The sequence below is a fragment of the Enterococcus sp. AZ120 genome, assembly GCF_050546165.1.
In the GTDB taxonomy this organism is placed as follows: domain Bacteria; phylum Bacillota; class Bacilli; order Lactobacillales; family Enterococcaceae; genus Enterococcus; species Enterococcus faecalis.
In genome coordinates, this window is record NZ_CP172950.1 from 2,652,501 (window position 1) to 2,701,267 (window position 48,767).

Consider the following 48,767-nt stretch of genomic DNA (forward strand, 5'->3'; position numbering starts at 1 on the left):
TCGCGTTGCTTCGAATTAAACCACATGCTCCACCGCTTGTGCGGGCCCCCGTCAATTCCTTTGAGTTTCAACCTTGCGGTCGTACTCCCCAGGCGGAGTGCTTAATGCGTTTGCTGCAGCACTGAAGGGCGGAAACCCTCCAACACTTAGCACTCATCGTTTACGGCGTGGACTACCAGGGTATCTAATCCTGTTTGCTCCCCACGCTTTCGAGCCTCAGCGTCAGTTACAGACCAGAGAGCCGCCTTCGCCACTGGTGTTCCTCCATATATCTACGCATTTCACCGCTACACATGGAATTCCACTCTCCTCTTCTGCACTCAAGTCTCCCAGTTTCCAATGACCCTCCCCGGTTGAGCCGGGGGCTTTCACATCAGACTTAAGAAACCGCCTGCGCTCGCTTTACGCCCAATAAATCCGGACAACGCTTGCCACCTACGTATTACCGCGGCTGCTGGCACGTAGTTAGCCGTGGCTTTCTGGTTAGATACCGTCAGGGGACGTTCAGTTACTAACGTCCTTGTTCTTCTCTAACAACAGAGTTTTACGATCCGAAAACCTTCTTCACTCACGCGGCGTTGCTCGGTCAGACTTTCGTCCATTGCCGAAGATTCCCTACTGCTGCCTCCCGTAGGAGTCTGGGCCGTGTCTCAGTCCCAGTGTGGCCGATCACCCTCTCAGGTCGGCTATGCATCGTGGCCTTGGTGAGCCGTTACCTCACCAACTAGCTAATGCACCGCGGGTCCATCCATCAGCGACACCCGAAAGCGCCTTTCACTCTTATGCCATGCGGCATAAACTGTTATGCGGTATTAGCACCTGTTTCCAAGTGTTATCCCCCTCTGATGGGTAGGTTACCCACGTGTTACTCACCCGTCCGCCACTCCTCTTTCCAATTGAGTGCAAGCACTCGGGAGGAAAGAAGCGTTCGACTTGCATGTATTAGGCACGCCGCCAGCGTTCGTCCTGAGCCAGGATCAAACTCTCATAATAAAAGTTAGAACAATCTTACGATTGTTAAGCTCAATTTGTTTGCTAGCATATTGCTTGCTTGTTAAAAATGTTTGTTGTCTTGAATTGAATCAAGACGCCCTACACATTTGGTTCGTCTATTCTTTGTTCAGTTTTCAAAGGTCTACGTTACCTCGCAGCAACTTTTATATCATAACAAACTTTCGTTTGAATGTCAAGAACTTTTTTAAAAAAGTTTTTTTAAGTTGTTTTGCTCGGTTGTTGTTGTCTGTTGTGACAACTTCTATATCTTATCATCTCGTTTGTTATTTGTCAACAACTTTTTTGTTGTTTTTTCAAACTTTTTTCGAGAGATTTGAAATCAAGAATTGTTATTTAATTATTGATTTCTGAATCGCTCAGCTGTGTGACTCGCCTTGCGACATGTAATAATATACCAAGATTTCAAGCATTGGTCAATCATTATTTTCACTTTTTTTAAACTTTTTTTCAATACCGATTATTATGATTGGTATAGGTATTTTCGTTCGTTTTTTACCCCCTTTCATCCTTTTTTGGCTATAGTTTATTAACTTTTAGCAAAATCTTCTAAATTTATCGTAATATATCAAGGATTTTGTCCTTTTTAGCAATTATTTGTTAAAATATGGAAAAGAGATTTTTTATATATGGAGGAAATGAACGCTTATGAAAATTTTAGTTGCAGATGATGATAAAGAAATTGTAGAACTATTGAGTATTTATATTCATAATGAAGGATACGAAGTCGTGAAAGCTTATGATGGAAAAGAAGCGTTATCCAAATTGCACACAACACCAGATATCGATTTATTAATCTTGGACATTATGATGCCAATCATGGATGGAATGGAAGTAGTAAAAGAACTTCGAAAAGAATCGCAAATTCCAATTATTATGTTAACAGCAAAAACAACCGATATGGATAAAATCAAAGGCTTAGTTGCTGGTGCAGACGATTATGTCACCAAGCCTTTCAATCCTTTAGAAGTAATGGCTCGGGTGAAGTCTATTTTACGTAGAAGCCAAATGCAATTAACCAAAGAAGAACCCGATGAATTAGAAGTCGGCCCATTAATGATTAATAAGGACTCTCACGAAGTCAAAACAATAGAAGGAAAAGAAATTCAATTAACCGCTCTTGAGTTTGGTATCCTCTATCTATTAGCTAGTCATCCAAATCGTGTATTTAGTGCGGATGAAATTTTTGAGCGTGTGTGGCAACAGGAAAGTATTGTTTCTGCTAAAACCGTGATGGTTCACGTCAGTCATTTAAGAGATAAGATTGAAGAAGCAACTGGTGGAGAAAAAGTCATTCAAACAGTGTGGGGAGTTGGATATAAGATCGATGCTCGTTAAACCTAAAAAGATTGAAAAACAAAAACGAATTACCTTAACTTCTAAAGAAATCAGCGAGTTATTAGCAGAAGCAATTGTGACAATTGTTTTATTACTACTATTAAATGTCTCAATTATGTTCCTTTTAGGACAACTACTTAGTGAAAACTCGCCCTTAGCTGGTGTCATCTGGGCCACTAAGGATGCGGTCGCTAAAGAATTAAATACTGATTTGTTTTGGAGCTGGAATAAATTTGTCTTACCCATTTTCTTTTTAGTAGATGCAGCTGTTCTCTATTGGCGCTTAATTCGTCGCTACCACCAAATGCAATTGCGTCATATTATCAGTGAGTTACATTACATCGCTGATGGTAATTACAATCACCGCATTCCGTTTGAATTAAGTGGTGATTTAGCAAAAGTCGTGACGAGTATTAACGGTCTGGTGGATAGTACTGTCGCAGCCATTGAAGATGAACGGCGAATTGAAAAATCAAAAGATGAATTAATTACGAATGTCAGTCATGATATTCGGACACCGTTAACTTCTATTATTGGTTATCTGGGATTGATTGAAGATCGTCAATTTCATAGCCAAGAAGATTTACTGAAATATACGCATACCGCTTACGTCAAAGCGAAACAAATGAAATTATTAGTTGATGATCTTTTTGAATATACAAAAGTCCGTCAACCAAGTGTACCGATTCATACGACGACTTTTGATATGGCACAATTAATTGAACAGCTTGCTGCCGATTTTGAATTGGAAGCGAAAAAGATTAATATGCAAATCCAAGTAAAAGCCAATCCAGCTTCTTTAATGATGGAAGGCGATACAGAAAAACTAGTCCGAGTCTTTAACAACCTTCTTTCAAACGCTTTGAAATATGGCAAAGGCGGCCATCATATTGTAATGGAAGTAGACAAAGTCGGCACCGAAGCAATTATCGCTGTTCGCAATGATGGACCAGCTATCCCTAAACATTCTTTAGATCAGTTATTTGACCGCTTCTATCGTGTCGAAGAATCCCGATCACAAGAAACGGGTGGTACTGGTTTAGGTCTGGCTATTGCACAAAGTATTGTTGCTTTACATGGTGGATATATTTATGCGAAGTCTGATCAAAAGTGGACTTCCTTTATTATTCATCTACCCTTACAGCGTACCAACAAGAAATCAGAGAGTTAATTGACATCCCTGAACTTTTTCGGTATTCTATAGAAAAGAGAAAACTAAGAGAAAAAGTATTTATGGCACTGAATTCCAGAGAGTTTGCGGGGGTGCGAGCAAACATTCATCTATAAAGAAGTCCGTCTCTTCCAGGTGTCCAGCGAAATAAGTTGGAACGGTCTGCAGCCGTTATCTGCAAATCAAGGGCAGTAACATTACTGAACTTGGGTGGTACCGCGAGATTTCCAGTCATTTCGTCCCAAGAATATTTATTTTTGGGGTGAGATGGCTTTTTTGTTGTTTTCTACAACAGTTATTATTGATTATGTACTAATTTTAAGGAGGAAAAAATATGTTAGATGTAAAAATGATGCGTCAAAATTTTGACGAAGTAAAAGCAAAGCTACAAACCCGTGGTGTGAAAGAAGAAATCTTAGTGGAATTTCTGCGTTTAGATGAAAGTCGCCGTGATTTATTAGTCAAAGTCGAAGAAATGAAAAAATACCGGAACGATGTGTCTGCTGAAATTGCTCAATTAAAACGGAACAAAGAAGATGCAACGGCCAAAATCGCGGAAATGAAAGAAGTCGGCGGTAATATTAAAGCGTTAGATGCAGAAATTAATGCTATTGACGAAGAGCTACGTGGGATCACAACTACTTTACCGAACTTGCCAGATGATTCTGTGCCTGTTGGTGCTGGTGAAGAAGAAAATGTAGAAGTACGTCGTTGGAGTGAACCAAGAACTTTTGCTTTTGAACCAAAACCACACTGGGAAGTCGCTGAAAACTTAGGCATTCTAGATTTTGAACGTGGTGCCAAAGTAGCTGGTAGCCGTTTTGTTTATTACAAAGGCCTAGGTGCTCGCTTAGAACGTGCGTTATACAACTTCATGTTAGATTTACATGTTTATGAACATGGCTATACAGAAATGATTACGCCTTATATCGTTAATGACACCGCCATGTTCGGAACTGGCCAATTTCCTAAATTTAAAGAAGATGTCTTCCAATTACAAGATACGGATTTAACGTTAATCCCAACGGCGGAAGTCCCTCTAACCAATTACTACAACAATGAAATTTTAGATGGCAAGGATTTACCAATTTACTTTACGGCCTTGAGCCCTTCTTTCCGTTCTGAAGCTGGTAGCGCTGGTCGTGACACACGTGGGTTAATTCGTTTACACCAATTTAATAAAGTCGAAATGGTTAAATTTAGTGATGCAGAGCATTCTTATGAGGAATTAGAAAAAATGACGAATAATGCCGAAGAAATTCTGCAAAAACTGGGATTACCTTACCGTGTCATGGCTCTTTCAACAGGTGACATGGGCTTCTCAGCTGCGAAAACTTATGACTTGGAAGTTTGGATTCCTGCTCAAGAGACGTACCGTGAAATCAGTTCATGCTCAAACTGTGAAGATTTCCAAGCGCGCCGTGCGATGATTCGTTACCGTGATGAAAATGATAAAGTCCAATATGCGCATACACTCAATGGTTCTGGTTTAGCCGTGGGACGGACAGTCGCTGCTATTTTAGAAAACTACCAAAACGAAGATGGCTCTGTGACTGTACCAGAAGTCCTAGTTCCTTACATGGGTAACCTAACAGTTATTAATTAAAGGGAAGATGAAGGTCGTTGTCTGATATCAGATAACGGCTTTTATTCTATAGGAAAAGGAGCCTGTAACAAAAATCATTTTGGATTTTTGTTACAGGCTTAAAAATTGATAAACGGTGGAAACAGAAGCAACTCCTTCATTCTACAGAAAAAGAGGCAGACGTCGAAATGACGTCTGCCTCTTTTAAATTTCAAAAAAATCAGCTTTTATTTTATTGAACAGAATAGTTTGGTGCTTCTTTTGTGATTTGAACGTCATGTGGATGTGATTCTTTCAATCCGTTACCACTCATTTGAACAAATTGTGCTTCTTCACGCAACGCTTTCAGGTCTGCTGCACCGACGTAACCCATCCCTGATTTCAAGCCACCGATTAATTGGAAGACAATATCAGAAACGCTTCCTTTGTAGGCGACACGTCCTTCGATTCCTTCTGGCACTAATTTGTTTGCTTCATTGACACTTCCTTGGAAGTAACGATCACTTGATCCTTTTTCCATTGCACCCAATGAGCCCATGCCACGGTAAGTTTTGAAACGACGGCCTTGATAAATTTCAAATTCGCCTGGAGATTCATCTGTACCTGCTAACATACTTCCTAGCATTACAGCATGTCCACCAGCAGCTAAGGCTTTCACGATATCACCAGAATATTTAATACCGCCATCAGCGATAATTGCTTTACCATATTCTCTAGCTACAGAAGCAGCATCATAAATCGCTGTTAATTGAGGAACACCAACACCAGCAACGACACGTGTTGTACAAATTGAACCAGGTCCAATACCAACTTTGACAACGTCCACGCCGACATCATACAATGCTTTGGTTGCTTCAGCAGTGGCAACATTACCAGCAATTAATGTTGCTTCAGGGAACGTTTCACGAATTTCTTTAATTTTGCGAATAACGCCGGCACTATGGCCATGTGCAGTATCGATAACAATCGCATCGGCACCTGCTTCTAATAATGCTTCCGCACGTTCGAACGTATCACTAGTGACACCGACTGCTGCCGCCACAAGTAAACGACCGTGTTCGTCTTTGGCAGCATTTGGGAATTCAATCACTTTTTCAATGTCTTTAATTGTAATTAAGCCACTTAAGCGACCTGCTTCATCAACGATTGGTAATTTTTCGATTTTATGTTTTTGTAAGATTTTTTCTGCATCTTTTAAAGATGTGCCAACTGGCGCAGTGACTAAATGATCTTTTGTCATGACTTCTTCGATTTTGATTTGGTAGTCCGTTACAAAACGCATATCACGGTTTGTAATAATTCCGACTAATTTACGGTTTTCCATTGTTTCTACAATTGGCACACCGCTAATACGGTAACGACTCATTAATTCTTCTGCATCCGCTACTAAGTTTGTTGGTGTTAGAAAGAATGGATCAATGATAACGCCGCTTTCAGAACGTTTGACTTTACGTACTTCGTCTGCTTGTTGGGCGACAGTCATATTTTTATGTACGACACCTAGTCCACCTTGACGAGCCATCGCAATTGCCATATTACTATCTGTAACAGTATCCATACTGGCACTCATCAATGGAATATTTAACTTGATATTTTTAGCTAATTGTACACTCATGTCTACATCATTTGGTAAGACATGGCTTTCTGCAGGGATTAATAGCACATCATCAAATGTAAGACCTTTTTTCGCAAATTTTGTTTCCCAATTTGACATTTTTTTGTCCACTCCTCGACTTAATTTTATATATGAAAATAACAGATAATACTAAGGAAGTCAACTAGATTTGTTTAAATAATCAATGAGGAATAAAGGACAAAATGCCGAAATCGGTTTGTCCTCTATTCAACTCTTCCTAATTAAGGTCCTACTTTCATCGTTGTTCTTTTATCTTGTGTTTCTTTTTTTGTTGTAAAAATCGGCTAAATCCAAAACCACCAACAGAAAGCAAGGTAATCATTGTCCCTATTTTTTGCACTTTTGTTCTTTGGTAACGGATGTCGACATGTCCTGTACCAGATAAAGAAAGAGCGGCTAAACCTCCTTGATTGGTTAGGCTCATTTTTTTAGCGCCCGTTTGGTTTTTCATTTGAATCGTGGCTTGATAGCCTAAGTAATAAATAAAAGGAACGGTCACCTTCGCTGATTGATTCACCACTTGGTAGTCAAATGAAATTTTCCCATAAGGCATTCTAACGTTTGTAATGGTTACTTGTTCTGCCGAATAATCAAGTTGTCGTTTTTTCTGTTTCAATAATTCCTGATAATTGATTTCATCTGGCAAATATTCATGGCCCGCACCGATATAAAAAGGCGTTGATTGCTCATACTCAGCTTTTGTTAACAGGCGTCCTTGTTGTGACTGAATACTTTGATATTGATAAATGCCTAAATTGCTGATGGCAAGGAAAACCAACAAAGCCACAGTCCAAGATTTACGGAAAACGCCCCATTCGTCTTGTGCAATGAAAAAAGCGAGCATTACGGAAAGAATCCCTAAAAACCGCCAAGGAAACTGAATCGTATTTAAAGGCGTGTGGTTCAGCAAGTGCCAAGGAAAAAGCGTGGTAACCATCAATAAGAGTACCAGCGTCAAACCAATAAACCGTTTGTCCTGAATTTTTTTGCTGGCAAGCGAAACCACTGCTACAACAAGTCCCACAAACAAAAGGGTTCCTAGATTCGCTGTTTTCGCGTGAAAAACACTGCTCTTTAAACTATTAATGAAAAGAGAAACAATAGGATAACTTCTTTCGGAAATATAAGTGAGTGGATTGGAGGTAACTTTAAACACTTGATTTTTCATTTGTTCAGCAACTGGTAAAAGATAAAAGGCCAGCCAAAGCAGCGTCAGACCTGCAGCCTTCGCTAATGCCCACAGGACCTCCTTTTTAAAAAACTGCTGCCAATAAAACAGAATGTATAACCCAATCCAAATAGAAACCATTTCAATAGAAATAAAGTGAGCCAACCCAATGCCAGTCATCGCCAACGTTAACAACGGCCAACATTTCGTGGTTCCCTTTCGTAATAAAAACAGGCTCGCTAAGACCAACGGAAAAAAGCTTAGCGCCAAAAATTCTCCTAACGCTTGGCGATTAAACAAGTCTTGCATGCGGTAAATAGATAAGCCATACAAAATGGCAAAGAGATAGCTTCTTTTTTTAGAGAGCGCCATTAATCGGCCTGCATAATAAGTAAGACTAAATGTTGCCAAGTTTACCGCAAAAACAAAAATCGCCATACTAGCGACAAAGGAAAGCCCCAGAACACGCAAAAGCGCAGGTAAATAAAGATACGCATCTGGATAAAACAAACTAGAGGCATAGCCATAGCCTCCCAAGAAAAAATAATTGATTTTAGGAAACCAGTCGTTGTTTTTAATTGCTAATGCGAGGCCTTCCACCCGATTTTGATGAAAGCGGAAATCACTTGCTCGTAAAAAATTCTCTTGAAAATAGACAAAATAGAGAGAAAGTCCACTTAATAAGAGAAAACTAATAAAAATGAGTAGCCGCTCGTGTTGACGGCACCAAGACTTCACTTGTTGTCCCATAAGAGGCTCCTTTCTTTACAAACTTCTGAAAACAGAAGCCTGGGACACTAGTTTTTTCGACTAATCCCCCAGGCTTTAACTGTTAAAACGCTCTATTGAGAGAGCGACTTTGCTTGTTGCAGTTTCTGCGTCAGCCGAGCGCATTCACAATTGAGCGCGCGCCGTTTATTGACGTGTCATGAAACTACCTTGAATATTGTATTTTTTCTTGAAGAAATAGCGTGCTACAAAGGCTAACGCACCGATTACTAAAGCAATCATCGGATCTAAAATGGGATTGATCACTGGTGGCAGCATTGCTGAACCAGCGAAAACTGCAATCCACAAGAACATTCCGCCAAATAGAATGGCAGTCGTTTTTAACCAACCAGGACGTTTGCTTTTGTCGCCACCTTGACGATCAAAACGGTAAACATATTTGTGCATTAGATAGAAAACATAACCCCCAGCCATCGCACCTAAGATATATGTGGTTAATCCGAGAGGTTGTGCGGTTCCTTTTGAAAATAGAGACATCGCCGCTAACATGATTGTTAATAAACCAAGCAATAGTAAGGTATTGTCGAGCCAAATCATCCAGCCCGCTGGTTCTTTGACTTCTGCTGGTTTATTTAAAATTGCTTCCGTCCGTTCTGAAACAGTGCCAAATAACTGACGGGCTGTTTTGCCTGTTTTTTGACCGGCTACTAATTCTGGTAAAATACCGTGTAGAGCCAATGCTAGCTCTTCTTCAGATAAATTAGCCGCTTTTAATGATTTTTTTAAGTCAAAAATGTATTGTTCATTTCTTTTAGTCAAATTCTGTTCTAATTGACGATTCTCAGCCACGATTGCTCGTAATGCTTCTGCTTCCATAGTTGTATCCTCCTCACCCTCATGTAGAGGGAACCTCTTTCTAAACGGCTGAATGGCCTTAAATATGTGGGCTTAGCCCAAAACAAATTGCTTGTTGGGCACATTTTTTTAAACGTTAAAACGGAACAACATAACATCGCCATCTTGAACGACGTAGTCTTTTCCTTCTAAACGAACACGGCCCGCTTCTTTGGCAGCTTGCATATTGCCATATTTATCTAGGTCTTCATAAGAAACTGTTTCCGCACGAATGAAGCCTCGTTCAAAGTCACTGTGGATAATCCCAGCTGCTTGAGGTGCCTTGATTCCCTTACGGAACGTCCATGCACGAACTTCTTGTTCACCAGCTGTAAAGTAGGTAGCTAAGCCTAACAAATCGTAAGCCGCACGAATCAATTGATCTAAGCCAGATTGTTCAATGCCCATTGCTTCTAAAAATTCAGCCTTGTCTTCTTCAGAATCCAATTCAGCAATTTCTTCTTCTGCTCGCGCACTAACTACGATTACTTCCGCATTTTCACTGGTTGCAAAATTACGAACTTGTTGTACATACTCGTTGTTGTCTGGATCCGCCACTTCATCTTCTGAAACATTTGCTACATAAAGGACCGGCTTTGTGGTTAATAAGAAAAGAGATTTAACAATTTTCTCTTCTTCTGGCGTAAATTCAATCGTACGAGCAGATAAACCTTCTTCTAAAACTGGTTTAATTTTGTCTAAAACAGCTAATTCTTCCACCGCTTCTTTATCTTTTGCTTTCGCCATTTTAGCCACGCGAGTATAGCGCTTATTGATTGAATCTAAATCTGCTAAAATTAGCTCTAAATTAATTGTATCAATGTCTGCTAAAGGATCAACGAAATCCGCATCCCGATTTTGTTCACGCATGATATTTTCGTCATCAAAACAACGAACCACGTGACAGATTGCATCTACTTGACGAATGTGACTTAAAAACTGATTTCCCAGCCCTTCTCCTTTGCTGGCACCTTTAACAATTCCGGCGATGTCTGTAAATTCAAACGTTGTGGGAACTGTTTTTTTCGGTTTTACTAGTTCTGTCAAGCGTTGTAAACGGGCATCTGGTACTTCAACCATGCCGACGTTCGGATCAATCGTTGCAAAGGGATAATTTGCAGCTTCTGCTCCTGCTTTTGTAATTGCGTTAAATAGGGTCGATTTACCAACGTTTGGTAAGCCGACAATTCCAGCTGTTAGTGCCATTTGTTTTCCACTCTTTCTCTCAGTCTATTCTCTTTTCTATTAGAGGCATCAAAGCATTAGTCTGCTTTTTTCTCGATTACTTTTTTTAATTTTTTAGTAAAATCACGACGCGGCATCATGACAATATGCCCGCAATTCGTGCACTTGATTTTGATATCAGCGCCCATGCGAATGATTTGCCAACGATTTGCTTGGCAAGCATGCGGCTTTTTCATTTCGACAATATCGCCTAAATCATACATGTTCCAAGCCTTCTTTCTTCTCTTACTTATATAAAAATACCATGATTACAATACCATTTTTTACCGAAACTAGCAAAAGGATTTGTGACTTTCTGTCTTACTTTCTCACTTTGCTTTTTATTCCTCGTCAAAATGAATATCTAAAATATCTAAAATTCTAGCCAAATCCGAAGAGGACAAGTACTCAATTTCAATTTTTCCTTTGCCTTCTTTTTCTTGAATCGCTACGGTTGTCCCAAATTTATCCATTAAGCGGTCTTCACTTTCACGAATATAAATGGGTTTTTCTTTGATGGCTTTTTTCGCTTTTTTGCCCTTTTTGCCTTGTGTTTCGTTTAATTCAGCGACAAGTTGTTCTAATTGTCGAACCGTTAAATTGTCTTTAATACAACGATTAGCTAATGGCAATAGCTGTTCTTTGTTCTTCAAGCCTAATAACGTCCGTGCTTGACCCATTGACATGCTTTGTTTTTGAACCATTGCTTTGACCGCATCTGGTAAGGTTAGCAACCGTAAATAATTGGCAATATACGGGCGACTTTTGCCCAAACGTTCTGCGACTTCCGCTTGTGTTAATTTCAAATTTTTCATTAGCATTTCATAGGCTTCTGCTTCTTCTAGCGGATTTAAATCTTCCCTTTGTAAGTTTTCCAAAACAGCAACTTGCATCATGGATTCTTCATCAAATTCGCGAATAATTGCGGGAATTTTTTCTTTGCCGGCTAATTTAGAAGCCCGGAACCGACGCTCACCTGCAATAATTTCATAGCCTTTAACTGCCGATTTACGAACAATAATCGGTTGAAACACACCGGAATGTAGAATCGAGTTTGCAAGTTCTTGTAAAGAGGTTTCATCAAATGTTTTCCGCGGTTGGTAAGGATTGGGACGAAGTTCGTTTAATAGAATTTCTGTCACTTGTTCGTTCTTAACGTCGACATCTTCTAGCTTTGCGATATCTTGAAACAAGGCATCGATGCCTCTGCCTAAACCTTTGCCTTTATTCATTCTCCAACACTTCCTTTGCTAGTGCTTGATACACTTCGGCACCTTTTGAGCGAATATCATAGTCAATGATTGGTAAACCATGACTTGGTGCTTCGGATAAACGGACATTTCTTGGAATAATCGTGTCATAGACTTTTTCACGGAAATATTTACGGACTTCTTCCACGACTTCGGCACCTAAATTGGTCCGAGCATCGTACATGGTTAACAAGACCCCTTCAATTTTCAATTCAGGGTTAAAATGTTTTTGAACCAAGCGAATCGTATTTAGCAATTGACTCAAGCCTTCTAATGCGTAATATTCACATTGAACAGGAATTAGAATCGAATCACTTGCTGTAAAAGCATTGATTGTTAAATGCCCTAGAGAAGGCGGGCAATCAATTAAAACGAAATCATACATGTCTCTTACTTCATCAATTGCTAATTTCAAGCGCGATTCTCGAGCCATCATTGAAGTTAACTCAATTTCGGCGCCTGCTAATTGAATAGTTGCAGGGACAATATCTAAATTTTCACGGCTGGTATGTTGAACCACGCTAGTGATTGGTTCTTCATTTACAAGGACATCATACACATCATGTGCGACATCTGGTTTAGGGACACCCATGCCACTGGTAGCATTTCCTTGTGCATCAATGTCGATCAGTAAGACTTTTTTGCCTAAGTTTGCTAAACATGCGCCTAAATTTACAGTGGTCGTTGTTTTACCAACGCCGCCTTTTTGGTTCGCTACAGAAATAATTCGTGTCATGTGTGTGCCTCCATCTTATTTAATCGGTTGTTTATTTGGTAATCCAGGTTTTCTGGGATATTTTTTAGGGGTTTCTTTTTTCTTTTGAATCACGACAATGTGGCGTTCGTCTGCCGTAATCGGCAAAGTAAAACCAACTTCTTTCTGAAATTGACCGCCTAATGTAGCGATTGCAGGTTTTGCTTCATTAATTTCTTCTTCACTTTTCGATGCTTTTAAGGCTAAAAAATAGCCTTCTTTTTTAACTAAGGGTAAACACAGTTCACTTAAAACATTTAATCGTGCAACTGCTCGCGCTGTAACGTAATCAAACGCGCCACGAAATTCTGCTTTTTGACCAAATGTTTCTGCACGATCATGATACAAAGAAACATTAGCCAAACCTAGTTGATTCACCAACTCTGTTAGGAAAGTAATTCGTTTATTTAAAGAGTCAACAATTGTGACATTTAATGAAGGAAAAACAATTTTCAAAGGAATACTTGGAAATCCTGCGCCTGCGCCAACATCACAAATGGCTTTGTCACTGGCAAAGTCTTCAAAGAATGCCAACGAAACAGAATCATAGAAATGTTTCAAATAAACTTCTTTTTCTTCTGTAATGGCTGTTAAATTCATTTTTTCATTCCATTCTACTAGTAAATGGAAATATTGGTCAAATTGTGTCATCTGTTGGTCTGTCAATTCAATGCCTTTTGCGGCTAATAGTTGTCTAAATTCTTCGGGTAGCATAAAGACTCCTTCCTTTTTTGTGAAACAGAAAAATGTTTCACAATCATCTTTTCCTACTTTAACGCAAATAGCAATTTCTTGCAATGCTTTTCGGAAGATTTTTGCCTGAATGATAAAAGAAAAATCCGCCTTTTTGTGTAGTAAAAAGGCTCTAGCCACGGGCCAAAATGTTCAATTGGCGGCAACGAAAACCGCCTTTCTCTAAGAGTAAAACAAGCCAATGTTTCATGTGAAACATTGGCTTGTTTTACTTACTATAATCATCGCACTTTATTTGTCGTTCTCTGCGATAGTCGTATTCTTGGATACGGGGACTTAACCAACCTTTTTTGGCTGTTTTTCGTAATTGATGATCAAATCTCCCTGGTGGTGAACTATCTAGTAATTCATGGGTACGATTATTCCGATTTGCATAATTAAACGATTCACCATTCAAGACTTTTTCCTGGTGTTCACTGTTTTTGGCCGCTTGATAATAAGCTGGATTACTAATTAATCTGCCTCGCCAGTCTTCAACTAACACATCCCACTGGGTTACAAAGGTCCCTTCTTCATTCAAAATAAACTCACTGTGAAAATTAGGCGTCAATCGTTTCTTATTAATTAAAGAATAAGATGCCCCCTCAGGGTATTTGTTGTGCAAACGAGCAGAGCTTTTTTTCAGCTTCCGCCCGCCCATTCCTTGCGGCTTGGCCGCAAAAACATAGCGTTTTAATGCCTGTTCATCGGTGTCCCCTTCTTGTTTAAAAAAATCGCGGATATACGTGATATTTTGACGATCAATATACATTCTTAATTGATGTATCTTTTTCGCTTTCTCTTGGTTAAAGCTCCCAAGAAGACCTAACGGATAGGCTTTTTGAACTGTTTTTGCCAACAAATCCCAAAACGTCGCATGCGGTGCAACCGTCTTCGAGAAACGATAAGGTCCTACTAATTGCAACATGCCATGCTGATCCAACACTGCACCTAATTGCCATAACAGTAACGAGAGCTTTTCTTGCGGACGATAAGCCGAAAAGCGAAATAATCGCTCATACGCTGAAGAGCCCACTTCTTCCACTTCAGAAAACAGTTCCGCGACTGCTGTTTTCGCTTGCTCAAGTGGCAAGAAACGCGTGTCTTTTATGGCGCTTTCCACTAATCCATAAACAGCTTGGCGGTCCCAGCCAGCGTCAATCGCCGCCTCTACACCAGCACTCATTGCTTGTTGTAATTCTTGCCAACGTCCCATCTTCTCGCCGCCTTTTTCTATATACTTCTTCTATAATGATAATCCTTTCCCCGCAAAATGCCAACTGCTTTAACGCAAAAAAACAACCCGCCCTTTGGGGAAGGGCGGGCGGAGGAGTTAAAAAATGAAAAAGTGTTTTGTTAGGGTTTTGTTTATCGGGTATGTTTAAATAATAGCCGTTAAATGTGAAGAAACTATGGTAAAAATGCGCCTTCTTTTCAACAAAATTTTGAAAAAGTCTCTTCAGAAATTAAGATTTTTTTGCAAAGTTGCCCACTGGCTACTCCCATTCAACATATTATATATTTAATATCCATAAAATCACAAAAGAAATATACACAATAATGAATATTTATTCAACGGTTGATAATCCAACAAAAAAGAGCATGGGACAAAAATCACTTTGGATTTTTGCTCCACGCTCAAAAACTGATAAACGGCGGGAACAGAAGCAACTCCTTCGGAAATAAGCCGAAATTCTCCAAAAATTATAGAACAATTTTCGGAAATTCCTTCTTATTTCTCGGAGTTAAACACTTCTATCCCGACCTCTTTCAACTAAATTAAATGATTTTCTCTTAAAATATCACCAATATACGTATCCTCAAATTTCTTCACAAAGTGTTCAACCATTTTGCGTTCCACGAACGGCATATCCATTTCTGTTAATTTTTTCTTGTCAGATAAATAATAAACAGAGTTTGCTAAGACGCGCAAGTCGTATGCAGAAGCAAACACTTCTGGTACTCCGCGTTCAACCTCTAGCAATTGATAAACAGCTTCCATCGCTGTCCGTACAGAATACTCTGTTGTAAACACCGTATCTCGTTCAGTATCTGCGAAGTTCCCGATGAAAGCAAGATTTTTAGAGCCGTTTGGTACAACTAATGGTCGATCGCCTGGTTCTCTTAACATAAAGTAAGAAGTGATAAACGGCATATAAACCGGAATAGTGGTAGCCGATTCTTCTGAAATACGTTCAATTTCCCCTTCTGGGACCCCTAAATGATAAAGTAACTCTTGCGTAATTTCTTGACCTGTACATTGTTCAATTGGTTTTTTGATATAATTTCCTGGTTTATTAGAAAGTAATCCATATACCCAAGTTATAGATTGTTGATCATTTTGTTCTTTAAAATGCGGTTGTCTATGCATAGCGAAACTCATCATCCAATTAGAGTCTTTGATAGTAATAATACCACCTGTGACAATTTTTCCTGTCCGTAATTTACGATGTGTTAACCGAGAAAGATACGGTTCAATATCGAAATTTTCCCACGTAATCGTTGCTGAGACAAACCAACTTTCATCTGGTAAATTTTCACAGAAAACTTCTGGGTGTCCAAATTCTGGGGATTGTTTTGCTAAGTTTTTCCAGAGATTCCAACTTCCCCCTAGTTCATGAGTAATTGGTGCTGGTGTATGATGATCTCCTTGCGTCGAACTTTCAGTAATTGAGCCATTCGTTACGAAGACTAAATCATTTTCAGTTAAAGGAATTTCTTTGGTTTTGCCCGCTTGTGTCAACAATAATCGCCGAGCAACTTTAGTAGCTCCTTTGATGTCGACTTGGATATCATTGATCGTTGTTTCATATTGAAAGTCTACCCCTTGATTGGTTAAAAAGCTTAGTAATGGTTTCACTAACGATTCGTATTGATTGTATTTGGTAAACTTCAAGGCTGTAAAGTCAGGCAAACCTTTGATGTGGTGGATAAAGCGCATGATGTAGCGGCGCATTTCAATGGCAGAGTGCCATTTTTCAAAAGCAAACATTGAACACCAATAGATCCAAAAGTTGGATTCAAAAAATTCTTCGCCGAAAACATCTTCAATTTTTTTGCCAATTAATTGATCTTCAGAAGTCATAAATAAATCAACGATTTCTTTTTGTGCTTTTTTGGATAAAGTAAATTGTCCATCATCAGGGACACGTTCGCCACGGTTATGAATAATGCGGCAATTTGAAGAATTCGGATCATCTAAATCTAACCGGTAAAACTCATCTAGGACAGAGGCATCTTCTACTTCTAATGATGGTACCGAACGAAATAGATCCCACAAACACTCGAAATGGTTTTCCATTTCGCGTCCGCCGCGAGTGACAAAGCCATCATGGGGAATAAATTTACCATCTAAAGAACCGCCAGACAGCGTGAGTTCTTCAAAAATGTGAATATTTTCGCCCTTCATTTGACCGTCACGAATTAAGAAAACAGCCGTTGCTAAACCTGCTAGGCCACCACCAACGATATAGGCACTCTTGTCATCTACACCTTTTGGTTTTCTTGGTCGAGCAAATGCTTCATAATTTCCATTTGTGTATCTCATTCTCGTTTCCTCCTATCATTTGATACCCTCATCATACTGCTACCAAAAAAAATACCCAAAAGATAACCCTTTTTTTTAAGAAATTCTTTGACAAATAAAGAAAATTGTCTAATTTTTAAGCAAGTGAATAATCGTAGATGTTTCATGTGAAACAAAAAAAGAACGAGAAGAAAAATGGCCGCTTTTTCTTCTCGTTCTTTTTATGCTAATTCGTTTACCGTTTCTACTCCAAAAACAGCAACCCAATCTTCCTGAAAATCAGTTACTGCTTTTTGAATGGCGGGCATTGCCAAGCCTTGTGTCACGAGTTCTGGTGCGATAGTGGCCGCTTGCGCCCCCATTTGACAGGCTTGATTAATTTGTGCCACGTTTTTAAAACTAGCAGCTAAGATCTTACTCTTTGCGTTCGTCCGTTTAATTTCTGCAGCTAAATGCTCAATAACCTTTTGAGAATCAATTGTTAAATTCTCCATCCTATTATAATACGGTGCTAAATAATCTGCACCTGCCGCAATCGCTAGGTAGCCTTGAAATTCTGTATAAATAGCGGTTGCTGTTATCCGATAATTTGCCTGCTTTAGTTGTTTGATGGCTGCCAAGCCTGCTTCATTGACTGGGATTTTAATGAATGTTTCTTGGCCTAATTGTTGTACAATGGTTTGGGCATCTTCTAGCATCTCTTCTGTCGTTTGACCGACCACTTGGACGTGCAAACTCGCTTGTCCAATCGTTTTTTTGATTTCTTTCATCTGCGCAAAGAAGTCAATTTTTCCTGCTTGCTTAACAATACTAGGATTAGACGTTACGCCTGCCAGTGGTAAAATTTTCTGATACTTTCGAATAGCCTCAAGATTAATTGTATCTAGCATAAATTCCATCTTTTACGTTCCTCCCTTAAACGATAATTATAGAATAGTGATTGTTGTACCAACAGTTATTTCAGGAATAGCTTTTTCTTCAACATATAATGTACCTGGTAATTCAGGTGTTGTTGCGCCATCAAATTTAATAGTAATGTGACCCAATGTGTCTAAATTAGTTAATACTACCTCGCCTACAGCGGTAATCTGGTAAGTTTGTTCATCAATCACTAACGTTTGCTTGTCCGTAATCGCTTCTGTGACTGGCTGAACCTCAATGTTATAACAATAATCTGCTAAAGCATCTGGTGCATCTTTTCCAAATAAGATGACCATTTTTTCTTCTTTAAATAATTCGGCTTCTGGTCCAATAGACTGAACCTTTGTTGTAAATACTGACATTTCCCATCCTCCAAAAAAATTTTTTAACTATACAATCCAAAACTTGCTAACCAAGCAACTAGTACTCGAGGGGCACCATTTAAGAAACGAGAATATAAAACAGAAGGGACCCCGACTTCAACGGTTTCAGCTTCAGCTTCTTCCAAGCCTAAACCCACGGGAATAAAGTCGCACGCGTTTTGTGTATTAATAGCAAACAATGCTGGTAGAGCTAGTTGTGGCGGAATGTTGCCTTTCCCAATTTCCACACCAATTAACGTACCAATTACTTGGCTGATTACTGCTCCAGGACCTAATAAAGGAGAAAGAAACGGCAGAGAACAAATAAAACCAATAATTGTTAACCCCACAATGTTTCCTGCCAATGGCGCCATGATATTGGCAAAAAATTCACCAATTCCTGAACCTTGAATCACACCAATTAATAAAGAAACAAATGCCATAAACGGAATCACTGTGTTGATCATCGTTTGTACGCCTTCACGGGCTGATTGGTTGAATGTCGCTACAACTTTTCCTGCACCCATACCAATTTTCGCAACAAAACTTTGTTGTTCCGCTTTTTGTTCAGTAATTTTTTTACTTGTATCATATTTAAATTCTGTTTTTTTCGAGGTGGGCTTTTCTGTATCAGCAGCAGCTTCTTCTGATGTCAATGTAATCTGTTTCGGGCCTACAGCGGAAACATAAATTGTCTCATTAATGTATTGTGCTAAGGGACCACTTTTGCCAGTTGGAACAACGTTAATAGTAGGAATTCCTTTTTTAGGATAAATTCCGCAACGAAGAGTGCCTCCACAATCAATAATGGCTAATGCGATTTCATCATCTGGAATCGATGTCTTAAAACCATTGACCGCTTCCATTCCTGTCAATTCTACGATTTTATCAACGATTGCGGGTTTCTCGCCGCCACCTGTAATGTAAATAAATTTATGTTTTTCTTCTGTCGGTGTAATCACTAAGGGCCCACCATAACCGCCATTTCCTTTAACTACCTTAATACTATTGTACGTCATCTCACCTTGCTCCTTTCTAATCCACAGCAATCTCTACTGTTTTACTAAGGGTAATTCCTTGTTGTTTGCAAACATAGGCGGTAGTGAAATCGGTAACCCAACCGCCAATAAAATTCATTAATATCCCTACAAACATATAGCGAATCGCTAGGTCCATCGAATTTAGTCCTAACGTATCAATCCCTTGCGCAATCCCTAACCAAACGAACAATTCACCAGGATTAATATGAGGGAAAACCCCATTACTGGTATGACAAAATTGCGCTTGTGCAGCATAATAGCTAGGTTTATAGTATTCTGGTAAAAATCGTGCCATCGTAAAGGACATTGGATTGCCTAACATAAAAGCGGATAAAAAAGGCAGCACTAAATACCGCGTAACAGGATTTTTGGCAGAAAGTTTGGCTACTTTGGTTACTCTTTCTTCTCCTAGAAAAGCAATTAAAGTATTCATAGCTACCATTAACATCAAAACAACAGGTACGATGCCTGTCATCCAAGAAATAAATGTTTCTGCTCCTGTTTGGAAAAGGTGCATAAATCCTTCCGCAAATTTTGTAATATAAGACATTACTCGACACTTCCTTTCAATTTTGTTTGTACTTTATTTTTCCATAATTGCCATTGAATTTTGGCTCCATTAAGCGGCGTTAATGGTTGTGTTTCTTGATAATTGCCAAGCTCAACACGTAAGTAAATTTCTCGTGCATTTTCCATCGCTTGTTGGGTTAATTTATTTTCCTTTTGTACGAGTGGATGGTAATGATCCATATAATGAATATCCTCGTTCACGTACTGAGGTAAGGGATGAAATTTAGCTAGAACGGTGACACCTTGCATCTTTCTAGCGGCTAAGATTTTCCCTTGCGAATCCACAGCAAACAAGATAATCGTGCCTGCTTTTAACTTCCCTGCACGTCGACCAATCGCGACTTTTCCTAATTGTCGCAATTCTTGGTAGTTTTGATTAAAGTGTTTAATCTGTTTCATTCCCATAGCTATCTGAACAAAGTAAGCTGTTAAAAAAAGCGCCCCGAATACGTAGATAAAACTCATATGATAATCCCCTTCCTTTGCATCCACTCTTTAACTGCTAAAACATCTCGTTGCTTCCGTAACTCATTACGTAAACGTTCGTCTCCTGCGATTGTAAACAAGCGGTCATATAGTTGTAGTAACTCTGCTTCAACAGTGGCCGTCAGCTCTTCTGGAATACCCAACAGCAAAATAACATCAACTTTACCTTCTGGTGTAACCAGTGATTCTTCAAAAACCCCAATCGATAAAATAATCGTTGGTAAGGCTTGATTAATTGTATGGGGAAAGGCAATCCCCGATTCAAAAATAGTTGTTTGTTGATCTTCTCTAGTAAAAATTCGTTCGATAAATTGAGGATCTACTAATTTTTCTGCTTCTAAATCAGCAATCATTTTCTGGATATTCGCTCGGTAACCTTGAGTATTCTCTAATAATTGATAGGTCATATGAATATTTTGAGATTCCACGGAACGAATTTCTTTTGCTCTCTGCCACTCATTTCTGAGCCAAGTATCGTTAAATAAATTAGTTAAATGGATCATCGGTGTTTGTGGTCGAATATTTTTTAAGGGAATGGTTGTAAAAATAGCAAAATATTGATTCAATTCTCTTCTCTCTGCCTCTTCTTCAGAAAAATGGGCAATCTGGACGTCTGGACCCAAAACTTTTTCCAATTGCCGCTGAATGATCAAGGCCGTTCCATGACCTGTACTGCAGATTACAGCGATTTCTTTTTTGGCTCCCGCTTCATAGTTCCCTCTCAATGCTAGTTCAAAATACAAAGCGAGATACCCAAATTCAACCGTCGGCACACAACGATTTAACAAACGGCCCAATTCTTGCAAGCCAATCTTGGCTAATTCATAGGCCAAAGGATATTGTCGTTCAATTTCTCCGTAAAATAAATCGTGACACTCCACATGAAAAACGAGTCGATTCATCACGTTTCTTAAATGATCTTTCATTTCTGAAAACAAGAAGTCCTCATCAAATTCAACAACAACTGAATGATGAATTTTTTTCATCATTTTTTGAAAATAGTCAGCTAAGAGTCCTTCATCAGCCAATAAAGAATTACGAATATGGTTTGTGTTGATGTTAAAAGGAAAGCTGATAAAGGAACGTTCCCATTGGCTTAACGTTACATTATAGGTTATTTCCAAGTGATACATCAGTTCTTCAATCTGCTCGTTATGACGAACATAATCAACATATTCTGGTGGTAGTTCCGTAATGAGTTTTCCAGCTAAAACACGCTGCAAAACAATTGAAACCACTCTTCGTAAAAGAAAACTATCTTGTTTTGCTAGTCTTGTTTCTTTGATTATTTTTTGTATCATTTGTTTGGTAGTTTCATGAAGAAACTGTTCTTCAAAATATTCTTGGACGTAATTCACATGAAGTAAGCGTAAATCAAACTCTTTTCCTTCTAAATGAATGCCACGGTTTGGCGTACCTACAACCGCAACCTGCCAAGGAGCAATCAGCTCTTTCATGCGCTTAATGTCTTTATTAACTGTGCCGCGACTAACGGCGAGTTCTTCGGATAAATCATAAGTTGAAATAAATTGATCTTCTTCTATTAATCGTTTGATAATGTAGGAAACACGCTTGCTTGAAGAATTAAAATCAGATTCCCTTTTTAGCCGTCCAGACAAAACCTCTTCAAAACCTTCAAAGTTATTGATTTCTAACTGAAAGAGATTTTCCTTCTGAATAATTTGGGCGATACCGATTAATTCATCATTCAATGTATCAATGTTTTTACGAACTGTTTGAGGACTTGCGGCTAATTTTTCTTGCAATTCCTGTAAGCTCATTCCTTTGTGATCAACTAGTAATTTTATTACTTGGTACCATCTATTTACTAGCGTCATTTAGTTTTCCCACCTCTATCCTCTTGTTTTACCTCCAGCTACGTTTGTGGTGATGCCTGTAATATAGCTTGAACGGTCTGATAAATAATAGCATACTAAGTCAGCGACTTCATGGAGTTTTCCGCTACGACCTAATGGAATCGTACTTGTTTTTGAATAACCTGCTCGCAATTGCTCAACAGAAATGTTTCGTGTATAAGCCAATGCTTCTTCGTATGCTAAAGTGCGCAAGCCCGTTTCTTCCATAATGCCTGGCGCAATCCCCACGACACGGACGTTTGATTTTCCTAACTCTTTAGCCCATGAACGTGTATAACTGCTGACCGCTGCTTTCGTTGCAGCGTAGGCGCTTTGCCCTTCGGAGCCTTCTAATCCAGCTTCTGAAGACATATTAATAATGACACCTGCTTGTTTTTGTACAAGAATCCGGCCCACTGCTTGGCTCATTAGGTAGAGCCCTTTTTGATTGATGGCTACAATTTTGTCGAATACCTCATCCGATAATTCATAAGGCCCATGAGGATGATTTTTATCCACCAATAGACGAGGAATATTGATTCCGGCATTATTTACTAGGCCATCTACGGTTCCAAATTTTTCCACCACTTGAGCGACACCCGCTTCTACTTCTGCTCGAGAAGTTACATCGACTTTCACAAAGAGTAAATGCTCATGTTGCGTTTCTGATGCTGAAATATCAAAATTAGCGACATAGACCTCTTCTGCTAACAAGCTTTCAACAATGCTGAGACCAATACCAGATGAGCCTCCTGTAACAATCACTACTTTTCCTTTAATTCCTAACCAATCTGTCATTTGTTCCACTCCTATCATTTGTTTGCGCTTTCAGTATAGGTCAGTTTGTGAAATTATTTAAGACAGTCTTTTTTTGCAGTTTAGAAAAAAGAGTAGACTAATTCAAAACAAAAAAGCAGTTGCTTCTTCACAATCAATCATCCGTGAAGAAGCAACTGCTTCAAATTTTTATTATCCTTGCACTTTCGCGATTTTTCCTTGTTCGATGTAGACCATCAAAATGCTAATGTCAGCGGGGTTCACACCGCTGATACGGCTTGCTTGGGCAATCGTTTCTGGTTGGATTTTTTGTAGTTTTTGTTTTGCTTCTGTCGCCAAGCCGTTAATCGCTTGGTAATCGATGTTTTCTGGAATGCGTTTTGCTTCCATGCGTTTTAGTTTCTCAACTTTTTCCATGGCTTTTTTAATGTAGCCTTCGTACTTGATTTGAATTTCTACTTGTTCAATCACTTTTGGATCGAGCGCCTCTTCAGGTGCGGGAATAAATTGAGCGACTTCTTGATAACTGATTTCTGGGCGTTTCAGAAAATCTCTAGCTAAAATACCATCTTTTAAGCCAGCAGCGCCTTTGGTTTCCAAAAATGCTTGCACTTCTTTGGTTGGTTTAATCCGATGTTTGCCTAAGCGGGCAATTTCCGCTTCAACAGCCGCTTTTTTGACTAGATAGGCGGCATATTGTTCTTCTTTGACTAAGCCAATTTCATGACCCATTTCTGTTAAACGTAAGTCCGCATTGTCATGTCGTAAAATCAAACGATACTCCGCACGTGACGTTAATAAGCGATAAGGTTCGTTAGTGCCTTTTGTAACTAAATCGTCAATCATGACGCCAATATAGCCATCACTACGTTTTAAAACAAGAGGCTCTTTGCCTTGAATTTTCAATGCAGCATTAATTCCTGCCATCAAGCCTTGACCAGCAGCTTCTTCGTAGCCACTAGTTCCGTTCGTTTGACCTGCTGTATAAAGATTTTCAATGACCTTTGTTTCTAATGTTGGGCGTAATTGGTGAGGGACTACCACATCGTATTCAATGGCGTAACCTGTACGCATCATTTCTACTTTTTCTAATCCTTCAATAGAATGAAGCATTTCTGTTTGGACATCTTCTGGTAAAGAAGTAGATAAGCCTTGGACGTAAACTTCTTCGGTATTCAACCCTTCTGGTTCCAAGAACAATTGGTGTCTTGGTTTGTCTGCAAAACGAACAATTTTGTCCTCGATGGATGGACAATACCGAGCGCCCACACCTTCAACAATCCCAGTAAACATTGGGGCGCGGTGTAGATTTTTTTGAATAATTTCATGCGTTGTTTCATTCGTATAAGTTAACCAACAAGGTTCTTGGTTTTGATTGTAGGCACTATCTGGCGTGCTGTAACTAAAGTGGTTGGGTTCTTTATCGCCTGGTTGTTCCTCTGTCACAGAATAATCAATCGTACTTGATTTTACTCGCGGCGGCGTTCCTGTTTTAAAGCGATCGATTTCTAAACCTAATTCTTTTAAATGATTGGCTAAACCAACGGAAGGTTGCGAATTGTTTGGTCCTGATGAATATTTTAATTCACCAATAATAATTTCGCCACGCAAGGCAGTACCGGCAGTAATCACCACTGCTTGACTACGGTATGCGGCACCTGTTGAAGTTACAACACCACGACAAACGCCATCTTCCACGATTAATTCTTCAACAATCCCTTGACGAAGGGTTAAATTTTCTTCTTTTTCAATGGTATGTTTCATTTCTGTCGCATAGGCATGTTTGTCAGCTTGCGCGCGCAACGCACGCACTGCTGGACCTTTACCAGTATTTAGCATCCGCATTTGGATGTAGGTTTTATCAATGTTTTTACCCATTTCGCCGCCTAATGCATCGATTTCTCGGACAACGACTCCTTTGGCAGGTCCACCAACAGAAGGGTTACATGGCATAAAAGCAACCATATCTAAATTAATCGTTAAAAGTAACGTTTTAACGCCCATTCGTGCGGCTGCTAAGGCTGCTTCAGAGCCAGCATGTCCAGCACCGACGACAATAACATCATATGATTCTGCTTGATATTGATTCATAAAAAATTCCTCTCTTGTCTTATTTTCCTAAACAAAATTGACTAAATAACTGTGTAATTAATTCATCTTGGACACTATCGCCGACGATTTCCCCTAAATAATCCCAACAACGGGTCATATCAATTTGAACTAAATCGACTGGCATACCTGCTTCGATGCCGTTAATCACTTCTTGTAACGAAAGCGCTGCTTGATCCAGCAAAGCAATATGACGTGTATTAGAAATATAGGTAGCATCTTTTTCGCCTGTTTGGCCGCCAAAGAAAAGATCAGCAATTTTCGCTTCTAACTGGTCTAAGCCTGTGTTTGACAACACCGAAACGGATAAAATTTCTTCTGCAGGGACTAATTCTTGTAATTCGTTAGGATCCAGTTTTGTCGGTAAGTCCATTTTATTTAAAAGAATAACGCGTTTTAAGCCTTTCGTTGCTTCCAACAGTTGACGATCTTCCTCTGTCAATTCTTCGCTTTGATTTAAGACTAACAAAATTAAATCCGAATCTGCTAACGCTTTGCGGCTACGTTCGACACCAATTCGTTCCACAATGTCTTCTGTTTCGCGAATCCCCGCTGTATCAATTAATTTTAAAGGAACGCCGCGAACGTTAACGTATTCTTCAATGACATCACGTGTCGTTCCAGCAATATCTGTAACGATGGCTTTTTCTTCTCGTAACAGATGGTTTAACAAACTGGATTTCCCGACATTTGGTCGGCCAATAATTGCTGTACTTAGGCCTTCTCGCAAAATTTTTCCTTGTTTAGCGGTCGTTAATAATTGTTGAATCTGCGCTTTCACAAATTCGGCTTTTTCTAAAAGTAATTTCGTGGTTAATTCTTCGACATCATCATACTCTGGATAATCGATATTAACTTCTACTTGTGCTAAAGTATTTAAAATTTCTTGTCTTAATGAACGAATTAACGCCGACAAGTTACCATCCAATTGGTTCAATGCAACATTCATCGCTTTATCCGTTTTAGCACGGATTAAGTCCATCACTGCTTCTGCTTGTGAAAGATCCATTCGGCCATTTAGAAAAGCACGTTTTGTAAATTCCCCAGGTTCGGCCATTCGTGCGCCTTCACGTAACAGTAATTGCAATAATTGGTTCACCACGACAATGCCGCCATGACAGTTAATTTCTACCACGTCTTCTCGTGTAAATGTTTTCGGTGCCCGCATCACAGAAAGCATGACTTCATCAATCAATTGATCGTTTTGCGGATCAACAATATGACCATAATGAATCGTGTGCGTGGGGACTTTAGCTAAATCTTTAGTGCCTGACCGATAAACTTTGTTTGCAATAGCAACTGCTTGCTCGCCACTTAAACGAACAATACTAATCGCACCTTCACCTGGCGGCGTAGAAATCGCCGCAATTGTATCAAATTCCATTGTAGCTGATTGCATAATTAGCTTCCTTTCTTCATAACAACAAAAAAAGCGCCCACTCCTCCTGCATTAAAAAATTCAGGTTGGATTTAGCACTTTCACTGCTTGTTCCTTCGATTTTCTGAAAATAGAATAGCACATTTTATTCTATTTAGCAATTTTTCTTCATTAAATGGAACGAGAAAACGTATCATTGAGTGGGGAATTCTCAACAATACGTTTTCTCATCTATAGGAATTAAAGGAGAGAGCTAGTTTTTACGTTTGCGTTTGATGATTCCCATGCTCGCAAGGAGTGCGACAAAGGCGCCAAACAAACTTGTTGTCACGGCTGAAGACTCTTTTTCTCCTGTGCTAGGTAAGAAGCCTGTTTTCCCGTGATTTCCAGTGCCATAACTGATGGTGCTTAGTTTAGGGTGGTAGCCACTACCATTTGTACCGAGGCCATTGCCTAGTGAACCTAAGCCAGAACCTGTTGTGCCTAAACCAGAACCTCCATTTGGATTTGAACCTGTGTTTGAACCATTCCCATTATTCCCGCCAGTTGCGCCATTGTTTCCTGTATTGCCGCCTGTATTGCCGTTATTTCCGCCAGTGTTACCATTGCCTCCTCCAGGATTCGTTGGGTCGGCTGGTGTCATGAAGGTTGTAGCCGTACTGTAATGTCCTGCGCCATCGGTAGCTGTCGCAAGTAAACTTTGTTGAGCAGTCGCTTGTCCCGCTGTTAATTGGATAGCGAAGTTGCCTTCAGCATCGGTGGCACCTACAGCAATCACACTTCTTAATAGTCGGTTACTAATTTGAATGATTCGGTTTGGTTCAGCTGTTCCTTTGATGAGGTAGCCGGCTTTAGACGTTCCTAAAACTGAAGAAACAGTTGGTGCCGCAATTTTAATTTCTGGTTCTCCCGTAATATCGGCTGGCGTCATAAATGTGGTTTTAGGACTCACATTTCCTTGTGTATCTGTGGTTAGTGCGGTTAATGTTTCTTTTTCTGTTGCTAACCCTGCTGCAATATGAACGGAGAAGGTACCTCCAGTAGTTGTATTGCCACTTGCCAATAATTGTTCACTGCTATTGTAAAATTGAACCGTGACATTTGGATCAGCAGTTCCAGTGACTGTATAGCCATTGGCTTTGTTTCCTTCAACCTTCGTAATAGTTGGCGCCGCTAAAACGACATCCGCTGGAATAACGGCTGTAGCTGGTTGACTTTCATTACCAGCGCCATCTTTGCTAATAATCGTAATCGTTTCTCCTGGTGTCACTACGCCAGCTGGTAGAGTCACCGTATATTGGCCGGTTTCGTTAACAGTTGTAGCAGCAATGATGGTTCCGTCTGCGTCACGGACATCAATAGTGGTTTTGGGCTCCGCCGTTCCAGTGATTTCGTAACCTTTACCAGAATTTCCGGTAATAGAATCAATGGTTGGTGTGGCTAAGTCGGCTGGTGTAGTTGCTGTAGCCGGCTGACTTTCTTTTCCTGTTGCATTTTTCGCTACAACAGTTATTGTTTCGTTAGCTGAGGCCTTCCCTGGCTCTAAAGTCACTGTGTATTTGCCATCAGTTCCAGTAGTTGCCATGCCAAGGACTGTGCCATCGGCATCACGCACCTCAACTGTTGTACCAACTTCTGCTGCTCCTACTACTTGATAGCCTTTTGTCGTGCTACCAGTGATTTTGTCAACAGTAGGTGTCGCGACTGGTGCATCTGGATCAGCAGGTGTTTTGAAAGCAGTCGGATTACTTTCTTTCCCAGCAGCATCTTTCGCAATGGCAGTTAAGGCTTCGTTAGCTGTTGCTGTGCCCGTCGGAAGAGTGATTGTAAAGGCGCCAGCACCATCAGTCGTTCCCGTAGCAATAACTAAACCTGCTTCATTGTGAATCTCAATGGTGACATTTGGCTCTGCCGTGCCGGTTACTTGATACCCAGTGGCAGTTGTTCCTGTAACAGTCGTCACAGTTGGTGCTGCTACGGTTGCATCTTCAGGGACCGTCACTTCCGTTGGTTGACTTTCATTGCCGTCACCGTCTTTTCCAACAACTGTTAATGTATCACCAGGATTAGCGGCTCCCGCTGGAAGGTCCACAGTAAAGTTTCCTTGATCATCCGTTGTCGTTGTACCAATAATTGTTCCATCTGGGTTCCGTACTTCAATGGTGGTATTGGGGTCCGCCGTCCCAGTGATTTCATAACCAGTTGTTGAATCTCCAGTAATGTCACCAATTGTTGGTGTGGTAACATCAGCGGGTGTCATAGCTGTAGTTGGTTGACTCTCAAGTCCAGTATCATTTTTAGCAACTACATTCACTGTTTGTTTAGCTGTTGCTTTTCCTGAAGCTAACGTCACAGTATATTGGCCAGTCGGTCCAGTTGTTGCGGTGCCTAAAACTGTTCCGTCTGTTGCACGAACTTCAATGGTGGTGCCAAGTTCAGCGGTACCTGTCACTTGATATCCTTGTGTTGTATTCCCAGTAACTTTGTCGACACTTGGCGGTGCCACTACTTCATCTGCTGGTGTTTGGAAGGTTGTCGGTGTACTTGTATTGCCAGCAGGATCTTTGGCTAACGCTGTCAATGTTTCATTCGCATTTGCCGTCCCAGCTGGAAGGTTCACAGCAAAGGAACCAGTCCCATCGGCAGTCCCTGTTGCAATCACGTTCCCATCTGCATCACGAATTTCGATGGTAGCATTCGGATCAGCGGTGCCTGTCACCTGATAACCAGCAACTGAATTACCTGTTACTCCTGTTACAGTTGGTGCTGTAACCGTGGCATCAGCAGGAACAAGGACTTCAGTCGGTTGACTTTCATTTCCCGCGTTATCCTTTCCAATCACTGTTAACGTATCCCCAGGATTGGTCGTTCCCGTTGGTAGCGTTACAGTAAAATCACCATTCGCATCAGAGGTACCTGTACCAATGACTGCCCCAGATGGATCACGAACTTCGATTGTTGTGTTAGGGTCTGCTGTTCCTGTAATTTCATAACCCGAACCAGAGTTGCCTGTGATGTTATCAACTGTTGGTGCAGTGACATCAGCTGGTGTTGTCGCCGTTGCTGGTTGACTTTCCGTGCCACTAGCGTTTTTCGCTACAACGCTCAGCGTTTGATTTGCTGTTGCTGTTCCTGAATCTAAAGTCACTGTATATTTTCCGTCAGTTCCAGTTGTTGCAGTACCAAGGACCGTGCCAGCTGCATCGCGAACCTCAATGGTGGTGCCAACTTCAGCAGTCCCTTTGACCTCATAGCCTTTTGTTGTACTACCTGTTACAGTCTCAACAATTGGCGTCGCCACGGGCGTATTAGGATCCGCTGGCGTTTGGAACGTTGTTGGCGTACTTTCTGTACCGCTGGCGTTTTTCGCTACGGCGGTTAACGTTTCATTCGCACCTGCTTCACCTGCGGGAATGGTAACTGTAAATGCCCCTGTCCCATCAGCAGTACCTGTACCTATCACGGCACCTCCTGCATTTCGGATCTCAACCGTGGCATTGGCATCGGCAGTTCCTTTAACTTCGTAACCTGCTGTTGAATTACCTGTCACTCCTGTGATTGTTGGTGCGGTTACGGTTGCTTCATCCGCTGGTGTTTGGAACGTTGTTGGCGTACTTTCTGTGCCGCTGGCGTTTTTCGCTACGGCGGTTAACGTTTCATTAGCACCTGCTTCACCTGCGGGAACGGTAACTGTAAACGCTCCTGTCCCATCAGCGGTACCTGTGCCTATTACGGTGCCTCCTGCATTTCGGATTTCAACTGTGGCATTGGCATCAGCAGTTCCTTTAACCTCGTAACCTGCCGTTGAATTACCTGTCACTCCTGTGATTGTTGGTGCGGTTACGGTTGCTTCATCCGCTGGCGTTTGGAACGTTGTTGGCGTGCTTTCTGTGCCGCTGGCGTTTTTCGCTACGGCGGTTAACGTTTCATTGGCGCCTGCTTCACCTGCGGGAACGGTAACTGTAAACGCTCCTGTCCCATCAGCGGTACCTGTGCCTATTACGGTGCCTCCTGCATTTCGGATTTCAACCGTGGCATTGGCATCGGCAGTTCCTTTAACTTCGTAACCTGCCGTTGAATTGCCTGTTACTCCTGTGATTGTTGGTGCGGTTACTTCACTAGTAGTACCTGCAGCAAAATAAATGTTGGATACACCGTCTGCTGTTGCTAATAAATTAACGTCTAAAAGATCTGTTTGAACGACTGTTCCTACAAAACGAGCATCTAAATTATTGGATAAATTTTGAGGTGTTGAAACGGTAGTTGGTAAAGTAACCGTAGTTGCGCCTAGTAAAGAAGCATCCACTAACTCATTCACACCTGAACCACCAACCGCTAATAAAGGCAAAGCACCTGAAACAGCCACGTTTACCGTGCCTTTGACAGGAAGCAAGGCTGCATTTATGGCTGTGGCGACAAGATTACTTGGGAGACTGGTTCCTTTTGCCTCCAAAGCTTGAACTGCCGCATTCAAATCTTGTAAGATGTTTGAAACATTTTGGGCTAAAACTAACCCTAAACCATCACTAATTGGTGCGCTAATGTATGAGCCGTCAGCTGCTAACGTTTCCGGAGCTGTAAATGAAGCAGCACCTAAGTTTTCAATGTTATTCACTAATTCCAATTGACGATTCACTTCCGTCAAATCAATATCAACACCAGTTAAATTCCCTAACGCTCCACTGGTAATTTGAGTAATCACATTGGTTAAATCATTGGCTGCATTCAAAACGGCAGTCAAAAAAGTAACTTTTGAAAGATCAATCGTAACGTTGGTATTGATTGCTGCGCTGCCTGCTGCAGCTACATTTCCTCTTAACTCAGGAGGAACCACTAACACCGCTTGTTTTTGTCCACTAAACACAGCGGAAGCATCTGCTAAAGCGCCACCAGAAACCGTGAAATTAACTGGTTGATTTTGGTTTGCGGCTGTCCAACGATTACTCGTTGAAGTGCCACTGTCATTATTTGACGTAACATTTGATAATAGTTCGATATCCAAGACCGCTGCTGATGCACTGATTGTGCCAGAGGTAACAGCTATACTTACAGGGATTGCTAATGACGTAAATAATAAACCACTTGATATTGCTAAATTAAGCATCTTGCGTTTTGTCCATTTTTTATGCTGACTTTTCCGATTAAAATCCTCAACAATTTTCTTTTTCATCTGATCGTCCCTCTTTTCTTTAAAATAAACGATAAATACCAAGATCATTAGCTTCCCCTAGTTGTTCATCTCCCCCTTTAGCGATTTAAATGGATTTAACACCTGCAGTTTAGTACATTTCCTCAGCTTTTCAAAATATAATGCTGTGAATTTTTATATAAAAATTCATTTGATAACAAACATCCTGGATATGTTAAAAAACTCACTAATTCATTAGTGAGTTATTATACAATGAGAGGAAAATGAGGAAGTTTATACATTTCTCCTCAATCATTAAAGATAAATAAATTATTTTATTATAACTTATCGTTTGATAAATCGATAATTAAATAACGGAAAATTTTTTTATTTTTTTGAGAAATTCCACTATTATTTTTTCTACTACTTTGACTGTTTTTATCAATTTTATAGACATAAGTTATAAAAACTTTACATCAAAAAAATGACTCTAATCTATAACAATTTTTTCTGTTTTTAAGATTTTTTTATGAAATTTTTTATATTAAAAAAATTTCATAAAAAAAGGCGACAGCCGTTTTTGAACGAATGCCGCCTTTTAGATAAACAAAAACCTGATTCTAAAAGAATCAGGTTTAGGAAAAGCAAATCAAGATTCGCTTCAACTGTTTATCATCGTATTTGTATACTCTGATAAGAATGATTTCGTAATAAAATATACTGTGTTTCGTGGTATTTGTCAATCGCTTTCTTGAATTCTCTTGAGACCTTTCCATAGGCATATAAGGTCAAAATAACTGACCAAATCAGCGTTGTAACTATCTTTTTAATTAAGGGGTCAGCCAATTTAATTTCATTAGTTTATCTAAAAACACCACCAAAATTAAAGCATCTGCACTGCCACCAATACTCCAATTTTTTTCTTTGAATAAGTGATTCAATCTTTCTAAACAAAGGGTTCCCCGTAACGTTTGTGTCCCCCCTAAAGCAAAATATTCCTGGATTAACGGTTGATATATTTCAAAAATTTGGACATTTTGACTTCGTTTAATCAAATTCGTATCCTCAACATAGAGCGATAAATAAAGGAGCGTATCAATGAGTTTTTGTTGTTGTGTGCCTTGATGTTTTTGATAATAAGGCACTCCCTGTTCAAAGACAGCGGGATAACCTTGTTGCGCCTCACCACGGATTCCAGTCAAGCCATGCTGAACAAATAGTCGTTCACCCCAAGTTAGTTTTTCTAGCTCATTCGTAGCGAGGTTTTCAAAGTCAGCCAATAAGTCTTGCGTCATTGTTTGAAGCGTTTGTTGAAACAATTGTAAGGTGCAAGGGGTCTCCCAAATCATTAAACGACCACAGATAGCTAAAAAAATACCTAGAGAAAAAATCGCTCCTTTATGTGTATTGATACCTTCTGTTGCCTCAAACATCGCTCGTTCTGCTTCTAAACCAACTTGTCGAATCGCGCGAAATGTTGCCTCAATCGGCAAATGACGTAGCTCTGTCCCAGCTTGAACGAAGGTTTCAAAATAAGGAGTCAAAACCACACTACTTTCTAAAAAAGTGAAAACATCCATATCTTGATGGGCGCCTGCATCGACTGGATCCACCAAGCCTGGTTTATTTAAACAGGTCACTTCATAGAGTAGTGCCAATTGTGCTTGCTGCGCTAATTTACTCCTTGCTTGCTTTGTCATTGCCTTTTACGTCCCTTCTTCTGCCGTGGTCTTTTCTTGTTTTATATAGTCTAGTACAGCATTAAAAACCGTGTCAACTACGCCGCCATCAAATACATTAGGTATGAATTTTTCTGCTGTGGGTTCTGAAATCATAGCGGCCAAGCTTCGTGCTACTGTCATTTGCAAACCGACATCGACTTTTCTGCCTTTCGCTGCCAATAACCCTTTAAAAAGACCTGGAAAAGCTAAAATGTTGTTCACTTGATTCGGATATTTGGAAGAACCAGTTGCTAATAAACGGACGCCATTGGCTTGGGCGAGGGCTGGTTCAATTTCTGGTTTAGGATTTGCTAAAGCAAAGATAATTGGGTCTTGGTTCATTGATTTAATCAGGGCTGGCGTTAGCACATCCGCTTCTGATAAGCCTAAAAAAACATCCTGATTGACGACAGCGGTGGCTAAATCTTTGTTTTCTACTGATGGTTTTATTACCTGTCGAAGCAAAGCACGTTGGTAAGGATTCAATGTCGGGTCTTCTTCTCTTAAAACACCTTGGCGATCTACTAAGGTGAGATGCGTAATCCCCGCTTGAATACATAACTTAGCGGTCGCTACACCAGAAGCTCCAACTCCGTTAATCACCACACGTAATTCATTTAAAGGTTTTCCTTTAATTTTAGCTGCGTTAATTAGCCCAGCTAAAACGACAATGGCAGTGCCTTCTTGGTCATCATGATACACAGGAATGTTCAAACGTTGTTGAAGTTTTTCTTCAATTTCAAAACATTTTGGTGCAGAAATATCTTCTAAGTGGATTCCTGCAAAACTATTTTGTAAATTTTCAATTGTTTGAACCATCTCGTCAACTGATTTTTGTTCCAGTGCTAAAGGAATAGCATCGACCCCCGCCAAATTTTTATAAAGTAAAGCTTTGCCTTCAACAATTGGCAAGCCCGCTTGCGTGCCCATATTGCCGAGACCCAGAACAGCTGACCCATCTGTAATAACCGCAATTAACTTACCACTAATGGTCCACTCGCGCGCTAATTCATGATTTTGAGCAATCATTAAACTCAATTCTGCGACACCAGGTGTATACATTTTGGCTAAATCATGATGGTTTAACACCGCTTCTGTTGCTTCAAGACTTAGCACACCAATATTTTTTTGATGAATTGCTAGAATTTCTTCTAACACATTGTCACTTCCTTTCACGGGCTGCCTTTTTTCTATTTGATGAAGCAAGGGTTTGAACAACCGTTATCGTCGCTCAAACCCTTGCTTCTTTATACATTTGCGGAGCACTTGCCCGTTCTATTCTGGCAAGTCAAGTTTGACTGTCACTTTCTGTAACGGTACATCGTAAAAAGGATCTTCACGACGTCCTAAAAAGTCTTTTCCTTGTTGCGGGAACATCGCATATAATAGGACATCCTCTTCAGATTTTGCGTATTGTTGGATTTCCTTTTCTAAACTATGCAACTCTGGTTTCAATAAATCCGCTGGTCGACAAGTAATTACTTCTTCATCCCCAATGATTTTTTGCTTAATCTCTTCTGCGATAGGTGCTGGTGATTTGCCATATTCTCCGCGCACATAATCTTTGATTTCATTCGGTATTAAGGAATATCTTTCCCCAGAAATCACATTCATTAAGGCTTGTGTTCCAACCATTTGTGAAAGCGGCGTAACTAGTGGTGGATACCCTAAATCTGCTCTTACTTTAGGTACTTCAGCTAAAACTTCTTCATATTTGTCTTGTAAACCTTGCTCCGTTAATTGACTTAATAAGTTTGATAACATACCACCAGGCACTTGATAAATCAAGGTTTTCGGTTCCGTATCTTTAACTTTAGGGTTTAAAATGCCTTCACTTCTAAAGCGATCACGAATCGGATTGAAATAGTCAGCAATCTCTGTTACTTTTTCCATATTTAAACCTGTTTCAAAGCCTAAATCTTCTAACGCAATGGCTACAGATTCTGTGGCTGGTTGACTCGTACCGCCAGCGAAAGAAGAGATAGCTGTATCGATGATATCCGCACCTGCTTCAGCAACTTTTAAATAGGTCATCTCAGAAATACCACTAGTCGCATGCGTATGCACCTCTAAAGGTAAATCAATGGCATCTTTCATTTTGCTCACTAATTCAAAACCAGTTTGTGGCGTCAAAACGCCTGCCATGTCCTTAATACAAATGGAATCCGCTCCTGTTTGACTTAATTCTTTGGCTAATTTTACAAAGTAATCGATGGTATGAATTTCACTCGTGGTATAAGAAATCGCTGCTTGACAGTGTCCGCCAGCTTCTTTTGTTGTTTGAATTGCTGTTTGTAAATTACGGACATCATTCAAGGCATCGAAAATACGAATAATATCAATCCCATTTTCAACTGATTTTTCGACAAAGGCCCGCACCACATCATCAGCGTAATGACGATATCCTAGTAAATTTTGTCCTCGTAATAACATTTGAAGTTTGGTATTTTTAACTTCTTTGCGAATTTGGCGAAGACGTTCCCAAGGATCCTCGTTTAAATAGCGGACACAGGAATCAAACGTTGCCCCGCCCCACATTTCTAATGCATGAAATCCTGCCTCGTCCATTGTTTTAATAATCGGCAGCATATCTGAGGTTGGCATCCGTGTTGCAATTAAACTTTGTTGTCCATCCCGTAGCACCGTTTCTGTAAAACGAATTTTTTTACTCACTTGGCTGCTCCTTTCGTGTCAAAATTATTTCTGTTATTTTTTCTTGCATTGCTTCAAGACTGTGACGTCGATTTCGTCCACAGACTTTCGCCTCTTCTTGGCACATAAAACAGCGCCGTGGTGGCAAGCCTAAATCTCCTCGATGAAGGCTTTTTAGCTCCTCATTTCCCCATAAAACATCTAGGTCCACTAAACGACCATAAGGATGTGTTTCTTCAATTTTGACCATTCTTTGTTTTAATTCTTGTGGGGCTAACGAAACCGCCAAATAATATTCAGGCCCTGTCTTTTCATTCCGGTAAAAATTAACAATCGGTACTTGATCCAGCAATTGTTGCTCGACTTCGTCAATTACTTCTAAAAAAACAGCCGTTAAGGTGGGCGAATTTTTTACTTCTCCAGGAATATTCATTGTGGCAGATAAGAGACTAGCTTCTGGTGCTGTTTCTAACAACTCCTTCTGTGTGGCAGCTCTTTGTTCGCGAGCATCCAACATCTCTAAAAGTGTTACTTTTTCCCCATTAAACATTGCGTACCACATCAATTAGACTACCATCTCGGTATTCAATTAACGCAACAACTTTGTCTCCATATTTAATTGGTTCCGGGGTGCCAACAATGTTGTAGGCTTTGTCTTTCAACTCTTCTAACGTAAACTGAGGAACATCTAAGGTTTTAAAACAATCAATTAAGTCTGTTCTTTTTGGATTGATTGCAATGCCGACTTCTGTTACTACGACATCGACACTCGTACCTGGTGTAACGACTGTATTTACTTGCTCAACGATTGTTGGAATCCGTCCACGAACAAGTGGTGCAATCACTAGACTCATTTTACAAGCCATACTTGTATCGGAATGTCCGCCAGAAGCACCACGGATGACACCATCTGAACCAGTAATGACATTTACATTAAAATCTGTGTCCACTTCTAAAGCAGATAAAATAGCTGTGTCTAATTGATTAATAACCGCCCCTTTGCTAAGCGGTGAGGCATACATATTGGCATCAATTTCATAATGATTGGCATTTTCCCCTAAAGAAATAGCTGATGGATGATCAAAGTCTTGGACGTCAATAATTTTTTCTACTAAGCCTTCTTCCAAAAGTTCCACCATTGCATTCGTAATTCCGCCTAAAGCGAAACTTGCTTTAATGCCATCTTTAAGCATTTGTTCTCTCATAAACCGCGTAACTGCTAGTGAAGAGCCACCTGTTCCTGTTTGGAATGAGAAGCCTTCTTTGTAGTAAGGAGAATGTGTAATTATTTTTGCGGCATATTCAGCAATCAATAATTCTTTAGGATTCTTTGTAAAACGTGTCGCGCCTTTGGCAATTCCATCTGGATCACCAATTGCATCAATTTCTACCACATAATCAACATCTGTTTGTGGAATACTAATAGGGGTATTAGGATATGGTACTAATGTGTCAGTAATGATGACCACTTGATCCGCATATTTTGCATCGACCATCGCATATCCAAGAGAACCACAGGTAGCTTTTCCTTTGGTTCCATTCGCATTTCCATAAGCGTCTGAACTTGGTGCACCTAAGAAAGCTACATCAATATGGATATCGCCTACTGCTACTGCCCGTGCCCGGCCACCATGTGAACGAATCACCACAGGATTTTCCATGATACCTGCTGAAATAGCAGCTCCTACTTTATCTCTCAAACCTGAAGAAGTAATGTTGGTGACTACTCCATTTTTAATGTGTTCGATCAAAGGTTCATGAACATTTGCAATTGAACTAGGTGCAATCGAAATGTTTTTCAGCCCCATGGCGGCAATCTCGGCTAAAACTAAGTTCATCACATAGTCTCCTTCACGGAAATGGTGATGGAAAGAGATGGTCATGCCATCTTTTAAACCTGTTTTTTCAATTGCTTCACGAATACTTCCTAAAAGTTTTGTCTCCCGAGGTTTCACTGGTTTAATTGCTCGGCTCGCTTCTTGATAAGCATCAATGTGTGCTAATTCTCCTTCATAAATGCCGTATTGCTCTGCATAAGATTGAGGAATGTCTTTGCCTACTTTATTTACTACCATGTCTATATTTCCTCCTCGGTAATTAATTTAGCCGCCAATGCTAACGCAATGACCCGTTCAGCTCGTTCAACAATTGGTTTATCAACCATTTTTCCATTTACGGAGATAACACCGGAACCTTTAGCTTCGGCTTCCCGAATGCCCCAGATTACTTCCTTAGCATTCTGGATTTCTTTTTCTGTTGGCGCATAAATAGTATTAACCAATGGGATTTGACGAGGGTTAATCACCGATTTCCCATCGAAACCTAGCTGTTTAATCAAACGAACTTCGGCTTCAAAGCCTTCCGTATTGTCTACATCTGAATAGACCGTATCAATAGCTGCAATCCCAGCTGCTCGAGCGGCATGTAAAATCATGCTACGAGCAAAGAATAGTTCTTGGCCATCTGGATGGCGCCGTGTTTTCATATTGGTAACATAGTCTTCGGCGCCTAACGCGATGCCAATCAATCGAGTTGAACTTTTGGCAATCGCGGGCGCATTTAGAACACCTTCAGCCGATTCGATAGCAGCCATCATTTTCGTTGTTCCTACGGGAATGTCATTTTGCTGTTCTACTTCTGTAATGACTGCCTCGACATCAATGATATCTTGGGCTGTTTCTGTTTTTGGTAAACGAATCACATCGACACCAGCTAAGACCATTGCTTCAATATCTTCTGCGCCACCGGCATCTAAAGCATTGATCCGAACAACAATTTCAATATTGCCATAATCGAAAGTTTTCAAAGCAGAATGGACTAAAACACGGGCAGAGTCTTTTTCTTTTAATGAAACTGCATCTTCTAAATCAAACATGATTGAATCTGCCCCATACAATGGTGCATCTCTTAGCATTGCTGCGTTCGCTCCAGGGACAAACATCATTGTTCTTCTTAAACGTTCCATGAGTCCAACTCCTTCCAATCATACGTTTCTTTTTCAGCGCCTCGATGTAAAACTGTAATCATCCGAGCTTTGATTGTACAATCTAATGCCCCTTTATCAATCGCCTTGACCGCAACGCCTTGGACATCTAAATGTTCCAAAGTTGTCGTAATCACCTGACGAATTTGATTGCCAAATTGTTTTTCGACACTACTTTCTAATTCAATGGTATTTTCTGTTGATTCAATGGGTTGGACGGTAATCATAATATCACTTGATTCTACTGTCCCTGCAGTAGCATTTTTGATAATCTTCACTTTCTTCACCTCATTAGTTTCTTGTGTTCTACTAAGTATTGATAACTTGTTGCTGGTAAAAACTTCTTGAGTGTCTCTTTGTCGCCTTCAGCCATCGCTTTGCGAACTTTCGTCGCACTAATCAGCTCTCCATCACTCGCTAATCGCGGGACAATGGTTAGCGTTATCGTTTGTCCGAAAACTTGTTGCATTGCTTGATTGTAGACAGCGGTCACTTCTGAATAAGGCTCTTCTCCCACATAACGTTGCTGAATTTCAAGTATTGGCGCAATTCTTTCTTTAAATAACGTTGCATCAAGCGTTGCTTGAATTGCAGCTACCTCTAATGGCGCTTTTTCTTTCAAAAAATAGGTAGGAAAAGTCGCAGACGAAACTAAGTAATCTTCTGTAGATAGGACTGTCACATTGGGTAAATGGGCGACCCCTTTTTGCACCATTGCGAAACGTGCTTCTTTTGAAAACAGCGATTTATCTTCAGATAAAACAAACACATAAACGTGCGGACTTTCTTTGGCTGCTTTTTCGACTAAGTACTGATGGCCTTTCGTAAAAGGATTTGCATTCATGACAATGCTACTGGCTGGCCCTGCTTTTTTATGCTGTGTCAGGTAACCAAGATAATCGGCAAAATCTGGTTTGCCTTGCTCCATAAATAGCACCTCTTGATTCGCAACCACTTTTTGAAAGCCTAGCGACTGAAAAATTTGTTCATTTTTTGGTTTTGTATACAAAAAACTGTGTAATTGGTTTTCTTCTCTCAGTTTTTCAAGTAGATGAACCACCAATTGGGTTAACAAATTTTCAGATTGATATTTTTTACAAACGGCCACGCACTTAATCGTTTTGCCTGAAAGCGAGCCAGAGGCGATTAATGCTGTGTCATCATATATGCCAACGGTGTAATCAAGTGCTTCTGTCGTTTGCAATTCGGCTTTTTCCATTAATTCGCGCCAAGCTTGATAAGCTTTTTTATCTTTTTGCAACCAGATTCTTTTCATTGTATATACGCTGCTCACAGCAATAACCTCCTTTATTTTTTAATTGGAAATAATTTTGTTAGTAATTTAGATGCTAGATAAATGATAAATAAAACAACGAAAACGCCGCCCCAACCAAAACCTAACAGTTCAAAAGCAATTTTTAAATCTTCCATGTTAACAGACATGTATTCGTTCTCCTTTCCGTCCTATGTTAAAAAGGCTAATAGTAAGCCACCAGCAATTACAGAAGCGATTTGTCCTGAAACGTTGGCACCAGCAGCATGCATTAAAATAAAGTTTTGTGGGTCTTCATCTGTAGCCATTTTTTGAATGACCCGACTAGACATTGGGAAAGCGGAAATACCCGCAGCACCAATCATTGGATTGATTTTTTCTTTTCTAAATAAATTCAAGAATTTAGCAAAAAGCACGCCGCCGACTGAGTCCATAATAAAGGCGACTAACCCTAAGCCAATAACCATCAACGTATCGACTTTTAAGAACTCTGCATAGTTCATGCTAACGGAAATAGATAGTCCTAGCAAGATACTAATAATATTTACCAATTCATTTTGAGCTGTAATGGATAAGCGGTCCAAAACGCCACATTCTCTTAATAAGTTCCCAAACATTAAGAAACCAACTAATGGTAATGACACCGGCGCAATTAACCCTGCGACAATCGTAATAACAACCGGGAAAAGAATTTTTGCTGTTTGAGAAACTTCACCGGCCCGATAAGTCATACGGATACGACGTTCGGCTTTCGTCGTCACTGCTTTAATCGCTACTGGTTGAATAATCGGAACTAACGCCATGTAGGAGTAAGCGGCAACCATTATGGCCCCCATGTATTTTGAATGTAAGGTATTTGCTACGAAAATAGACGTTGGACCATCAGCGGCACCAATAATCCCAATCGAAGCAGCATCGTTTAAATCAAAACCTAATAAAACAGCCATAATAACTGTAAAGAAAATCCCAAACTGTGCAGCGGCACCAAACATCAACATAAACGGATTTTGTAACAATGGCCCGAAATCAATCATTGCCCCAATCCCAATAAATAATAATAACGGGAATAATTCTGTTTTTATTCCAAAATCAAAAAGAACATTAAACGGACCTGGCTCGCCGCCAGCGCTCAATACGCCGGAATTAGGAAAGTTCACTAAAATCGTTCCTAAACCCATCGGCACTAAAAGTGTTGGTTCATACTCTTTTTTTATTCCTAAATACATTAATAGTCCACCAATCAGCATCATCACAATGCGTCCTGGTTCTTGGCCCATTCCTATAACACCTTGAATCAGTGTCTCCACACAAATCACTTCCTCTTCTTAAATTAATTCTAGTTAATTGTTATTAATGGTTCCCCAGGATTCACAATTTGGCCTTGGGTAACATGAATTCCTGTTACCGTACCTGCTTTTCCTGCAACGATTTCATTTTCCATCTTCATTGCTTCTAAAATTAACAATGGTTGGTTCTCAGACACCGTATCACCAACATTGACTAATACTTTTAACACAGTTCCTGGCATTGGCGCAGGCATTGCATCTGCTCCTGCTGGGGCGGCTGGCTGTGCTGCTGGCGCTGGGGCTTCTTCAACAGCAGGGGCTGGTGTTTCTGTCGTAGCAACTGGCGCTGTTGGTTGTGGCGCAACAGGTGCTGGTTGTGGGACGCCACCGATTTCTTCCATCTCGACTAAATATTCTTTCCCATCAATTGAAATTTTAAATTTGCGTAACATAATGATCCTCCTCAAGGTTTTGTTTTGAAATTCTTTTGACAACTAGCTGAGACTCTTCTGAAAGCTCTGCAGCTATACTGGCTGCAATAATGGCAACTTCTTTTGCTTCTGGATTTCGTTTTGCGATTTTTTTGATAACAAAACGACTTTCTGGAAACTCTCCTGCTGCGATGGCAGTGGCCACAATACTTACCAATTGATATTCTTTTGGCTCAGCAGGAATATATGCTGGTATATCTATCCATCGCTTTTCCAAGTTATCCGCTTCACGTTGGATAACGCTTTCATTAATCTCGGTATCCTGCGTGTGTTGCTCTTTCTTGAATAAGGACTTAAATAGGCCCATATTGTCTCTCCTTTCACTAATTCTTGGTATACGTTCATTATAGAAAAAACCGTTAAAAAACCTAGTGAAAACACTAGCTCAGATTGTTCTTTTATTGTTTATTTTGTGAAAAAAACTCTGTAAACATTGGTATATAAGCATTTATCAGCCGTTAAGATTCTATTAATATTATATTAAGTTATTAATAAGAATTTGATTGTTGAATTGTTTTTTTGATGTTCTTTTTGTTTTAGGCTATTTATTCTCTGCGAAAGTTTGTATATTCTCACACTATAGACAAACACAAAAAATATTTTTTGTTGTAAACCAGAATACTGTGAAACATTTCTCATGGCTATTCTTTTTTATTAACACCGGTTGTTAACGCTTACAAAAAAGTTCTAAAAAAAGAAAGGAAGAAAAACATGTTACTCACTATTTTAGCTTATGGTATGATTATCATCTTTATGTATGTAATCATGAAAAAGAAATTGTCACCGTTTACATCTTTAGTAATTATTCCTCTTATTTTTACTTTGATTGCAATTGCAACTGGAGTAGCGAGTCCGCCACCTGGTGCTGACGGTGTTGTCCCTGAAGTCAACATTGGGAATTTCGTCTTAGATGGGATTTCAACTACTTCAAAAACTGGTATTATGTTATTATTTGCCATTCTTTACTTCTCTATTATGTTGGATGCTGGTTTGTTTGACCCAATCACTAAAAAAATGATTTACTTTGCTAAAGGCGATCCAATGAAAGTCTTGATGGCTACTGCGGTAGTTGCTGCTGCTGTTTCCTTAAACGGAGATGGAACAACTACGACCTTGATTTGCTGTTCTGCGTTTATTCCCATCTACAAAAAACTTAATATGAAATTGATGAATTTAGGTGTGCTTGTTATCTTACAAAACACCATTATGAACTTATTACCTTGGGGCGGTCCAACAGCTCGTGCCATGGCCGTACTAGAAGTTGATGCCGACATTCTTTCTTATTTAGCACCTGGTATGATTTTATCTGTATTGTATGTTATCTTCTTTGTTGCTTATCGCATGGGGAAAAAAGAACGTGCTCGCTTAGGCGTGACAACGCTTACTGATAAAGAATTGGAAGAAATGACTATTGTTAACGATCCTGAGTTATTAGAAATTCGTCGTCCAAAGAATTTTGCGTTCAATGGTATTTTAACGATTGTCTTAATCGGTTGGTTAGTCCTAAGTTCATTCGTTGGTCAATTAGGTTTGCCTTCGTGGATTGAAATGCCACCGTTATTATTATTCCTAGTTGGTACTTGTATCGCTTTAATGATTAACTATCCAAAATTAAAAGATCAAAGCAGCCGCATCAGTGCAAATGCTGGTGATGCTGTGCAAGTAGTTATCTTAGTTTTTGCTGCTGGCGTCTTCATGGGCTTATTCCAAGGTTCTGGTATGGCCAATGCCTTAGCAAATAGCTTTGTTAATATTATTCCAAAACAATTAGCCGGCGCTTGGGGCTTAGTGATTGCGTTCATTTCAGCACCAGGAACATTCTTTATTTCAAACGATGGTTTCTATTTCGGTGTCTTACCAGTCCTAGCAGAAGCTGGACGTTCTTATGGATTTGACAATATGTCTATGGCTTTAGCTTCCTTAATGGGGCAAGCGTTCCACTTATTAAGTCCATTAGTGGCATTTATTTACTTGCTATTACGTTTAACTGGTTTAGATATGGGCCAATGGCAAAAAGAATCGGCAAAATATGCCTTAGGAATTTTCGTTATTTTCGTTGTTACAATTGTTGCTTTAGGTCACATGCCTTTATTTATTCCACAAAATTAAACGTCGTCGCTGAAACCGTAGGAGTACCTTTTCTCCTCGGTTTTCTTTTCATTTTGTCTTTTCTTGCGTTATATTTTCATTTTTAATATTATATTTATTATCTATAAAAATAACCTATAGGGAGGTGCCTCATATGAATCCAACGGTTGAAGCAGTAAAACGGAACTTAGATTTAACCAGCAGTAAACCTCTAAAAATTTGTACCTATGAAGCCTTTAAAAAAACCATTATTTTAGGGGATATTCCTGCAGGTGAACGGATTAACGAAAAAGAATTTTCCGAGCAATTAAACATTAGTCGGACGCCCATTCGCTTTGCTTTACAAGAATTGGTCAAAGAACAATTGGTGGAACATATACCTATGGTGGGTATCGTGGTTAAAGGGATTAGTATGAAAGATGCTTATGAAATTTATGATATTCGTAAATCTTTGGACACTTTAGCAACCATTAAAGCCATGGAACTCATGACACCAGAAGATTTTGATGAATTGGAAGCCTTACTTCTCGAAGGAGAACAATACAATAAAAATAACCAAGTAGATGACTTACTACAGAACTTTTCAGATTTTAATTCCTTTATTTATACTAAGAGTCAGATGCTACGTTTAAAAAAAATTGTGACTGATCTCCATGCTTACTTAATCTATTTCAGAGATATTGCGATTCGTGCCTCAGAACGTCGTAGTATTGCCCTAGAAGAACATTGGTTAATTTTCCGCGGAATGAAAACAAAGAATATTGACCAGATCACACTTTTAACCCATGAACATCTAAATCGTTCGCTTCAATTTATTTTGAAAGAAATGGAACGTCGGCAAATTGAATAAGCAAAAAAGACCCGCAGTCGCTCGTGCAACTGCGGGCCTTTTTTCATTTTTTTTGTACGCAACCATCTGGCGTAAAGGTATAACCAATGCCCCAAACGGTCCGAAGGTAACAAGGTTCTTTCGGGTTTTCTTCTAATTTACTTCGTAAACGATTAATAAAAACCATAATCGTATTCGCATCGACATCCCCAGTACCCCAAACACTGCTGTAAATTTGTTCTTTAGAGAATACTTGCTCGGGATTCTCCAGAAAAAATTGAATTAATTGAACTTCTTTCGAAGACAATGAAATAGGTAAATCCTTTTTAAATAGTTGATAACGACCATAATCAAAACGGAAATCGCCTACCTGTAGCTCTTCTTTTTTATAAACATTCAATTGTTTTCGAATCATTCGAGCTCGATTCAACGAAGCAATCACCTGAGCCTTAAAAACATTCAAGGAAAAAGGTTTCGTTATATAACTATCCACGCCCATTTCCAAGGCTGCAATGATATCCTCTTCTTCTTTTTTGCTACTAAAAAAGATAATTGGCACCAGTGGATATTTCTCTCTAATCATTTGGACTAAGTAGTAACCATCGCTGTCATGTTCCAAGTTATCATCTAAAATGAACAAATCAAAGGTAACTCTGGACACAATATCTTTTGTTTTTTCAATTGATTCACTTTGGTAAATAAGAATACCTGTTGATTGTAATGCTTTCCAAATCAAGCGACGAACTGCTGCATCATCATCTACAACCAGTATTTTCTCCGTACGCATACCTGTTGCTCCCCCTACGTCTCTTTACAAAACTTTTTCATTTGAATTTACTACTGGAGTAATTACTGATTATCATAACATAAAAAAAGAAACGAAGATGGCTAAAAAATCATTTAACAAAGAAACGTTGGCAACTATTCAGTCCCTGCTGAGAGTTGCCAACGTTTCTTTGTTTGTTTAAAAATACTTCTTAACTGGTTCAACCACTAAATACCGATAAGGTTCATCCCCTTCAGAATGGGTTTTGATTTGCTCATCTTTACTTAGCGTGTGATGAATTTGTTTTCTTTCAAAAGCCGGCATTGGTTCCAAGAAGACTGGCCGCCCAGTACGTTTGGCTTTTTCCGCGGTGCGTTTCGCTAAACGTTCCAAAATTTCATGACGTTTTTCACGATAATTTCCGACATTCACAACAATCGATAGCTTATTGCTTGCAATGCGGTGAATAAAGACTTGCGATAAATACTGTAACGCATTTAACACTTTTCCGTGTTTTCCAATTAAGATACCTTGTTTTTCTGTTTCTAAATGGAAGATAATATTGCCATTCTCGCGCGCTATGCGAACCATGGCAGGGGCGTTCAGTTCATTTGAAATATTCGTTAAATACATCGCTAATTCAGTAATAGCAGCTTCGTCTTCCAGATTTTCTAAAGAATGTGTTGATTCCTCTGAGAGACTAGGAATTGCTTCGGTTAATTCCTCAACTGCTTCTTCCACTGCTGTTGCTTCATCGGCAACAACAATATCTTCCACTGTTTCTTCGACCGCTTCTGTGACTTGCTCACTAATCGTTGGTTCCATTGAAATTTGGGCAAGTTTTTTTCCTAGACCTAAAAATCCTTTTTTTCCTTCGTCTAACACATCAATTGTAACATCCTCTTTGGTTAAACCAAGTGCTTGTAAGCCTTTCTGCGTTGCTTCTTCGATTGTATTTCCTTCATAAATCGGCATCTGAACGACCTCCTTTATTTTTTCTTCCCTTTTTTCTTAGGACTTTTTGCTCGTTCAAGCGCTCGCTCCCGTGCTTTGGCTTGACGTGCTGCTTCCTCCCGCTCTTTACGGATTTTGAATGGGTTGTTTAATAACAATGTTTGCCCTGTTTGGAAGGCATTTGAGACCACCCAGTAAAGAGATAAACTGCTGGCTAATGAAATCCCCATAAAGAAGATCATCGCTGGCATAACGTAATTCATAATTTTCAGTGAGGCATTTGTTTCTAGTTGGCTCATACTTGAAAGATACGTACTAGCAAACGTAAAGACAGCTGCTAAAATCGGTAAAATTAAATACGGATCCGGCTTATCGAGGCTTAACCACAAGAACGTTCCTTCTTTTAACTCAGGCACGCGTGAAATGGCTTGATACAAAGCCATCATGATTGGTAGTTGAACCAACAGTGGTAAACAGCCAATGTAAGGATTCACATTATTCTCTGCATACAAACGTTGCTGTTCTTCTCGGAATAAGCGTTGTGTTTCAGGATCTTTTGAAGAATATTTTTGTTGCAAGGCCTTTAATTGCGGTTGCAACTCTTGTGTTTTACGCATACTCTTCGTTTGGAAATGCATCAACGGCAATAAAATAATCCGGATGACTAACGTAAATAGGATAATCCCAATTCCGACACTGCCGCCTAATGATAGGAACTTAATCGCTTGGGCAAAATAATAAACAATGTATCGATCCCAAATTCCTGTACTACTTTCACTTACGGGCGCGGTTCCGCAGGCGGATAAAACAAAGACTAAGGTCACTAACCCAGCCATTAATAATAAGCGCTTATACTTCTTCACTACTCAATTCCCTCTCTTACATCTAATATTTTAGCTAAATTTAACACATGTGTTAAATTAGCTTTCACTTCTTCAGACGATAACTTTTCCAATCCTGGACGTGCAATCACGATAAAATCAATTTCTGGAGAGATACGGTCTTTTAATTGAAATAAACTCGCGCGGATTTTCCGCTTCACAGCATTTCTTGTGACCGCGTTTCCAATTTTCTTCCCAACAGAAATCCCCACTCGAAAATGGGCTTGTTGTGGTTTCTCTAAAACGTACACCACGAAACGACGATTTGCACAAGATTGTTTTTTATTAAACACCTGTTGAAATTCTTTTTCTTTCTTGACACGGTAGGACTTTTTCATCGGCATCCCTTTGTTTCTATATTTTTTTACTTCTTAATAATAATAGCATATTTCCGCTCTTTTTTAGTAGCCTTTTCTATAGAATCCTGCTTTCTTTTATTGAAAACAGAAAAAGAACCCTTAGTTATCTTCACATCTTCCAAAAAATTATGGAGATAACTAAGGGTTCTTAGAAATTGACTGTTTAAAAGACCAGACCATCATTAAGCAGAAATAACTTTTCTACCTTTACGACGACGGCTTGCTAATACGCGACGGCCATTTTTAGTGCTCATACGTTTACGGAATCCGTGAACTTTTTGGCGTTTACGTTTGTTTGGTTGATACGTTCTTTTCATGCAATTACACCTCCTGAAATTGTAACTATCCATCAATATATAGACATACTTTGATAGTATAACGAGTAATAGGGTCTTTTGTCAATAAAATTTAAGAAATATTTCCTGAGAAAGATTCGTTTCAATTATCCACAAATTAAATTTTCCTGTGAGTAGCTTGTGGATAGTTTTCCACATTTTTTTCTGTTCACAGCCATTTTTCCACTAGTTTTACACAAAAAAACAGCCTGTTAAAAAGTTTTGCACAGGTGTTTTTTCAGCTGTTGATAAGTTCTTGAAACATGATTGTGTCAAGCTTAATTATTCTCAACTTTTTGTGGATAACTCATTCAACAACCACTTTCTTCCGCAAGTGTCGACACCCTGTGGAAAACTTTTTTCACCCTTGTGTACTTTTTTTCCACATTGAACAATTGCTTGTGGAAAAAGTTTTAAAAAAATGCTAAAATCGACTATGCTCATTCTTTTAAGTTATCCACATTTTTTAGATAACCAAAATTTAAACATATAGGAGGTCACTGT

Annotated in this window: 42 protein-coding genes, 1 rRNA gene and 1 other annotated feature (1 of these 44 only partly in view); of the genes, 5 read left to right on the plus strand and 38 right to left on the minus strand. The window is 39.6% G+C overall.

What is annotated here, in order from left to right; translation table 11 throughout:
• Positions 1-993: ribosomal RNA gene (locus tag IGJ46_RS12635) — 16S ribosomal RNA — on the minus strand; it reaches 568 nt to the left of the window's first position.
• A gap of 666 nt (positions 994-1,659) precedes the next feature.
• Here IGJ46_RS12635 and IGJ46_RS12640 point away from each other — a divergent pair.
• From IGJ46_RS12640 to serS, 3 genes are all read left to right on the plus strand, one after another.
• Positions 1,660-2,349, plus strand: coding sequence for a response regulator transcription factor (locus tag IGJ46_RS12640; protein WP_002355963.1), 690 nt, complete (start codon positions 1,660-1,662; stop codon positions 2,347-2,349).
• Positions 2,339-3,520 (plus strand): sensor histidine kinase, encoded by a 1,182-nt coding sequence (locus IGJ46_RS12645; RefSeq protein ID WP_002363566.1) that lies wholly within the window; start codon positions 2,339-2,341, stop codon positions 3,518-3,520. The genes IGJ46_RS12640 and IGJ46_RS12645 overlap by 11 nt, the downstream gene beginning before the upstream one ends.
• 40 nt (positions 3,521-3,560) lie before the next feature.
• Positions 3,561-3,767: a binding site (T-box leader), on the plus strand.
• A gap of 87 nt (positions 3,768-3,854) precedes the next feature.
• Positions 3,855-5,126 carry a serine--tRNA ligase gene (gene serS / locus IGJ46_RS12650; protein WP_116593377.1) on the plus strand — a complete coding sequence of 424 codons (1,272 nt, stop codon included), beginning with the start codon at positions 3,855-3,857 and terminating at the stop codon, positions 5,124-5,126.
• A 211-nt stretch (positions 5,127-5,337) separates the two neighbouring features.
• Here serS and guaB read toward each other — a convergent pair whose 3' ends face one another.
• The 32 genes from guaB to IGJ46_RS12810 all read right to left on the minus strand — a co-directional run bounded on the left by guaB (position 5,338) and on the right by IGJ46_RS12810 (position 42,358).
• Positions 5,338-6,819: an IMP dehydrogenase gene (gene guaB, locus IGJ46_RS12655; protein ID WP_002355966.1), complete on the minus strand. Its 1,482-nt coding sequence runs from the start codon at positions 6,817-6,819 to the stop codon at positions 5,338-5,340.
• 157 nt (positions 6,820-6,976) lie between these two features.
• Positions 6,977-8,659 carry a 6-pyruvoyl-tetrahydropterin synthase-related protein gene (locus IGJ46_RS12660; protein WP_218391333.1) on the minus strand — a complete coding sequence of 561 codons (1,683 nt, stop codon included), beginning with the start codon at positions 8,657-8,659 and terminating at the stop codon, positions 6,977-6,979.
• A 165-nt stretch (positions 8,660-8,824) separates the two neighbouring features.
• On the minus strand, positions 8,825-9,514 hold the full coding sequence (locus IGJ46_RS12665) for a DUF1129 domain-containing protein (protein WP_002363563.1): 690 nt from the start codon (positions 9,512-9,514) through the stop codon (positions 8,825-8,827).
• A gap of 108 nt (positions 9,515-9,622) precedes the next feature.
• A complete protein-coding gene (ychF, locus tag IGJ46_RS12670; RefSeq protein ID WP_002355971.1) occupies positions 9,623-10,738 on the minus strand; it encodes a redox-regulated ATPase YchF in 1,116 nt (371 codons plus the stop codon).
• Positions 10,739-10,794: 56 nt separating this feature from the next.
• Positions 10,795-10,980 (minus strand): DUF951 domain-containing protein, encoded by a 186-nt coding sequence (locus tag IGJ46_RS12675; protein ID WP_002355974.1) that lies wholly within the window; start codon positions 10,978-10,980, stop codon positions 10,795-10,797.
• 117 nt (positions 10,981-11,097) lie between these two features.
• Entirely contained in the window at positions 11,098-11,988 is an 891-nt protein-coding gene (locus IGJ46_RS12680) for a ParB/RepB/Spo0J family partition protein (RefSeq protein ID WP_002355975.1), read from the minus strand.
• Entirely contained in the window at positions 11,981-12,742 is a 762-nt protein-coding gene (locus tag IGJ46_RS12685) for a ParA family protein (RefSeq protein WP_002355976.1), read from the minus strand. Before IGJ46_RS12685 ends, IGJ46_RS12680 begins: the two co-directional genes overlap by 8 nt.
• 15 nt (positions 12,743-12,757) lie before the next feature.
• A complete protein-coding gene (gene rsmG / locus IGJ46_RS12690; RefSeq protein ID WP_002355977.1) occupies positions 12,758-13,474 on the minus strand; it encodes a 16S rRNA (guanine(527)-N(7))-methyltransferase RsmG in 717 nt (238 codons plus the stop codon).
• Between the two features lie 247 nt (positions 13,475-13,721).
• A complete protein-coding gene (locus tag IGJ46_RS12695) occupies positions 13,722-14,708 on the minus strand; it encodes a DUF3114 domain-containing protein (protein WP_289853877.1) in 987 nt (328 codons plus the stop codon).
• 558 nt (positions 14,709-15,266) lie between these two features.
• Positions 15,267-17,039, minus strand: a complete 1,773-nt coding sequence (locus tag IGJ46_RS12700) for an oleate hydratase (protein WP_002361446.1) — start codon at positions 17,037-17,039, stop codon at positions 15,267-15,269.
• A 200-nt stretch (positions 17,040-17,239) separates the two neighbouring features.
• Positions 17,240-17,917 carry a fructose-6-phosphate aldolase gene (locus tag IGJ46_RS12705; RefSeq protein WP_002361447.1) on the minus strand — a complete coding sequence of 226 codons (678 nt, stop codon included), beginning with the start codon at positions 17,915-17,917 and terminating at the stop codon, positions 17,240-17,242.
• 27 nt (positions 17,918-17,944) lie between these two features.
• Positions 17,945-18,301 (minus strand): PTS glucitol/sorbitol transporter subunit IIA, encoded by a 357-nt coding sequence (locus IGJ46_RS12710; RefSeq protein WP_002355981.1) that lies wholly within the window; start codon positions 18,299-18,301, stop codon positions 17,945-17,947.
• Positions 18,302-18,324: 23 nt separating this feature from the next.
• On the minus strand, positions 18,325-19,320 hold the full coding sequence (gene srlE, locus IGJ46_RS12715; protein ID WP_002355982.1) for a PTS glucitol/sorbitol transporter subunit IIB: 996 nt from the start codon (positions 19,318-19,320) through the stop codon (positions 18,325-18,327).
• A 16-nt stretch (positions 19,321-19,336) separates the two neighbouring features.
• Positions 19,337-19,891: a PTS glucitol/sorbitol transporter subunit IIC gene (gene srlA, locus IGJ46_RS12720; protein ID WP_002355983.1), complete on the minus strand. Its 555-nt coding sequence runs from the start codon at positions 19,889-19,891 to the stop codon at positions 19,337-19,339.
• Complete coding sequence (locus tag IGJ46_RS12725) at positions 19,891-20,376, minus strand: transcriptional regulator GutM (RefSeq protein WP_002355985.1); 486 nt, start codon at positions 20,374-20,376, stop codon at positions 19,891-19,893. The genes srlA and IGJ46_RS12725 overlap by 1 nt, the downstream gene beginning before the upstream one ends.
• Positions 20,373-22,235 (minus strand): BglG family transcription antiterminator, encoded by a 1,863-nt coding sequence (locus IGJ46_RS12730; RefSeq protein WP_002367533.1) that lies wholly within the window; start codon positions 22,233-22,235, stop codon positions 20,373-20,375. Before IGJ46_RS12730 ends, IGJ46_RS12725 begins: the two co-directional genes overlap by 4 nt.
• Before the next feature lie 15 nt (positions 22,236-22,250).
• On the minus strand, positions 22,251-23,051 hold the full coding sequence (locus tag IGJ46_RS12735) for an SDR family oxidoreductase (RefSeq protein ID WP_002370580.1): 801 nt from the start codon (positions 23,049-23,051) through the stop codon (positions 22,251-22,253).
• A 171-nt stretch (positions 23,052-23,222) separates the two neighbouring features.
• Entirely contained in the window at positions 23,223-25,121 is a 1,899-nt protein-coding gene (gene mnmG, locus IGJ46_RS12740; RefSeq protein ID WP_002355988.1) for a tRNA uridine-5-carboxymethylaminomethyl(34) synthesis enzyme MnmG, read from the minus strand.
• 19 nt (positions 25,122-25,140) lie between these two features.
• Positions 25,141-26,538, minus strand: a complete 1,398-nt coding sequence (gene mnmE, locus IGJ46_RS12745) for a tRNA uridine-5-carboxymethylaminomethyl(34) synthesis GTPase MnmE (protein WP_002355989.1) — start codon at positions 26,536-26,538, stop codon at positions 25,141-25,143.
• 232 nt (positions 26,539-26,770) lie between these two features.
• Complete coding sequence (locus IGJ46_RS12750) at positions 26,771-31,735, minus strand: Ig-like domain-containing protein (protein WP_218391336.1); 4,965 nt, start codon at positions 31,733-31,735, stop codon at positions 26,771-26,773.
• A gap of 740 nt (positions 31,736-32,475) precedes the next feature.
• A complete protein-coding gene (gene citG / locus IGJ46_RS12755) occupies positions 32,476-33,345 on the minus strand; it encodes a triphosphoribosyl-dephospho-CoA synthase CitG (protein ID WP_002355991.1) in 870 nt (289 codons plus the stop codon).
• A gap of 6 nt (positions 33,346-33,351) precedes the next feature.
• Entirely contained in the window at positions 33,352-34,524 is a 1,173-nt protein-coding gene (locus IGJ46_RS12760; protein ID WP_002364605.1) for an NAD(P)-dependent malic enzyme, read from the minus strand.
• Positions 34,525-34,641: 117 nt separating this feature from the next.
• A complete protein-coding gene (locus IGJ46_RS12765; RefSeq protein ID WP_002355994.1) occupies positions 34,642-36,039 on the minus strand; it encodes an oxaloacetate decarboxylase subunit alpha in 1,398 nt (465 codons plus the stop codon).
• The gene (gene citX / locus IGJ46_RS12770; RefSeq protein ID WP_002386428.1) at positions 36,032-36,568 is read right to left on the minus strand and encodes a citrate lyase holo-[acyl-carrier protein] synthase; all 537 of its coding nucleotides are present in this window, start codon (positions 36,566-36,568) and stop codon (positions 36,032-36,034) included. The genes IGJ46_RS12765 and citX overlap by 8 nt, the downstream gene beginning before the upstream one ends.
• Positions 36,561-38,093: a citrate lyase subunit alpha gene (gene citF / locus IGJ46_RS12775; RefSeq protein WP_113793168.1), complete on the minus strand. Its 1,533-nt coding sequence runs from the start codon at positions 38,091-38,093 to the stop codon at positions 36,561-36,563. Before citF ends, citX begins: the two co-directional genes overlap by 8 nt.
• A gap of 2 nt (positions 38,094-38,095) precedes the next feature.
• Positions 38,096-38,983, minus strand: coding sequence for a citrate (pro-3S)-lyase subunit beta (gene citE, locus IGJ46_RS12780; RefSeq protein ID WP_002355998.1), 888 nt, complete (start codon positions 38,981-38,983; stop codon positions 38,096-38,098).
• Positions 38,971-39,279, minus strand: a complete 309-nt coding sequence (gene citD, locus IGJ46_RS12785) for a citrate lyase acyl carrier protein (protein WP_002355999.1) — start codon at positions 39,277-39,279, stop codon at positions 38,971-38,973. Before citD ends, citE begins: the two co-directional genes overlap by 13 nt.
• A 5-nt stretch (positions 39,280-39,284) precedes the next feature.
• Positions 39,285-40,277 (minus strand): [citrate (pro-3S)-lyase] ligase, encoded by a 993-nt coding sequence (citC, locus tag IGJ46_RS12790; RefSeq protein ID WP_002356000.1) that lies wholly within the window; start codon positions 40,275-40,277, stop codon positions 39,285-39,287.
• Between the two features lie 32 nt (positions 40,278-40,309).
• Positions 40,310-40,444 carry an OadG-related small transporter subunit gene (locus IGJ46_RS12795; RefSeq protein WP_002356001.1) on the minus strand — a complete coding sequence of 45 codons (135 nt, stop codon included), beginning with the start codon at positions 40,442-40,444 and terminating at the stop codon, positions 40,310-40,312.
• A 21-nt stretch (positions 40,445-40,465) separates the two neighbouring features.
• Complete coding sequence (locus tag IGJ46_RS12800) at positions 40,466-41,581, minus strand: sodium ion-translocating decarboxylase subunit beta (RefSeq protein WP_002383526.1); 1,116 nt, start codon at positions 41,579-41,581, stop codon at positions 40,466-40,468.
• Positions 41,582-41,610: 29 nt separating this feature from the next.
• Complete coding sequence (locus IGJ46_RS12805; RefSeq protein ID WP_002363547.1) at positions 41,611-42,012, minus strand: acetyl-CoA carboxylase biotin carboxyl carrier protein subunit; 402 nt, start codon at positions 42,010-42,012, stop codon at positions 41,611-41,613.
• Entirely contained in the window at positions 41,996-42,358 is a 363-nt protein-coding gene (locus tag IGJ46_RS12810) for a hypothetical protein (protein WP_002356004.1), read from the minus strand. Before IGJ46_RS12810 ends, IGJ46_RS12805 begins: the two co-directional genes overlap by 17 nt.
• Positions 42,359-42,762: 404 nt before the next feature.
• Here IGJ46_RS12810 and IGJ46_RS12815 point away from each other — a divergent pair, with 404 nt between their 5' ends.
• Both IGJ46_RS12815 and IGJ46_RS12820 read left to right on the plus strand, forming a co-directional pair.
• Entirely contained in the window at positions 42,763-44,160 is a 1,398-nt protein-coding gene (locus tag IGJ46_RS12815) for a CitMHS family transporter (RefSeq protein WP_002356005.1), read from the plus strand.
• Positions 44,161-44,293: 133 nt separating this feature from the next.
• On the plus strand, positions 44,294-44,989 hold the full coding sequence (locus IGJ46_RS12820; RefSeq protein ID WP_002356006.1) for a GntR family transcriptional regulator: 696 nt from the start codon (positions 44,294-44,296) through the stop codon (positions 44,987-44,989).
• 43 nt (positions 44,990-45,032) lie between these two features.
• Here the strand turns inward: IGJ46_RS12820 and IGJ46_RS12825 are convergent, their stop codons facing one another.
• From IGJ46_RS12825 to rpmH, 5 genes are all read right to left on the minus strand, one after another.
• Positions 45,033-45,755 carry a response regulator transcription factor gene (locus IGJ46_RS12825; protein WP_002363545.1) on the minus strand — a complete coding sequence of 241 codons (723 nt, stop codon included), beginning with the start codon at positions 45,753-45,755 and terminating at the stop codon, positions 45,033-45,035.
• A 177-nt stretch (positions 45,756-45,932) separates the two neighbouring features.
• Positions 45,933-46,709 carry an RNA-binding cell elongation regulator Jag/EloR gene (gene jag / locus IGJ46_RS12830; RefSeq protein WP_173975280.1) on the minus strand — a complete coding sequence of 259 codons (777 nt, stop codon included), beginning with the start codon at positions 46,707-46,709 and terminating at the stop codon, positions 45,933-45,935.
• Between the two features lie 14 nt (positions 46,710-46,723).
• Positions 46,724-47,551 carry a YidC/Oxa1 family membrane protein insertase gene (locus IGJ46_RS12835; protein ID WP_002356010.1) on the minus strand — a complete coding sequence of 276 codons (828 nt, stop codon included), beginning with the start codon at positions 47,549-47,551 and terminating at the stop codon, positions 46,724-46,726.
• Positions 47,551-47,907, minus strand: coding sequence for a ribonuclease P protein component (gene rnpA, locus IGJ46_RS12840; RefSeq protein WP_002356011.1), 357 nt, complete (start codon positions 47,905-47,907; stop codon positions 47,551-47,553). Before rnpA ends, IGJ46_RS12835 begins: the two co-directional genes overlap by 1 nt.
• A gap of 203 nt (positions 47,908-48,110) precedes the next feature.
• Positions 48,111-48,245: a 50S ribosomal protein L34 gene (gene rpmH, locus IGJ46_RS12845; RefSeq protein ID WP_002356012.1), complete on the minus strand. Its 135-nt coding sequence runs from the start codon at positions 48,243-48,245 to the stop codon at positions 48,111-48,113.
• Positions 48,246-48,767: the final 522 nt, after the last annotated feature.

Bases quoted from the DNA above. Each gene is read 5' to 3' on its own strand.
- IGJ46_RS12640 (WP_002355963.1), top strand. From the start codon at position 1,660: ATGAAAATTTTAGTTGCAGATGATGATAAAGAAATTGTAGAACTATTG.
- IGJ46_RS12645 (WP_002363566.1), top strand. From the start codon at position 2,339: ATGCTCGTTAAACCTAAAAAGATTGAAAAACAAAAACGAATTACCTTA.
- serS (WP_116593377.1), top strand. From the start codon at position 3,855: ATGTTAGATGTAAAAATGATGCGTCAAAATTTTGACGAAGTAAAAGCA.
- guaB (WP_002355966.1), bottom strand. From the start codon at position 6,819: ATGTCAAATTGGGAAACAAAATTTGCGAAAAAAGGTCTTACATTTGAT.
- IGJ46_RS12660 (WP_218391333.1), bottom strand. From the start codon at position 8,659: ATGGGACAACAAGTGAAGTCTTGGTGCCGTCAACACGAGCGGCTACTC.
- IGJ46_RS12665 (WP_002363563.1), bottom strand. From the start codon at position 9,514: ATGGAAGCAGAAGCATTACGAGCAATCGTGGCTGAGAATCGTCAATTA.
- ychF (WP_002355971.1), bottom strand. From the start codon at position 10,738: ATGGCACTAACAGCTGGAATTGTCGGCTTACCAAACGTTGGTAAATCG.
- IGJ46_RS12675 (WP_002355974.1), bottom strand. From the start codon at position 10,980: ATGTATGATTTAGGCGATATTGTCGAAATGAAAAAGCCGCATGCTTGC.
- IGJ46_RS12680 (WP_002355975.1), bottom strand. From the start codon at position 11,988: ATGAATAAAGGCAAAGGTTTAGGCAGAGGCATCGATGCCTTGTTTCAA.
- IGJ46_RS12685 (WP_002355976.1), bottom strand. From the start codon at position 12,742: ATGACACGAATTATTTCTGTAGCGAACCAAAAAGGCGGCGTTGGTAAA.
- rsmG (WP_002355977.1), bottom strand. From the start codon at position 13,474: ATGCTACCCGAAGAATTTAGACAACTATTAGCCGCAAAAGGCATTGAA.
- IGJ46_RS12695 (WP_289853877.1), bottom strand. From the start codon at position 14,708: ATGGGACGTTGGCAAGAATTACAACAAGCAATGAGTGCTGGTGTAGAG.
- IGJ46_RS12700 (WP_002361446.1), bottom strand. From the start codon at position 17,039: ATGAGATACACAAATGGAAATTATGAAGCATTTGCTCGACCAAGAAAA.
- IGJ46_RS12705 (WP_002361447.1), bottom strand. From the start codon at position 17,917: ATGGAATTTATGCTAGATACAATTAATCTTGAGGCTATTCGAAAGTAT.
- IGJ46_RS12710 (WP_002355981.1), bottom strand. From the start codon at position 18,301: ATGTCAGTATTTACAACAAAGGTTCAGTCTATTGGACCAGAAGCCGAA.
- srlE (WP_002355982.1), bottom strand. From the start codon at position 19,320: ATGACGTACAATAGTATTAAGGTAGTTAAAGGAAATGGCGGTTATGGT.
- srlA (WP_002355983.1), bottom strand. From the start codon at position 19,891: ATGTCTTATATTACAAAATTTGCGGAAGGATTTATGCACCTTTTCCAA.
- IGJ46_RS12725 (WP_002355985.1), bottom strand. From the start codon at position 20,376: ATGAGTTTTATCTACGTATTCGGGGCGCTTTTTTTAACAGCTTACTTT.
- IGJ46_RS12730 (WP_002367533.1), bottom strand. From the start codon at position 22,235: ATGACGCTAGTAAATAGATGGTACCAAGTAATAAAATTACTAGTTGAT.
- IGJ46_RS12735 (WP_002370580.1), bottom strand. From the start codon at position 23,051: ATGACAGATTGGTTAGGAATTAAAGGAAAAGTAGTGATTGTTACAGGA.
- mnmG (WP_002355988.1), bottom strand. From the start codon at position 25,121: ATGAATCAATATCAAGCAGAATCATATGATGTTATTGTCGTCGGTGCT.
- mnmE (WP_002355989.1), bottom strand. From the start codon at position 26,538: ATGCAATCAGCTACAATGGAATTTGATACAATTGCGGCGATTTCTACG.
- IGJ46_RS12750 (WP_218391336.1), bottom strand. From the start codon at position 31,735: ATGATCTTGGTATTTATCGTTTATTTTAAAGAAAAGAGGGACGATCAG.
- citG (WP_002355991.1), bottom strand. From the start codon at position 33,345: ATGACAAAGCAAGCAAGGAGTAAATTAGCGCAGCAAGCACAATTGGCA.
- citX (WP_002386428.1), bottom strand. From the start codon at position 36,568: ATGTTTAATGGGGAAAAAGTAACACTTTTAGAGATGTTGGATGCTCGC.
- citF (WP_113793168.1), bottom strand. From the start codon at position 38,093: ATGGTAGTAAATAAAGTAGGCAAAGACATTCCTCAATCTTATGCAGAG.
- citE (WP_002355998.1), bottom strand. From the start codon at position 38,983: ATGGAACGTTTAAGAAGAACAATGATGTTTGTCCCTGGAGCGAACGCA.
- citC (WP_002356000.1), bottom strand. From the start codon at position 40,277: ATGAAAAGAATCTGGTTGCAAAAAGATAAAAAAGCTTATCAAGCTTGG.
- IGJ46_RS12795 (WP_002356001.1), bottom strand. From the start codon at position 40,444: ATGTCTGTTAACATGGAAGATTTAAAAATTGCTTTTGAACTGTTAGGT.
- IGJ46_RS12805 (WP_002363547.1), bottom strand. From the start codon at position 42,012: ATGTTACGCAAATTTAAAATTTCAATTGATGGGAAAGAATATTTAGTC.
- IGJ46_RS12810 (WP_002356004.1), bottom strand. From the start codon at position 42,358: ATGGGCCTATTTAAGTCCTTATTCAAGAAAGAGCAACACACGCAGGAT.
- IGJ46_RS12815 (WP_002356005.1), top strand. From the start codon at position 42,763: ATGTTACTCACTATTTTAGCTTATGGTATGATTATCATCTTTATGTAT.
- IGJ46_RS12820 (WP_002356006.1), top strand. From the start codon at position 44,294: ATGAATCCAACGGTTGAAGCAGTAAAACGGAACTTAGATTTAACCAGC.
- IGJ46_RS12825 (WP_002363545.1), bottom strand. From the start codon at position 45,755: ATGCGTACGGAGAAAATACTGGTTGTAGATGATGATGCAGCAGTTCGT.
- jag (WP_173975280.1), bottom strand. From the start codon at position 46,709: ATGCCGATTTATGAAGGAAATACAATCGAAGAAGCAACGCAGAAAGGC.
- rnpA (WP_002356011.1), bottom strand. From the start codon at position 47,907: ATGAAAAAGTCCTACCGTGTCAAGAAAGAAAAAGAATTTCAACAGGTG.
- rpmH (WP_002356012.1), bottom strand. From the start codon at position 48,245: ATGAAAAGAACGTATCAACCAAACAAACGTAAACGCCAAAAAGTTCAC.